The sequence below is a fragment of the Streptomyces sp. NPDC104096 genome, from assembly GCF_055584385.1.
In genome coordinates this window covers 1-57,671 of the sequence record NZ_JBVJMD010000040.1, presented here as the reverse complement: position 1 = coordinate 57,671, position 57,671 = coordinate 1, and the positions used below count along the sequence as shown (strand labels likewise).

Sequence of the window (57,671 nt, the reverse complement as noted above, 5' to 3'; positions counted from 1 at the left end):
ACCCCGTCGGGCCGATACGCGAACAACTGGGTGCCGAAGTCGACGTACGGCAGTTCGGGCAGTCCGACGACCGGGGCGATCCAGCGGTTCGCCGCGTCCATCCAGGTCGTGGCCCAGCACAGCTCGAACGGCAGGGCGAGCAGCGCCGCGCCGTGCTCCGGGTTCAGCCAGACCCGCAGCGGCCGGCCCGGTCGCACGGTGGCCCGGATCGTCGTGTAACCGGCGGGCCGTCGCTCCGCTTGCGCGGCGTACGGGTTGAGCGGGCCGTCGACGTCGAGGAAGAGCAGAGGGCGGCTCATCCGGTCACCGTACGGCAGCGGGAGTGCGGGGCGCGCGGACGTTCTCTCCGGGGCCGGCCCCGGACTCGTACCCCCGTGTCCGTGGTCCCCGTGTCCGTGGTCCCCGTGTCCGTGGTCAGTCGGCCACGAGGCGTCCGTGCTCCGCGAGCAGTCCGTCGATCTCCTCGCGGCTCGCGGGCCGCAGCGGGGCGCGTACCGGGCCGGCCGGCAGGCCGAGGGCGCCCAGGAGTCCCTTGGCGGTGACGGCGCCCGGCAGGCCCGAGGCCATCATCGACTCGACGAGGGGGACGGCCCGCCGCTGGAGCCGGGCCGCCCCGTCCGTGTCGCCCGCGTCGAACGCGTCCAGTACCGAACGCAGTTGGCGGGGGACGACGTTCGCGACCGTGCTGACGTATCCGGCGGCGCCCACCGCGTACAGGGCGAGGTTGTGCTCGTCGCAGCCCGCGTAGTACGCCAGGTCCGTGCGGGACAGCACCTTCTGGGTGCCGAGGAAGTTGTAGGAGCAGTCCTTGACCGCGACGATCCTCGGGTGCTCGGCGAGGCGGATCATCGTGTCGGGCTCGATACGGGTGCCGGTGCGGCCGGGGATGTCGTACAGCACGACCGGCAGGCCGCAGGCGTCCGCCACCTCCCTGAAGTGCTCCTCGACCGCGTCCTGCGGGGGCCTGCTGTAGTACGGGGTGACCACCAGAGCCGCGTCCGCGCCGGCCCGCTCCGCCGCCCGGGCCAGTTCCACGGTGTGCCGGGTGTCGGAGGTGCCCACACCGGCGAGCAGTGGCACCCGGTCGCCCACCGCCGCCCGGACGGCACTGATCAGCGCCGACTTCTCGGCGTCCGTCGTGGTCGGCGACTCGCCCGTGGTACCGGACAGGACGAGCCCGTCGCAGCCCTCCGCCACCAGCCGCGCGGCCAGTCGCTGCGCACCGTCGAGGTCGAGCGCGCCCGCCTCGGTGAACGGCGTGATCATGGCGCAGAGGGCGCGGCCGAAGGGCGGGGCGGAGGAACCGGTGTGCGTCATGGGACCAGTCTCGGCAGGACGATCGTGTAGATCCACTTAATTCTTCTGCGAGGTATTGGTAAGGATCGCTGAGATGTCGGAGGGCCGGGGCGGCGCCGACCTCCTCGGGCCCGCCACCGCGCCGTTCCGCCCGGTGCCCGGCGGCAGGCACGGCCGACTCGGTGGGGCGAGGCACTGTGTCCCCTTCGGGCCTTCATGGGTCACTATGGCCATGACGGTCACCGAACCCTGTCATGGGAGGCGTCATGAAACTCGGCAAGGCACTCGCCACCGGTGTCGCGCAGGAGCGGCCGCAGACCCGTCCGGACGAACTCGAACTCCCCCGTGAGGCGGTGGACGTGGAGACCACCGCCTCCGCCGCACCCGTGCTCGGTCCCGTCCCCGCGCCCGCGCCCGAAGAGGTGTCGGCCGCCCGATGAGGCTGCGGCTTCCGGCGGAACGTCCGACGGAGGCGCCGACCGGATTCAAGATCGCCCACCCGGTGCTGTCCCAGGACGGCACCCGGGCCGGGTTCACCGGTGTGTCGCTCGGCGGCGCGCTGCCGTACGCGGTCGTGGCCGACGCGTCCTGCGTCTACGGACTGCGGCACCGGGCGCCGCACCGCCGCTGCGACTGCGGCTTCCACTGCATGCACGACCGTACGACGGCGGAGGCGCTGCTGTGCACGGCCGAGCACCGGGCGGCCGTCCTGCTGGAGGTCTCCGTGCTGGGCGCCTACATCCGCTTCGAACGCGGCTTCCGCTACGCCCGCCAGCGGGTGCGCGCGGCGACGGTCGGGCCGTGCGGCTGCGGCACGGCCGCGGCCGCGCTCGCCGACGCCGGGTGGGGCAGACCCGGCTGGTCCGCCCTGGCGCCCGCCTGCGCGGCCTGTGCGCGCGGCCGTACGTCCCTCTCGCTCGCGGCGTTCGCCCGGCTGGCGGGGGACGGACTGCGGGTCGCGGCGGGCGGCGGCCCCTGGGTCGGCGCGGGCACCGGCGGCCCGGCCTCCGCGGCGGGCGACGGCGGCCCCGCCGGCACCGGTGTGCGCGACGGCGCCGGACCGGCCCTGCGCGCCGACCTCGGTGTGCCCGAACTCGTCGCCGAGGCGGCCCTGTTGCAGGCCCGGCTGGACTGGTTCCAGACCCAGTTGGCCCGGCTGGGCGAGCCGGGGTCCGGCGGGGCGGCGGGGGGATGAGGGGCGGTTCGGGGCGGCCGGTCGATGGGTGCGGACGCCGGGGCGGCTCGGTGGGCGGGTGGTCGGGACGCCCGGACGTTCGCCGGATCCTGTGCCGAGCCGTCCTGTCGGTCCTGGGTACCCGGGCCGGGGCGGTCCGGGCGGGAGCCGGGCAGGGCCGACGACCTTGGGCGAGGGCAGGGAGAAGAGGTGCCTCGATGACGAAGCGCAGGACGAGGCGCAGGACGACACGGAGCCCGGCCGGGGCCGGAGGCGCGGCCGAAGCCCGAGTCGGAGCCAGGGCCGACGGGGCCGCCGCGCCGCGCCGTCGGGCACGGCGGGCCGGGGGCCGGCTCGGGGGCTTCCTGCGGGAGGCGGTGGCGAAGGGGGACGTCAGGGGCCGGGCCGGGGTACGTGCCGCTGACCTCCGGGACCGGGCTGGTGCGCTGACCGTCCAGTTGCGCGGCGGTGCCGTCGAGGCCGGGCACGGGGTGCGCGGCGCGGTGGTGGGCGCCGGGCGCGGAGCGCGGGACGCGACCGCGCGCGCGGGGCACAGTTTCCAGGACACGGGGGTACGGGCGGGCCGCTCGGCGGAGCATGTGCTCCCGGGCCCGTGGGGCAACGCGGCGCGGGCCGGGCTGCGGCACCCCCTGCCGGTGCTGATCGCGGGCGCGGCGGGGGCCGCGACCGTCACGGCCGCGGTGTCGCGGCGACTGCGGGAACGACGTCCACGGCAGCGGGACCCATGGCGTCGATGCCCACGGCAGCGGCACTCGCCGGGCGGGTGACGGCGCGAGCGGGACCGCGGCAGCGGAGCCGGCGGCGGCGATGCCGACGGCGGTGACGGCGGCGCAGAGCACCGCACCGATGACTCCGGTGGGCCGGGCGGACGACCCCACCGAACAATCCACCCTCCTGGACAGAAAAACTGTTCGGTGAGAGGGTGGGGGCATGCTGGACGTCACCGTGATCGAGGACTCCGAGGCCGCAGCCGTCTCCCTGGATCCCATCCGGGCCAGGCTGCTCGCCGAACTGGCCGCGGGCCCCGCCTCGGCCACCATGCTGGCCGGTCAGGTCGGGCTGCCCAGGCAGAAGGTGAACTACCACCTCAAGGCCCTGGAGCGGCACGGCCTGGTGGAGCTGGCCGGCGAACGCCGCAAGGGCAACGTCACCGAGCGGCTGATGCGCGCGACGGCGGCGTCGTACGTGATCTCACCGCTCGCGCTCGCCGCCGTGCAGCCGGATCCGGACCGCTTCCGCGACGAGTTCTCCGCGCGCTGGCTGCTGGCCCTCGGCGCCCGGCTGGTCCGCGATGTCGGCTCGCTGATCACCGGTGCCGCGCGGGCGCGCAAACGGCTGGCGACCTACGCGCTGGACGGCGAGGTGCGCTTCGCCTCCGCCGCCGATCGGGCAGCGTTCGTCGAGGAGCTCACGGCGGGGATCAGCGCCCTGATCCGCAAGTACGACGCTCCGGAGGCCGAGGGCGGCCGTGATCACCGGATCGTCGTGGCTCTCCACCCCACGCCCAAGGACCGGCAGTCCGCCGCCGGGGCCGACGCCCGGCCGTCCGCCGCCCCACCGGAACTCGACCAGTAGGAGCCAGGAGCCAGTCATGTCCAAGGAATTCGAGATCGTCCGCGAGTTCGAGGTCGACGCCACGCCGGATGAGGTGTGGGAAGCCGTCACGCGCGACACCGGCGGCTGGCTGTGGCCGATGGAGTACGACGGCGAGAGCGGCACCGGTCCCTTCGGGTCCACGCTCACGAACTGGGATCCGCCGCACCGCCTCACCTCGCGCACCGAGGACGTCCGCTTCCCGACCCAGAGCCTGAACCAGCTCGACCACACCATCGAACCGCGCGACGGCGGACGCCGGGCCTGGGTGCGGTACGTGCACAGCGGGATCTTCACCGACGACTGGGACAACCAGTACGACGGCGCGAGCCGGCACACCGACTTCTATCTGCACACCCTGCGCGAGTACCTGACGCACTTCGCGGGCCGCCCGGTCGCCTTCGCGACGCTCCACGGGCCCGGCGCGTCCACGGCCGCCGACGCGTTCGTCGCCGTGGGCCGGGCCCTCGGCCTCGCCGACGACACGGCGCAGGGCGCGCGGGTGACGGTCCACGGACCGGCCGGGCGGGAGCTGGAGGCCGTGGTCGACTACCGCAACCCGTACTTCCTGGGACTGCGCACCGACGACGCCCTGCTCCGCTTCTTCGGGCGCAACCACTGGGGCGCGCCGGTCGGCATCTCCGTCCACGACTTCGCGCCGGACGCCGACGCCAAGGCGGACGGGAGCGCCTGGCAGGACTGGCTCGACGGCGTGTTCGGCCAGTCCTGAGCGACAGCCTCGCGGACCGCGGCCGGACCCGCCCGGGTTCCGGTCGCGCTCGCGGTCGTACGGGCCCCGGTCGCGGCCCCGCGTATGACGCGGTGAACAGATGTCCGCGTACTATCTACGCGCGTCAATACCCAGCCCGTCCAAGCCGGTTGCCGGGAATTCGGCCAAGTGTGGCCACCGGTGGGCAGATGAACCGGGCGGCATGGGTGGAAATCCGTCTAGGCTGAGTGGTCGAACCGTGACGCGTACGGCCTTCACCGTGCTGCGTACGGCCGCCAAGGCGTCCTAGGAGAACCAGCCGATGTCAGCAAGCCCCAGCTCCTCCCTGCCGCCGGTGCGGCTGCACCCCGAAGCGGAGCTGGCGCGGGACGCCCTGTCCACGCCGTTGCTCTCGCGGGCCGCGCGGCTCGCCCGCTGGGCCGGACCCGGGACCCGGGTCGAGGCCGGGGGCGTACTCGTCGAGGAGCAGTTGCCCGCCGCCGCCGAGGTCCTCGGCCTGACCGGTGACGACGCGGCCGCCCTGGCGAGCGAGGCCTGGCGGATCGCCGTGGACGCCGGACTCGTCGAGGTCGTGGACGAGGAGGCCGGCACCGTGGCCGCGGGCGAGGAGCTGGGCCTGCTGTTCGGCGGCTCGCCGCGCGACGTGCTCGACGTGTGGCTGGCCGCGCTGGAGGCGGTGCTGGCCGACGCGAGCGTCCCCGACCTCGACGAACTGATCGAGGCGATGGACGAGGGCGGCGAGGTCGACCTCTCCCGGCTGGACTGGGACGCCGAGGCGGAGGCCGAGTTCCTCGACGGCGTGCTCGGCAACCTCTACCTGCTCACGGTGAGCGAGGACGGGCCCGGCGACGGCCCCGTACCGCTTCCCGCGCTCGCCGCGTCGATGATCGTGCCCGACGGCTCGCGCGAGCCCACCAACGACATGCTGGAACAGGTGTCCGACGCCATGATGCGGCTGGACGAGCAGTTCCGGCTGCTGGAGCCGGTGGGGCTGGTGGAGTACCGGCCGGTCGACGAGGCGCTGATGACGGACGCCGACGACACCGCCGCACAGCCCTCGGCCTCGGTCGACGACACCGACGTCGCCCGCTACGGCATGGTCCGCCTCACCCCCCTCGGCTGCTACGGACTGCGCGCGCGGCTGCTGGACGCCGGCTTCGCGGCGCCGGCCGTGGGGGAGCTCTCCGACAAGGGCGCGGACGCGCTGCTCGACGGCACGGCCGCCTTCCCCCCGGCGGCCGCGCACGCCGAGACCCGCTCCTGGCTCGCGCACCGCGAACCGCTCGCCGCGGCCCATGAGTTGCTCGCGGCGGCGCGCGGCGCCGACGAGGGCGCGCCCCTGCGGCGGCTGCGCTGCCAGCAGGCGCTGTCGCTGGTCGGCCCGGAGGCCGAACCGGCGCTGCGCGACGTCCTGGACGACGCCGAACTCGGTGGCCTCGCCCGGGTGTGGCTGAGCGAGCACGGGGCCGCCGACGTGCCCGTGCCGTCCCAGGCCATGGTCTTCTGGCTCACCATCGACACGGTCGCCGCGCAGCTGGCGGCCGAGGGCAACTCCGAGGAGCTCCAGGCCCTCGTGGAAGGACTCGCCGAGCAGCACGGCGGGTTCTTCGCGGCCGCCTGGCGGGTGGACCACCCGGCCACGGCGGACGTGCTGGACGCGATGGGGCGCCTGCACCCGGACAAGAAGGTGGCCAAGGAAGCCCGGAAGGCGGCGTTCAAGGCGCGCTCGCAGCAGGGGTGAAGCCGCCCGGTGCCGACGCGGAACCGCCCTGGGCCGACGGAACCGCCCTGTGCCGACGGAACCGCCCTGTGCCGACGGAACCGCCCTGGGCCGACGGAACCGCCCTGTGCCGACGGAACCGCCCTGTGCCGACGCGGTAACGGTCGGTGCCGACGCGGAACGGCCGGTGCCGACGCGGAACGGCCGGTGCCGAGCGGCGCCTTTCCGCCTCGGTGGCGGCCGCGCGGCATTTCTTTGCCTCCTGCGGGGGAGGTCCGTACGGATTCATGGAACAGAGTCCGCATCGGACCACCGGTGTTCAACTCCCGTTCAGGCGGGGGCGGGACGGTTTCGCCGACACCGCCTCCGCCACCCTCCACGGCAATCCACCGTCACAGGAGACACCATGTCGCTCACCCGCAGGGACTTCGCCAGGAAATCCGCGATCACCGGTGCCGGGGTCGCACTGGCAGGCAGTGTCGGCGCGCTGGCCACCGCGCCGAACGCCCTCGCGTCCACGGACACCGAGAGCGTGGGGGAGGAGTCGGCGCACGGGCACCACGGCGTCGGCTACGGACCGCTGATCCCCGACCCGGACGGCCTCCTGGCCCTGCCCGCCGGATTCAAGTACCGCGTCATCACCTACAGCGGCCGCACCAAGCTGGAGTCCGGCGAGTTCACCCCCTCCAACCACGACGGCACCTCCACCTTCGAAGGCCCCCGCGGCACGACCCTCCTGGTCAACAACCACGAGCTGGCCGGTCCGCGCGCCAACTGGCCGCACCCGGTGCCGCTCACCGACGGCCTGGTCTACGACCCGGCGGCGGCCGGCGGCTGCACGGTCGTCGAGATCCGCCCCGGCGGACACGTCGCCGAATGGGTCGGCATCGCCGGCACCGCCACCAACTGCGCGGGTGGCAACACCCCTTGGGGCACCTGGCTGACCTGCGAGGAGACCGAGGACCGCACCGGGACCAACGGTTTCACCAAGGACCACGGCTACGTCTTCGAGGTCGACCCCGCCGACCGCCGCGCCAACCGCGCTCCCAAGCCCATCAAGGCGCTGGGCCGCTACGCCCACGAGGCCGTCGTCGTCGACCCCAAGCGCGGCCACCTCTACCTCACCGAGGACGCGTCCAACCCCAACGGCCTGCTGTACCGCTGGACCCCGCCCGAGGACCACTGCCACGGCCACGGCCGGCTGCGCGGCCTCGCCGACGACGCGGGCACCCTCCAGGCCTTCAAGTGCTTCGACTCCGGCGGCAGGTTCGTCGACGACCTCTCCCGCGCCACCAGGATCGGCACGGTGTACGGCGTCGACTGGGTCGACGTCCCCGACCGCGACGCGAAGACGGTCTCGGTGCGCAAGCAGTTCGCCGCCGGTGAGGTCACCCGCGCCCGCAAGCTCGAAGGCATGTGGTGGGGCGACGGCGGCGTGTACATCGTCTCGTCGTACGCCCGCACCGAGAGCCCCGCGCAGCACGACGGCGCGGTCTGGTTCTACGACCCCAAGCGCCGCACCCTCACCCTGAAGGTCCTGCTCGGCGTCAACCCCGACCCGTCCGTCGACGGCGCCTTCGACGGCCCCGACAACATCACCGTCTCCCCGTACGGCGGTCTCGTCATCGCCGAGGACGGCGAAGGCGTCCAGCACCTGTTCGGCGCGACCGACAGCGGCCGCACGTACCCCATCGCCCGTAACGAGCTGAACATCGGCACGGCGGAGAAGCCCGAATACAGCGAGTTCACCGGCGTCACCTTCTCGCCCGACGGGAAGACGCTCTTCGCCAACATCCAGACCCCCGGCATCATGCTGGCCGTCACCGGGCCCTGGAAGCGGCAGAAGCGCGGATAATAATTCGCTCGCTCGTCCCGCGGTACGCCTCCTAGAGTGATGCACGTCCAGGTGCGAAGGCAGGACCTACTTCCACTCATAATGGGGCGGCCGCGGGTTCGAGTCCCGCCATCGGCACAACAGGCCGGTGTAGCTCAGGGGTCAGAGCGCCTACGTCGGTTCCGCCGGCTCCGATCTCTGGACACCACAACTTCATGCACCTCCCGGTGCGCGGGCTGCGGCTACTTCTTCTGCAAAAAGATCCCTGCCGCCGCCGAATCTGATCTCGGGAGGCGCGGCTCAAGGTGGGTGCCCGGTGCGCAGACAGCGGATACTTCGGGGACTGGTGGGGTGGAAACCCCGTGCGGGTTCAAATCCCGTCATCGACTTCGGGTCGGTGTGGCGGAAACGGAAGACGCGCCAGTTGATAAGCGACCGCCGTCGAATTCGACCTCGGACACCCTCCTTTCGCCGTGCCTCCCTCCGGAACACGACTGGAAAGTCGGGGAAGAATTCGGGGGAATTCACCATGGCGCGATTCAACTCCCGTCCCGCGAAGGCGCAGCCCACCTCGCGGGTGACATCGACGGGCCGGGTGCTGCGCACCCACCAGGGCGGCCGCGGCCAGGAGCGCGACGCGCGCTCCGAGCTCTTTCTGCTCGCGCTGTCCAACTTCGTCTCCCAGCAGACCTTCTACGAGACCGGTGCCGACCGCGACGACCGGTTCGCCCGGCTGGTGCGCGAGCTCGCCGTCACCGATCCCGAGTGGGCGGCCGGCCTGCTCGGCTGGCTGCGCGGCGAGGGCAACATGCGTACCGCCTCGCTCGTGGGCGCGGCCGAGTACGTGAAGGCGCGGCTCGACGCCGGGGCGACCGAAGGCCCGTCGAACCGGCAGGTCGTGGCCTCGGTGCTGCGGCGCCCGGACGAGCCCGGCGAACTGCTCGCCTACTGGACCTCGCGGTACGGCCGCAACGTCCCGAAGCCCGTCAAGCGCGGCATCGCCGACGCCGTACGACGCCTCTACAGCGGCAAGTCGCTGCTGAAGTACGACACCGCGGCCAAGGGCTACCGCTTCGGCGACATCCTCAACCTGGTGCACGCGGCGCCGGACCCGGACAAGCCGTGGCAGGGCGAGCTGTTCCGGTACGCGCTGGACCGGCGCCACCACCCGGAGACGGCCGTCGTCCCCGAGTCGCTGCCGGTACTGGCCGCCCATCGCGACCTGATGGCGCTGCGGCCCGCCGAGCGGCGCGAGGTCGTGACCGGGGCGCAGGCGGCACAGCGCCTGGCGGACGCCGGGATGACCTGGGAGGCGCTGGCCGGCTGGCTCCAGGGGCCGATGGACAAGGCGGCGTGGGAGGCGGTCATCCCGTCGATGGGCGCCATGGCGCTCGTCCGCAACCTGCGCAACTTCGACGAGGCCGGAGTCGGCGACGAGGTGGCGGCCCGGGTCGCCGCGAGGATCAGCGACCCGGCGGAGGTAGCGCGCTCGCGGCAGTTCCCGTTCCGCTACCTCGCCGCCCACCGGCACGCGCCGTCGCTGCGCTGGTCGTACCCGCTGGAGCAGGCGCTCGGCCACTCGCTGGCCAACGTGCCCGCGCTGCCGGGCCGGACCCTGGTCCTCGTGGACCGTTCGGGCTCGATGTTCTACTCGCGGCTGTCGGAGCGTTCCGAGCTCAGCCGGGCCGACGCGGCGGCGGTCTTCGGCACGGCGCTCGCGCTGCGGGCGGCGGACGCGGACCTCGTCGAGTTCGGCACCACCAGCAAGCGGGTGAAGTTCCGCAAGGGCGAGTCGGTGCTGAAGGTGCTGGAGCGCTTCGGCGACCTCGGCGGCACCGACACCACCGAGGCGGTGCGCCGGCACTACCGTCGGCACGACCGGGTGCTGATCGTCACCGACGAGCAGTACGCGTACAGCCCGCACGGCGACCCGACCGAGCAGGTGCCGGCGCGCGTTCCGGTCTACACGTGGAACCTCGCCGGTCACCGCGCGGGTCACGGCCCCTCGGGGAAGGACAACCGGCACACCTTCGGCGGCCTCTCGGACGCGGCCTTCCGGATGGTTCCGCTCCTCGAGCAGGCGCGGGACGCGGACTGGCCGTGGGCGCAGGCCGGCTGAGGTCCGAGGCCCCGGGCGGCGGCCTCCGGGGCCGAGTCGCGGGCGCGGCCCGTACTTCGGTACGGGCCGCGCCCCCGCGTGTGCCGGGCCCGGCCGACCGCTTCCTACTTCTCGGCTCGGGCGCCGGTGATCACGAACGCCGACACCAGCAGCGCGGCCAGGGCGATCAGCGCGCCCGCGCCGAACGCGCGGGCCGCGCCCTCGGTGAGGACCGCGGCGGGCGAACCGGTCGCGTGCCGGGTCGCCGTGCCGTACACCGTGACCAGGACGGACAGCCCGAGGGTGCCGCCGAGCCACTGGAAGGTCTGGAGCAGCCCGGAGGCGGCGCCAGCGTCGTGCGGTGCGACGCCCGCGAGGATCGTCGCGGTGAGCGGCATGAAGCTCAGGCCGACACCCACGCCCATCAGCAGCAGCGGCCCCAGCAGTCCGGCCGCGTAGCCGTCACCGGGGTGGAGCCGCCACAGCCATCCGGCCGCCGCGACGAGCAGGGACATGCCGGTGAGCAGGACCGGCTTGGCGCCGAAGCGGGCCAGCAATCGGGGCACGAAGCGCACGGTGGTGAACATCGCCAGGGTCATCGGCAGAAAGGCGAACCCCGCGCGCAGCGGGCTGTAGTCGAGGACCTGCTGGCTGATCAGGGTGAGGAAGTAGAAGGCGCCGAACATGCCGGCGGGCAGCAGCAGGACGCCCGCGTAGCCGCCGGAGCGGTTCCTGCTCGCGAACAGCCGCAGTGGCAGGACCGGTTGCGGGGCGCGGGCCTCGATCAGGGTGAAGCCGGCCAGCAGGGCCGCCGCCGCGGCGAAGCCGAGCTGTGCCCGCAGGTCGCTCCAGCCGTCCGAGGAGACCCGGATGAACGCGTACACGAGGCAGGACATCCCGGCGGTGCCGGTCAGCGCGCCCGCCGCGTCGAACCGGCCCGCGTGCCGGGGGGTCTCGGTCACGAAGCGGGGGAGGGCGACGGCGACGCCGATGCCGATCGGCACGTTGATCAGCAGGGCCCAGCGCCAGGACGCCCAGGAGGTGAGCAGTCCGCCGAGGAGCAGTCCGACGGAGGCGCCGATGCCCGCCATGGAGGAGTAGACGCCCAGGGCGTGGTGCCGGCGCGGGCCCTCCGGGAAGTTGGTGGTGATCAGCGCGAGGGTGCTGGGCGCGACCAGTGCGGCACCGACACCCTGGAGCGTGCGCGCGGCGATCAGCCACAGGCTCTCGGTGGCGAGACCGCCGAGCAGCGAGGAGGCGGCGAAGACCAGGACGCCCGCGGTGAGGGTGCGGCGCCGTCCCGCGATGTCGCCGACCCGGCCGCCGAGGAGCAGCAGACCGCCGAAGGCGAGGGTGTAGGCGTTGAGGACCCAGGACAGGCCGGTGCGGGAGAAGCCGAGGTCTCGCTGGACGTCGGGGAGGGCGACGTTCACCACGGTGGAGTCGACGCCGACCATGAGATAGGCGGTGACGATGACGAGGAGGACGGTGCCCGCGCGGGCGGTCCCCCCGGGTAAGGCGGACGCCTCGGCGGCTTCCGGGCGGGCGGACGGTGCGGACGGGGTTGACATGGGGCACTCCCTGTCTGGTGTCCCCGGGTGATGTGATGGACCATGCGGGCAGCGAGGACTGCCCGCAGCGATAAGCGGGGACTGTCTCCGTTTAATGTTCGCCAAGATACGGAGAGAGTCCCCGGTTTGCAAGGAGTGACGGGATGACGCAGGTCAAGCCCATGCGCGCGGACGCTCGGCGCAACTACGAGCGGTTGCTGAAGGTGGCGGCCGAGGCCTTCGCCGAGCACGGGGAGGGCGCGTCGCTGGACGACATCGCCAAGCGGGCCGGAGTCGGCTCCGGCACGCTCTACCGCCACTTCCCGACGCGGCAGGCGCTGTTGGAGGCCGCGTACGTGGACCGCATCGAGGCGCTGGCCGTGCGGGCCGGCGAACTCGCCGATGAGCTGCCCCCGGGCGAGGCGCTGGTGGAGTGGCTGAACGAGCTGTGTGTCGGCACGATCCAGGTGCGCGGCATGAAGGCCCTGCTGGGCTCGGCCGTCACGGACGGCAGCGTGGCCGCGGTGACCGCGTGCGCCACCTCGATGAAGGGCGCGGCGACGCGGCTGGTCGAGGCGGCGCAGGAGGCGGGGGCGCTGCGGCGGGACGTCGAGCCGATCGACGTGCTGCGGCTGGCCCACGGAGTGGCGACCGCCTCGGAACTGGCCAACGGACAGCGGGAGTCCATCCGCCGGTACGTCGCCCTGCTGACGGAGGGCCTGCGGGCCTAGCCGGCGTCCGGGTGCCGGCGGTCCGGGCGCCGTGGGCGCGGGGGCGGTCCGGGTGTCGTGGAGCGCGGTGGGCGGTGGAGGGGCTCGTACGACCTGCCGAGCCCCTTGCCGCCGGGTGTGCCCCTGTGGGGCGGAAGGCCTACAGGGCCTCGGCCGCCGGCTTCACCATGTTCCGTACCGTGCGCGCCTTGACGAAGTCGCCCATGGCGGTCATCTCCCACTCGCCGGAGAACTGTCTGATCAGCTTCGCCATCAGCACGCCCGTCTGCGGCTGCGCGTTGGTGAGGTCGAAGCGCACGAGTTCCTCGCCGGTCGCGGCGTCCAGCAGTCGGCAGTAGGCCTTGGCCACCTCGGTGAACTTCTGGCCGGAGAACGAGTTGACCGTGAAGACCAGGCCGGTGACCTCCTGCGGCAGCCGGCCGAGGTCGACGACGATCACCTCGTCGTCACCGCCGCCCTCGCCGGTGAGGTTGTCGCCGGAGTGCTTGATGGCGCCGTTCACGATGGAGAGCTTGCCGAAGTAGCAGCTGTCGATGTGGTTGCGCTGCGGGCCGTAGGCGATGACCGAGGCGTCGAGGTCGATGCTCTTGCCGCGGTACGCGGGTTCCCAGCCGAGGCCCATCTTGACCTGGGAGAGCAGCGGGCTGCCGTTCTTGACCAGGGACACGGTCTGGTTCTTCTGGAGGCTGACCCGGCCCTTGTCGAGGTTGATCTTCCCGGTGCCGGGCTGGGCGGCGGGCGGCGCCGGGGGAGCGGGCGGGGCGGCCGGGGGCTGCATGGGCATGGGCGGGGCGACCGGCTGTGCGGACACGGGCGGGGCGACCGGCTGGGCGGGCGGGGCGGCCGCGGCGGGCTCCTCGACCGACACGCCGAAGTCGGTGGCGATGCCGGCCAGCCCGTTCGCGTACCCCTGGCCGACCGCGCGGGCCTTCCAGGCGCCGTTGCGCAGGTAGACCTCCACGACCACCAGGGCCGTCTCGGTGCCGAGCTGCGGGGGCGTGAACGTGGCCAGGACGCTGTTGTCGTCGGCGTTGCGGATCGTGGCCGTGGGCTCGATGCCCTGGAAGGTCTGGCCCGCGGCGTCCGGGCTGGCGGTGATGACGATCTTCTCGATGCCCGGGGGTACCGCGGAGGTGTCGACCGTGATCGCGTCGGGAGCCGCGCCGCCGCCGGAGCGGTAGCTCACGCCGGGTCCGCTCGGCTGGTTGTAGAAGATGAAGTCGTCGTCGGAGCGCACCTTGCCGTCGGCGGTGAGCAGCAGGCCCGATACGTCGAGCCGCACCGGAGCGGCCACGTCCACCGTCACGCGGGCGGCTGACAGAGGGATGTTCGAGCCAGGCGTCATAGCTGTCATGCCGGGTGAACGAGCGGACCCGCTTTACCGTTCCCTTACCTGAAGGCCAATCGGGCGGGGCGTTTCCGGGTCAGTACGGCCAGATCGGCGGATCGCTGACGAAGTGGCCGCCCAGGCAGGCCTGCGCGATGTTCGCCGGGTCCAGTTCGCCCTGCTCGGCGATCAGCTTCTCGGCGTACGGCTCGGAGTCGTCCTGCGGCTCGTAACCGAGCGCCCGCGCGCTCGACAGGTCCCACCACAGCCGCGTGTTGGCGGAGGAGCCGTAGACCACCGTGTGGCCGACGTGCTCGGCGGTCAGGGCCGCGTGGAAGAGGCGGGCGCCGTCGGCGGGGCTCATCCAGACCGACAGCATGCGCACGCTGGTGGGCTCCGGGAAGCAGGAGCCGATGCGGACCGAGACGGTCTCCAGGCCGTGCTTGTCCCAGTAGAGCTGCGCCAGGTCCTCGCCGAAGGACTTGGACAGGCCGTAGAAGGTGTCGGGGCGGCGCGGGGTGTCCACCGGTATCAGCGGGTCGTCCCCGCGGGGTGCGGGGGTGAAGCCGACGGCGTGGTTGGAGGACGCGAAGACGATGCGTCCCACGCCCTCCTCGCGGGCGGCCTCGTAGAGGTTGTAGGTCCCCTCGACGTTCGCCCTGAGGATCTTCTCGAAGGGGGCTTCCAGGGAGATGCCCGCGAGGTGGACGATGGCGTCGACGCCCCGGACGGCCTCCCGCAGGGCCTCCCGGTCGGCGAGGTCCGCCGTGATCGCGTCCGGCTCGCCCTCGACGGGGAGCAGGTCGAACAGTCGGAGCGTGTGTCCACGGGCCGGCAGCAGCCCGCGCATCAGGGTGCCGAGCCCGCCGGCGGCGCCGGTGAGCAGAACGGTGCGGGGAGCGGGCATCCTCGGGTCTCCTTGGGTCCGCCGCCTGGGACAGGTGGCCGCATGTGTGGACTGCATTCACACTCGTGGACACGCTAGGGATCGTCGACGCGTCCCGTCAAGTGTGGCGCGGACCTGCCGGATCCGCTTCCGTGTTGCGGAGATGCGTGCTTGACCGGCCCTGATGAGGCTCCTTAGGGTACGTGTGTTCAGAAATGTAGACATGGATCATAAACGTGAGCGCGGATCGGAAACGTGAGCGCCTGTCCCAGGGAGAGCCCGTGACACCAGCCCCCCTCGCCGCCCGGCTCGGCGTCCCCAGCGGGCCGCTGTTCTTCCCCGTCACCCCCTACGGCCCCGACGGCTCCGTCGACCTCGACGTCTTTCGCACCCATGTGCGCCGCGGAGTCGAGGCCGGTGCCGCCGCCGTCTTCGCCTGCTGCGGCACCGGGGAGTTCCACGCCCTGACGCCCGAGGAGTTCTCGGCCTGCGTGCGGGCGGCCGTGGAGGCGGCCGAGGGGCGCGTGCCGGTCGTCGCGGGCGCCGGGTACGGCACCGCCCTGGCCGTCCGGTACGCGCGGCTCGCGCAGGAGGCCGGCGCGGACGGGCTGCTGGCCATGCCGCCGTACCTGGTGGTCGCCGGACAGGAGGGCCTGCTGCGGCACTACCGCGAGCTGGCCGCCGCCACGGACCTGCCCGTGGTGGTCTACCAGCGCGACAACGCCGTGTTCACCCCGGAGACCGTGGTCGCGCTGGCCCGTACGGAAGGGATCATCGGGCTCAAGGACGGCCTCGGCGACCTGGACCTGATGCAGCGCGTCGTGAGCGCCGTACGGACCGAGGCGCCCGGCGACTTCCTCTACTTCAACGGACTGCCGACCGCCGAGCAGACCCAGCTCGCCTACCGCGCCCTCGGCATCACCCTCTACTCCTCCGCCGTCTTCTGCTTCGCCCCGGAGATCGCGCTCGCCTTCCACCAGGCGCTGAACTCGGGCGACGACGCCCTGGCGCACCGCCTCCTGGACGGCTTCTACCGCCCCTTCGTCGAACTGCGCGCCCAGGGCCGCGGCTACGCCGTCTCCCTGGTCAAGGCCGGGGTACGGCTGCGCGGGCTCGACGTGGGGGAGGTGCGGCCGCCGCTGCACGAGCCGACCGAGGACCACGTCAAGCAGCTCGCCCAGGTGATCGAACGCGGTTACGCGCTGCTGGAGGAGGACCGGTGACCGCGTCGGCGTTCCTCTACCCCTGGGACGTCAACGGCGATCCCGCGGCGCCCGCGCGCGTCGCCGGGCTCGGCGTCCGGCAGGTCACCCTCGCCTCCGCCTACCACTCCACCCGTGCCCTGACCCCGCGCCACCCCCGGCACCGCGTCGTCACCGCCGAGCACGCGGCCGTGCTCCACCCCCTCGGCGACCGCTGGGCGGGCCGCACCCTGCGCCCGTATCCGGCCGGGGACTGGGCCCCCGGCGACGCCTACGGCGAGGCCGCCGACGCGCTCGCGGACGCCGGCCTGGCGGTGCACACCTGGGTGGTCCTCGCCCACAACTCCCGCCTGGGCGCCGAACACCCGGACACCTCGGTCGTCAACGCCTACGGCGACCGCTACCCGTGGGCGCCGTGCATCGCGCAGCCCGCCACGCGCGCGTACCTCGTCGACCTGGCGGCCGAGGCCGCCGTGCGCCCCGGGGCGCACGGCACCGAGCTGGAGTCCCTGGGCTGGTACGGGCTGCCCCATCTGCACGCCCACGACAAGACCGGCGGGGTCGGCCTCGGGGAGGCCGGGCAGTACCTGATGGCCCTGTGCTTCTGCCCCGACTGCCGGGCCGGATACGAGCGGCGGGACCTGGACCCGGACGCGCTGGCGGCCGCCGTGCGCGACGCCCTGGAGCCGCTGTGGCGGGGCCGGGCCGAGGAGGAGGGCGGCTGGACGGGGGTCGTGAAACTGCTCGGCGAGACGTACGCGGAAGCCACGCGCGCGTGGCGCGACACCACCGCCCGCACGCTCCAGGAGGACGCGGTCGCCGCCGTCCGGGCGGCCGCGCCCGACGGCTTCCAGGTGCTGCTGCACGCGGACCCGGTGTCGTACCACTGCGGCGCGAACGCGGGCGTCGACCCCGCGCACATCCTCTCCGTCGCGGACGGCGTGGTCGTGCCCTGCACGGGCGGCCCCGGCCTGCTCGCGCCCTTCGCCGAGCAGGGGCGGCGGGCGGCGGTCGTCGCGGCCAACCTCACCGTGGTCTCCGGGATGGGCGGCAGCCCGGACACCCTGGCGGCCGACGCGGCACGGGCGCGGGAGCTGGGCGCCACCGAGCTGCGCCTCTATCACGCGGGTCTGGCGTCGGACGCGGACCTGTCGGCGGTGCGCCGGGCCCTCGCCGGAGGCTGAGCCGAGGGGAGGGTGCGGGAGGGGGACGGCCCGGCTTCCGGGAGACCGATGAGTTCCGGGGGCCGTGCCGGTCCACCCCTTCAGGCACATCACACTCCCAAGGAGCGATCCATGACCGACACCGGCACCGGCACCGGGGCGGACGTCACGACCTTCGACCTCGGACCGCAGACCCGGATCCTGGCGGCCCTGGCGGCGGGCGTGCGCGACGAGCAGCTCGGGGACCGCACGCCGTGCCCGGACTGCGCCGTACGCACCATGCTGGGGCACCTGTCCGGCCTGGCCCTCGCCTTCCGCGACGCCGCGCGCAAGGACTTCGGCCCCACCACCGACACCGCCCCGGACCCGGCCGCGGCCGACATCGGCCCCGACTGGCGCGAGCGGCTGCCCGAGGTGCTCGGCGAACTCGCCGAGGCCTGGCGCGACCCCGCCGCCTGGACCGGCATGACCCGCGCGGGCAGCGTGGACCTGCCCGGCGCGGTCGCGGCCGCCGTCGTCGCCGACGAACTGGTCGTGCACGGCTGGGACCTGGCGCGGGCGACCGGCCAGGAGTACGAGCCCGACCCGGCCGCGCTCCGGTCGTCGTACGACTTCCTCCTCGCCGCGGCCGACGACCTGCGGCGCGCCGGTGGTGCCTTCGGGCCGGTCGTCCGGGTCCCGGACGACGCCCCGCTGGTCGACCGGGTGGTGGGACTGAGCGGACGGGACCCGGGCTGGAAGCCGTGACCGGTCCCGAAAACCGGAATCCGTGACAGACCCCGAAAACCGACAGCCGTGACAGACCCCGAAAAGGGAGCGCAAAGGGGCCCGGAAACGTACTCTCCCGTCCATGCCCCTGAGCCTCACCGTCCTCGGCACCGCCTCCCCGCACCCGCAGCCCGGCCGCCCCTGCTCCGGCCATCTGCTGCGCGGCGGCGGCGCCGAGGTCTGGGTCGACGCCGGTCCGGGAACCTTCGCAGAGTTGCAGCGGCACACCGATCCGGCGCGTCTCACGGCGATCTGGATCTCCCATCTGCACGCGGACCACAGCGCGGATCTGCTGTCCGCCGTCTACGCGTTCGCCTTCGGCGGGCTCACCCCGCCCGCCCCGATCCCCGTGTACGCCCCGCAGGACTGCGCCCGGCGCCTCGCCGGCTTCTTCGGGCAGCCGGACACCCGTTTCCTGAACGGCATCCTCGACTTCAGGCCCCTGCACGACGGCCATGTCGCACAGCACTGGAACCTCCGCCTCACCACGCGCGCGGTGGTCCACGACGCCGAGGCGTACGGGTTGCGCGCCGAGTGCCAGGGCAGTGTCCTCGCGTACTCCGGGGACAGCGGCCCCTGTGAGGCGCTGACCGCACTCGCCCGCCGCGCGGACGTGTTCCTCTGCGAGGCCGACATCGACCGCCATCGCGAAGGCGAACGCCAGGTGCACCTCACGCCGGAGGACGCGGCCCGGTCCGCGAGGGGCGCGCGCGAACTCCTGATCACCCACGTGGGGCCCACCCTCACCCCGGAGGAGGCCGTGGCGCGCGCCGCCGCGGTCTTCGGCGGCCGGACCTCCGCCGCCCGCGAGGGCGAGACGAGAACCTTCTGAGACGCCCGCGGCGCCCGCGGGGTTCGCGGGGCCCGAGATGCCCGCGGCCTCCGAGGCGCCCGCCACCTCTCCTTACCCGACGGCTTCCCTGAACTTCGCTGCCGTACAAGCAACTTGTGTCCCGGCAACCTCAACTTCCTTTGCCGGAAGCATTGACGAAACACAGGGCCGCTCCTACCTTCAACGCGTCGTACTTCGTACGTCATATATGAGACGCGATACGTGAGATCCCATACGCGGGATCCGATACGTGAGACCCGAGAGGCGCGCATGACCTCTGTGCCCACGCCGATTCCCTCCCGTACGCAGTTCGTGCTGGAGGGCATCAAACACCGCATCCTCACCGGACAGCTGACGCCAGGTCAGGCCCTGGTCGAGACCGAACTCGCCGCGTTGTTCGGGGTGTCCAAGACCCCGGTGCGCGAGGCGCTCAAGACCCTGGCCGGCACCGGGCTCGTCGTGATGAACCAGTACAAGGGCGTCACGGTGCGCATGGTGGACGCGGACATGGCGCGCGAGGTCTACGACGTCCGGCTGCTCCTGGAGCCCGAGGCGCTGCGGCGCGCGGTGCGGCACGGCGCCTCCCTGGACGCCGCGCGCGACGCGCTGACCCGGGCCGACGGTGCCACGGACACCGCCGAACGCTCCCTCGCCAACCGGGAGTTCCACCGTGCCCTCTACCTGCCGTGCGGCAACCCGCTGCTCGGCCGGATGCTCGACGAGGTCCGCGACCAGGCCGCGCTGGTCTCCGCGGTCGCCTGGGCCGCCTCGCCCTCCTGGGAGCAGGAGGCCGGCGAGCACCGGGAGATCCTGCGGCTCGCGCTCGCGGGGGACGCGGAGGGTGCGGCGAGCGCCCTGCACGCCCACATCGCCTCCTTCGTGCGGCGCGCGTTCCCGCAGGCGACGGTGGAGGCGGGGGTCCGACCGGCGGCAGGAGCAGAGGCCGGGGCGGTACCGGCAGACGCAAGGGCGACGGTGGCGGTGGCGGCGACGGCAGAGGAAGGACAGGAATGAGCGACGTGGCGTTCGAGGGCCGGCGGGCGGCGCTGGCCGACGTGGTGGCGATCCCGGTGACCCCGTTCGCCGAGGACGGCTCCGTCGACCAGGCCGCCCACCGGGCCCTGCTGCGCCGTCTGGTCGACGGCGGGATCACCACCCTGACCCCCAACGGCAACACCGGCGAGTTCTACGCCCTCTCCCCCGAGGAGCGGCGTCTGGTCACGGAGTTGACGATCAGTGAGGCGGGGGAACGGGCGACGGTCCTGGTGGGGGTCGGGCACGACGTCCCCACCGCCGTCGCCTCCGCCCGGCACGCCCGTGAACTCGGCGCGCAGATGGTGATGGTCCACCAGCCCGTCCACCCCTACGTCGCCCAGCGCGGCTGGGTCGACTACCACCGTGCCGTCGCCGAGGCCGTGCCCGAGCTGGGCGTCGTCCCGTACATCCGCAACGCGCAGCTGACCGGTGCCCGGCTGGCCGAGCTCGCCGACGCCTGCCCGAACGTCATCGGCGTCAAGTACGCCGTCCCCGACGCCGCACGTTTCGCCGCCTTCGCCCGTGACGCCGGACTGGAACGGTTCGTCTGGGTCGCCGGTCTCGCCGAGCCCTACGCCCCCTCCTACTTCTCGGCCGGAGCCACCGGCTTCACCTCCGGGCTGGTGAACGTCGCCCCCTCGGTCTCGCTGAACATGATCGAGGCGCTTCGGTCCGGCGACTACCCGGCCGCCATGAAGGTCTGGGAGCAGATCCGCCGCTTCGAGGAGCTGCGCGCCGCCAACGGTTCCGCCGACAACGTCACCGTCGTCAAGGAGGCCCTCGCCTCGCTCGGCCTGTGCCGCCGCGAGGTCCGCCCGCCCAGCAGGGTCCTGCCGGAACCCGCGCGGGCCGAGGTCGCCGCGATCGCGGCCGGGTGGTCCCTGTGAGGCCCGGGGGCGAGCGTCCGGTGAAGCGCCCGGAGGAGCTCAGGAGCCACCAGTGGTACGGCACCGACGGGCTGCGCTCCTTCAGCCACCGCGCCCGCACCCGCCAGCTCGGCTACCTCCCCGAGGAGCACCTGGGCAAGCCGGTCGTCGCGATCCTCAACACCTGGTCCGACATCAACCCCTGCCATGTGCATCTGCGGGAGCGCGCCCAGGCGGTGAAGCGGGGGGTGTGGCAGGCGGGCGGCTTCCCGCTGGAGTTCCCGGTCTCCACGCTGAGCGAGACCTTCCAGAAGCCGACCCCGATGCTCTACCGCAACCTGCTCGCGATGGAGACCGAGGAACTGCTGCGGTCGTACCCGGTGGACGGCGCGGTGCTGATGGGCGGCTGCGACAAGACCACGCCCGCCCTGCTGATGGGCGCGGCCTCGGTCGACCTGCCCACCGTCTTCGTGCCCGCCGGACCCATGCTGCCGGGCCACTGGCGCAATGAGGTCCTCGGCTCCGGCACCGACATGTGGAAGTACTGGGACGACAAGCGGGCCGGTCTCATCGGCGACTGCGAGATGCTCGAACTGGAGAACGGGCTCGCGCGCTCGCCGGGACACTGCATGACGATGGGGACGGCCTCCACGCTGACCGCCGCGGCGGAGGCGCTCGGGGTGACGGTCCCGGGGGCGTCGAGCATTCCCGCCGTCGACTCGGGGCACGACCGGATGGCCGCCTCGTCCGGCATGCGGATCGTGGAACAGATCCACGCCGGCCGGACCCTCTCCGCCCTCCTCACCCGCGACGCCTTCGAGGACGCGGTCACCACCGTCCTGGGCCTCGGCGGCTCCACCAACGCCGTCATCCACCTGATCGCCATGGCGGGCCGGGCCGGTGTCACCCTCACCCTCGACGACTTCGACCGCATCGCCCGCACGGTCCCCGTCCTCGCCGACGTCCGCCCCGGCGGCCGCAGGTACCTCATGGAGGACTTCCACTTCGCCGGGGGCCTGCCGGGCTTCCTCTCCCGCATCCCGGACCTGCTGCACCTGGACCGGCCGACCGTCTCGTACGACACCCTGCGCGAGCAGCTCGCCGACGCCCGGGTGCACAACGACGACGTCATCCGGCCGCGGGACAACCCGGTCGCGAGCGAGGGCGGGGTCGCCGTGCTGCGCGGCAACCTCTGCCCGGACGGCGCGGTCATCAAGCACATCGCCGCCGAGCCGCACCTGCTCGAGCACACCGGGCCCGCGGTCGTCTTCGACGACTACCGGACCATGCAGCGCACCGTCAACGACCCGGAGCTCGGCATCACCGCGGACAGCGTCCTGGTGCTGCGCAACGCCGGCCCCAAGGGCGGCCCCGGCATGCCCGAGTACGGGATGCTGCCGATCCCCGACCACCTGCTGAAGCAGGGGGTGCGGGACATGGTGCGGATCTCCGACGCCCGGATGAGCGGGACGAGTTACGGCGCGTGCGTCCTGCACGTGGCGCCGGAGTCGTACGTCGGCGGCCCGCTCGCCCTGGTCCGCACCGGCGACACGATCACCCTGGACGTCGAGGCGCGTCTGCTCCAACTCCACGTGGATGAAGCTGAGTTGGAGCTGCGCCGGGCCGCCTGGACGCCGCCGCCCGTGCGCCACGAGCGCGGCTACGGCGCGCTCTACAACGAGCAGATCACCCAGGCCGACACCGGCTGCGACTTCGAGTTCCTGGCCCGGCCGGGCAAGGTGCCCGACCCGTACGCGGGCTGAGGGCCGCCCGCCCGGCCCTCCGCACGACCGTTTAGCAAGCGCTTCCTGTGACCCGCAGTGCTCCGCACCCGACCCACCGCAAGCGAACGGAGAACAGTCATGGCCCAAGCCGCAGTCGTGGCGGAACCGCCCGCGCCACCCCGGCGGCGCCGTGCCTCCGCCACGCCCCGCAGGCTCCCGTACCTGCTGATCGCCCCGGCGGCGCTGCTGATGCTGGGCTTCATCGCCTACCCGGTCGTCAGCGTCTTCTACTACAGCCTCCAGAACTACAACCCCACCAAGCCGTGGCGGAACGGCTACGCGGGCCTCGACAACTTCGTCCACGCCTTCACCGACGACCCGCAGTTCTGGGACACGCTGACCTTCAGCGCCAAGTGGGTCGTCGTCGAGGTCGGACTGCAACTGCTGTGCGGTCTCGCGCTGGCGCTGATCGTCAACCAGACCTTCGTCGGCCGCGGCCTGGGCCGCGCCCTGGTGTTCTCCCCGTGGGCCGTCTCCGGCGTGCTGACCTCGGCGATCTGGGTGCTGCTCTACAACTCCCAGACGGGCATCACCCGTTACCTCGCCGACCTGGGCATCGGGGAGTACGGCACCAGCTGGCTGTCGGACACCGCCACCGTCTTCCCGGCGGCCGTCGTCGCCGACCTGTGGCGCGGCGTCCCCTTCTTCGCGATCCTCATCCTCGCCGACCTCCAGTCCGTCTCGAAGGACCTGTACGAGGCCGCCGAGGTCGACGGGGCGAGCCGGCTCAAGCAGTTCTGGCACATCACGCTGCCGCACCTGAAGGACGCGATCGTGCTGTCCACGCTGCTGCGCGCGGTCTGGGAGTTCAACAACGTCGACCTGCTCTACACCCTCACCGGCGGCGGCCCGGCCGGCGAGACCACGACGCTCCCGCTCTACATCGCCAACACCAGCGTCGACGCCCACAACTTCGGCTACGCGTCCGCGCTGACCACGGTCGCGTTCGTGATCCTGCTCTTCTGCTCGGTCGTCTACCTGCGGCTGAGCAAGTTCGGAGGCGAGACCAAGTGATCACCGAGGAGGCCACCGCGGTCGCCCCCGCCCCCGAGCGGCCGGCACCCCAGGCATCGCGCCCCGCCAAGCGCCGCCGGGCCTGGGACGAGGCCCCGCGCTGGCAGATATACCTCCCGCTCGGCGTCTATCTGCTCTTCACCCTGATCCCGTTCTACTGGATCCTGCTCTTCGCGCTGCGCCCGGCCGGATCGACCTCGCTGGTGCCCTGGCCGATGACCTTCGACCACTTCGAGAAGGTCTGGACGGAGCGGGCCTTCGGCACCTACTTCCAGAACAGCGTGCTCATCGGCGTGGCGACCCTGGTCCTGACCACCGTCGTCGCGCTGGCCGGCGGCTACGCCCTCGCCCGGTTCGACTTCAGGATCAAGCGGGTCTTCATGCTGGCCCTGCTGTGCTCGCAGTTCGTCCCGGGCGCGCTGCTGCTGGTCCCGCTGTTCCAGGTGTTCGCCGAACTCCGGATGATCAACTCGCTGGGCAGTGTGATCCTCGCGGAGACGGTCTTCCAGCTGCCGCTGTCGATGATCCTGATCAGCGGCTTCATCCGCAACGTGCCCTACTCCCTGGAGGAGGCCGCCTGGGTCGACGGCTGCACCCGGCTCGCCTCCTTCCGGATCGTCGTACTGCCGCTGCTGCGGCCCGGGTTGATCGCCGTCGGCTCCTTCGCCTTCGTGCACGCCTGGAACCACTTCCTGTTCGCCCTGATGTTCCTGTCCGACCAGAGCAAGCAGACCATCCCGGTCGGCCTCAACACCCTGATGAGCGCGGACAGCGTCGACCTGGGCGCCCTGGCGGCCGGCGGCATCGTCGCGGCCGTGCCCGTGGTGATCGTGTTCGCCTTCATCCAGAAGTGGCTGATCACCGGTTTCAGCGCGGGGGCGGTGAAGGGATGAGCGACCGTCACGTCACCCCCGGTGCACCGGTCCCCGTCGTCCTCGCCGGAGCGCGCGGCCACGGCCGCTGGCACCTCGACAACATCCGCCGGCTCCAGGACCGGGGGGTCGTCCGGCTGGCCGGGATCTGCGAGCCGACCCCGCTGACCGAGGACGAGACACCCGACGGCCTGGGCAGGCCCGAGCAGTCCGGCGACCTCGGCGCGCTCCTCGACTCCACCGGCGCCCGGATCGCCGTGATCTGCACCCCCATCCCGACCCACACCGACCTCGCGCTGACGGCCGCCGAACGGGGTGTGCACCTGCTCCTGGAGAAGCCGCCCGCCCCGTCCCGCGCCGAGTTCCGCCGGATGGCCGACGGGGTCGCGAAGGCCGGGGTCGGCTGCCAGATCGGCTTCCAGTCGCTGGGCTCGCACGCCCTGCCCGCGATCCGCGAACTGCTCGCGCAGGGGGCCGTCGGAGCGGTCGCCGGGATCGGCGGCGCCGGTGCCTGGTCGCGTCCCGAGGCCTACTACCGGCGGGCGCCCTGGGCGGGCCGGCGACGGCTGCACGGCGCCGACGTGGTCGACGGCGTCCTCACCAATCCGCTGGCGCACGCCGTGGCCACCGCGCTGGCCCTGGCCGGCGCCGGCCGCGCCGAGGACGTCACCGGCGTCGAGACCGAGCTGCTGCGCGCCAACGACATCGAGTCCGACGACACCTCGTGCGTCCGCGTCACCACCGCGCAGGGCCGCCCGATCACCGTCGCCGCGACCCTGTGCGCCACCGAGCCCGACGAACCGTACGTCGTCGTGCACGGCAGCCGCGGCCGGATCACCTTCTGGTACAAGCAGGACCGGGTACTGCTCCAACGCGCGGGCCACGGCCCGCAGGAGTACGAGTACGGACGTACGGACCTGCTGGAGAACCTCGTCGGGCACCTCACCGAGGGGACCGCGCTGCTCGTGCCGCCCGCCGCGACCGGCGCGTTCATGGAGGTCGTCGAGGCGATCCGGCTGGCCCCCGATCCGGCCCCGCTGCCCGACACCGCCTGGCACCGGCTCCCCGGTGAGGGCCGCCGGGTGGTGCCCGGCATCGAGGGGCTGGTCGCGGCCGCCGCCGACACCCTCGCCCTCTACTCCGAACTGGACGCCCCCTGGGCCCGCCCGCACGCCCCCCACGCACCGCACACGGACGAGGTGAGCACCCGATGACGCACTCGATGACGGCGAAGACGGCGAACGACTCACCGGTCCTGCGGGTCGCCGGCCGCCCGGTCGGCCGCTACGTGACCCGGCCCGAGCTGCCCGCCCGGCTCTCCCCGCGCCCGTATCTGCACCCCGTCACCACCCTGGCCGGCACGGCGGTCACCGAGCTGGGCCCCGCCGACCACCTCCACCACCTCGGCGTCGGTGTCGCCGTTCCCGACGTCGAGGGGCACAACTTCTGGGGCGGGCGCACCTACGTCCGCGACCGGGGCCCGACCGAGCTCGACAACCACGGCGCCCAGCGGCACCTGGCCTTCCGACTGCACGACCCCGACGGGTTCGTGGAGGAGCTGCGCTGGGTGGCCGCCGGAGCCGAGCTGCTGCGCGAGCGCCGTACCGTCGCGGCGGCCGGACTCACCGGGTCCGCCTGGGCACTGGACTTCACCTTCTCCCTCACCAACGTCACCCCGGGGCCGCTCTCGATCGGCAGCCCCGCCACCAACGGCCGCCCCGGCGCTGCCTACGGCGGCTACTTCTGGCGCGCCCGCAGGGAGTCCCGGGCGCCGGACGTCTTCACCGCCGACACCGAGGGCGAGGACGGGGTCCACGGCACCCGCGCCGACTGGCTCGCGCTGGCCGGATCCACCTGGACGCTGGTCTTCGCCGGCGCCACCGACGCCACCCGCCGGGACCCCTGGTTCGTCCGGGCCGCCGAGTACCCGGGCGTCGGCTCGTCCCTGGCGGCCGCGGAGCGGCTGACGATCGAGCCCGGCGGGACCGTCGTACGCCGGATCGTCGCCGTGGTCGCCGACGGCCGCCTGGACCGCGGGACGGCCGGGGCGCTCGCCCGGAAGGCGGCCGACCGGTGACGCGGGAGAAGCGCGGCCGCGTCCGCACGGCCCGGACCCGTCCGCGGTAACCCCGCCCGGCCGTCCGTACACCGGTGGGGAGCCGCGACGGCGTATCCGTCGAGCAAGCGCTTGCCCCGCCCGGTCGACCCCCCACAACTTCATATCTCCGTTGGGATCCGGAAGAAGAGAGCCGACCACATGAAGAGCAGCATCCGCAGAAGCAGACGTGCCGGCCTGGCCGTCGCCCTGGGCTCCGTGCTCGCGCTGACCGCCACCGCCTGCGGCGACGACGGCAGCGGCGCGGCCGGGGACAAGGGCAACGAGGGTTCCGGCAAGGGCGAGATCACTTTCTGGGACAACAACGGCGGTGTCCGCACCGACATCTGGAAGGAGATCATCGCCGACTTCGAGAAGGCGAACCCGAACATCAAGGTGAAGTACGTCGGCGTCCCGGCCGACAGCGTCCAGTCCAAGTACGACACGGCCATCCAGGGCGGCGGCCTGCCCGACGTCGGCGGCGTGGGCACCGCGATGCTCGCCGAGGTCGCGGTGCAGGGCGCCCTGGAACCGCTGGACGACCGGATCGAGAAGAGCGAACTGCACAGCAAGCTCAACGAGGCGTTCCTCAAGGGCGTCCAGGCGGCCGGCGGCGACGGCAGGACCTACACCGTGCCGACCTCCGCCAACAACGGCGTCCTGTGGTACCGCACCGACCTCTTCCAGAAGGCCGGACTGGACGCGCCGACCACCTGGACGAAGTTCTACCAGGCAGCGGACAAGCTCACCGACAAGGGCAAGAACGCGTTCGGGTACACCATCCGGGGCGGCGCGGGCTCCATCGCCCCGGCGCTCGACGCCACCTACGGGCAGAGCGGCATCACCGAGTTCTGGAACGGTGACAAGACCACGGTCAACGACCCGAAGAACGTGGCCGCGCTGGAGAAGTACGTCGGTCTGTTCAAGAAGGACACCCCGTCCGCCGACGTCAACAACGACTTCACCAAGATGGTCGCCCAGTGGGACTCCGGCACCATCGGCATGCTCAGTCACAACCTGGGCTCCAACGGAGACCACCAGAAGGCGCTGGCCGGGAAGTTCAAGGGCATCCCGGCGCCGACGCAGGACGACGGCACCCGGGTGCAGGTGTCCAACCCGGTCGACGGGCTCGGGCTGTTCAGGTCGAGCAAGAACAAGACCGCCGCCTGGAAGTTCATCGAGTTCGCCGCGGGCCACCGGTCCAACAGCAAGTGGAACGAGTCGGCCGGGCAGGTGCCGGCGAACCTGGAGGCCGCCCAGGACGGTTGGGTGCAGTCGTCGGAGCCGACGAAGCTGGCGGCCGAGGCACTGGCCGGCAGCACCACGAAGATCGTGCAGCTGCCCTACTACCTGCCCGACTGGAACACCATCTCCAAGGCCGACAACGAGCCGAACTTCCAGAAGGTGCTGCTCGGCAAGATGACAGCCAAGCAGTTCCTGGACACGCTCGCCGAGCAGCTCGACGCCGCACAGGCCGACTGGAAGAAGAACCACGGATAGCGGGCCGCCCTCGCGGGGGACCGCGTCGCCGTCCCGGTCGCGCGGTTCCCCGTGCCCCCCGCGCCCACCCCCTGTGGAAAGCCTCCGCGCCCATCCCCTGTGAAAGGCACACCGTCGTGTCCCTCACCCGTAGACAGGTCACCGCGGCGGCCGTCGCCGCCGTCCCGCTCGCCCTCGCGGCGAACGGCCCCGCCCGCGCCGCGGGCCCCCGCCCCCGCACCCTCTACATCGCGGGCGACTCCACCGCCGCCCAGAAGTACGCCGATGCCGCGCCCGAGACCGGCTGGGGCATGGCGCTGCCCTTCTTCCTGAGCCGGGACCGGCCCGTCGCCAACCACGCGGTGAACGGGCGCAGTTCGAAGAGCTTCGTGGACGAGGGGCGGCTCGACACCGTCCTCGCCGCGATCCGGCCCGGCGACGTCCTGCTGATCCAGTTCGCGCACAACGACGAGAAGACGGCAGACCCCGCCCGCTACACCGAGCCGTGGACGACGTACCAGGACTATCTGCGGCTGTACGTCGACGGGGCTCGAGCCCGGGGTGCGCGGCCCGTGCTGGCCACTCCGGTGGAGCGGCGCAGGTTCGACGCGGACGGCGACGCCGTGCCGACCCACGGCGACTACCCGGCGGCGATGCGCGCGCTGGCCGACGAGGAGTGCGTGGCGCTGCTCGACATCGAGGCCCTGTCGCTGGCGCTGTGGCAGGAGCTCGGGGTGGAGGCGACGAAGACGTACTTCAACTGGACCGACACCGAGCAGGACAACACGCACTTCAACCCGCCGGGCGCGATCGCGGTGGCCCGGCTCGTCGCGCGTGAGCTGCTGCGGACGCGGGTGCTCGCGCCGCGTGACGTGGTCCGGCTGCACGACGACATCCCCACGTCCTGGATCACCTGGCCCGAGGCGACCGACGCCTCGGCCGTGTAACCGAGGAGACCCGCACAGTGCGTACACAGATATGTCATGGACGCGTCATAAGAACGGTGGCGCTCGCCGGCTGCACCGCCCTGGTGCTGTCCGTCACCGGGACCGCCGCCGCGAGGGAGAACCACGAGAACCACCGCGACGCCGCCCGCCAGGCGCTCCCCGCGAACGACGGCTGGGGCTCCTACGGCACCGGCACCACCGGCGGAGCCGCCGCCGACGCCGCCCACGTCTACACCGTCACCACCTGGGCCGGATTCAAGGCCGCCCTCGCCGACGGCGGCAGCGCCCCGAAGATCATCAAGGTGAAGGGGACCGTCGACGCCGTCGCCGAGGGCTGCGACTCCTTCGCCGCGCCCGGCTACGACTTCGACGCCTACCTCGCGAAGTACGCGCCCGAGACCTGGGGCCTGGACACCGACCTGAGCACCGAACCCGACGACAGCCCCGAGGGCCTGCGCCGGACCTCCGCCGCCGCGCAGGACACCGCGATCAAGGCGAGCATCCCGGCCAACACCACCATCATCGGCATCGGGAAGAACGCCGGCTTCAAGGGCGCCAGCCTCCAGATCAAGGGCGTCGACAACGTCATCGTGCGCAACCTCGCCTTCGAGAGCCCCATCGACTGCTTCCCGCAGTGGGACCCCACCGACGGCGCCACCGGCAACTGGAACTCCGAGTACGACACCGCCGTCGTCTACGGCTCCACCCATGTCTGGCTGGACCACAACACCTTCACCGACGGCAGTCACCCCGACAGCGCGGCCCCGGTCCACTTCGGGATGCTCTACCAGCAGCACGACGGCGAGCTGGACATCGTCCGCGGCGCCGACTACGTCACCGCCTCCTGGAACCGCTTCACCGAGCACGACAAGACCATCCTGATCGGCAACAGCGACAGCGAGTCCACCGCGGTCGGCGACCGCGGGCACCTGAAGGTCACCTTCCACCACAACCTGTTCTCGGGGCTGGTGGAGCGCGCGCCCCGGGTCCGCTTCGGCCAGGTCGACTCGTACAACAACCACTTCGTGGCCGAGACGGGCTACAACTACAGCTACGGCATCGGCAAGGAGTCGCAACTCGTCGCCGAGCACAACGCGTTCACCCTGCCGGACGGGATCAGCGCGGCGAAGATCCTGAAGAGATGGACCGTGTCGCCGCTGACCGCCGACGACAACTACGTCAACGGCACGCTCACCGACCTGATCGCCGTCCACAACGCGGAGATCCCGGCGGAGGCCCTGGAGTCCGGCGCCGGCTGGACGCCCACCCTGCGCACCGGGATCGACCCGGCGAAGGCCGTCCCCCGGATCGTCGACTGCGGCGCGGGCGCCGGCCGCCTGCGCTGACGTCCCCGCCCGAGGCGCGGGCCGGGGCGCCCCACCCCCGGCCCGCCCCGGCGCCCCCTTTCCGTACGCCCCTCCCTCCCGTCCACCCGACCCGCACGAGCCGCACCGCGAAGGAGCAGCCGTATGCCCTCGCACCTCCCCCGCCCTCTCTCCCGCCGGGGTCTCCTTCTGGCGGGCGCCGGCGCGGGCGCCGCCCTCGGTCTCGCCCCGGGCCCCGCCCGGGCCGCGGCCCGCCCGCGCCCCTTCGGCCGCTACGGTTCACCGGCCGCCCGCACCACCCCGACCACCCTGTACGTCGACCAGGGCGGCCGGGGCGACTTCACCTCCGTCCAGGCCGCCGTGACCGCCGCGGCCGGCAGCGGCTGGACCCTGGTCATCGCGCCCGGCACCTACCGGGAGACGGTCGCCGTCGACGCCACCCGCACCGAGGCGACCTGGATCGGCGCCTCGCGGGACCCCCGGGACGTCGTGATCGTGTACGACAACGCGGCCGGCACGCCCAAGCCCGACGGTTCGGGCACCTACGGCACCACCGGCTCCGCCACCACCACCGTGCAGGCCGACGGTTTCACCGCCCGCTGGATCACCTTCGCCAACGACTGGCTGCGCGCCGACCACCCCGGCGTCACCGGCACCCAGGCCGTCGCGATCAAGGTGCAGGGCGACCGCTCGGCCTTCCACCACTGCCGCTTCCTCGGCCACCAGGACACGCTGTACGCCGACTCCCGCGCCCTGACCGCCTTCGCCCGCCAGTACTACGCCCACTGCTACGTCGAGGGCGACGTCGACTTCGTCTTCGGCCGGGCGACCGCCGTCTACGAGGACTGTCACTTCCGCACCCTGGACCGCGCCGACCTGGCCGGCGCCCCCTACGGCTTCGTGTTCGCGCCGTCCACCGCCGTCGCCAACCCGCGCGGCTATCTGGTGAGCCGGAGCCGGGTCGGCAGCGCGGCCCCGGACGCCTTCTACAAGCTGGCCCGGCCCTGGGTGCCCGGCTCCGACCCCACCGCCCGCCCGATGCTCACCGTCCGCGACACCCACCTGGGCGCCGGGATCGACGCGGCCGCGCCCTACACGAACATGTCTGCCACGTACCCGTGGCAGGACCAGCGGTTCGCCGAGTACCGCGACACCGGCCCCGGCGCCGCGATCACGGTCCCGGAGAACCGTCCCCAACTCACCGACGAGGAAGCCCGGTCGGCGACCCGGGAGGTCCATCTCGGGGACTGGGCGCCCTGGAAGGAGTGCTGACGGACATGCGTCGACGCACCCTTCTCACCGGCCTGGCCGGCGCCTTCGTCCCGGTGGCCGCCGGCCCCGCCGCGGCCCACGACGGCCGGGTCCTGCACGTACGCCCCGGCGACTCGGTGCAGCGGGCCGTGGACCGGGTGGACGGGCCCGGCCGGACGATCGTCGTGCACCCGGGCACCTACCGCGAGGTCGTCACCGTCCCGGCCGGCGCGGCGGAGCTGACCCTGCGCGGCGCCACCGGCGACCCGCGCGACACCGTCATCGTCCTCGATCGCGCCAACGGCACCCAGAAACCCGATGGTTCGGGCACCTACGGCACGGCCGGCTCCGCCACCTTCACCTCCTCGGCCCCCGGCCTCACCGTCCGCGACCTGACCCTCGCCAACGACTGGCTGCGCGCCGACCACCCGGACATCACCGGCACCCAGGCGGTCGCGGCCTACGTCACCGGGGACCGCTCGTACTTCGAGAACGTCCGTCTGCTGGCCCACCAGGACACCCTGTTCGCGGACACGACCGCCCTCGACGCCTTCGACCGCCAGTACTTCCGCCGTTGCCACATCGAGGGCGACGTCGACTTCGTCTTCGGCCGGGCGACCGCCGTCTTCGACCGCTGCCGCTTCCACGCCCTGCAACGGGACGTGACCTTCACCCCGAAGGGCATGGTCTTCGCCCCCGCCACGGCCCGCGCCAACCCCTACGGCTTCCTCGCCGTCCGCTGCCGGGTCACTTCCGGGGCCGAGGACGCGGCCTACAAGCTCGCCCGGCCCTGGGTGCCGTCGTACGAGACGACCGCCTGGCCCTCGCTGGTGGTCCGGGACACCTGGCTGGGCCCCGGCATCGACGCGGTGGCCCCGTACACCAACATGCGCGACGCCTACCCGTGGCAGACCATGCGCTTCCACGAGTACGCCGACTCCGGCCCCGGCGCGGCGATCACGGTCCCGGAGAACCGGCCGCAGCTCACGGCGCAGGAGGCCGCCGCGCACACCCCGCGGACGTACCTGCGCGACTGGCGGCCCCACGGCCGTCCCTGACCTCCCTGACCGAACCCCGGCGTTCCCGGTGCGCACGAAGTTCCCGTCCCGCGCACCCTCCCCCCACCCGACACAGTCGCATGACGAAAGGACCCCCACGCCATGACTCGTCGTACCGCTCTCGCGCTCACCACCGCCCTGGCCTTAGGGTCGGGCCTCGCGGTCCTGCCCACCCAGGCCCAGGCCGCGACCGTGGTCGTCAGCAACGTGACCGACCTGACCAGCGCCATCAAGAACGCCACCGCCGGCACCGTCATCCAGGTCCGCGGCGGCACCTACTACCCGACGGCCACCCTCCAGTCGACGGTCAACGGCACCTCCTCCTCGCCGGTCACGCTGACCGCGTACGGCTCGGAGACCGTCAAGATCGACGGCTCCTCGCTCCCGGACGGCGACTGGATCTTCAAGCTGACCGCCGACTACTGGAACGTCTCCAACATCACCTTCCAGAACTCCCCGGACAGCGCGGTCGTCTGCCAGTCCTGCACCGGCACCAACTGGACCAACATCAAGACCATCGACGGCGGTGACTCCGGCTTCACCCTCACCGGCGACGGCACGGTCGACAACACCGTCAAGTACCTCGACAGCTACGGCAACTACGACGCCGCCAACCACGGCGAGAACGCCGACGGCGTGGCCGTCAAGTTCGGCTCCGGCACCGGCAACCTCGTCACCGGCGCCCGCCTCTACAACAACTCGGACGACGGGATCGACTTCTGGTCCTTCTCCTCGCCCGTCACCGTCGAGCACACCTGGTCCTTCGGCAACGGCGTCAACCGCTGGTCCGACTCGGCGTTCGCCGGCGACGGCAACGGCTACAAGCTGGGCGGCGACGGCGAGGTGGTCGCCCATGTGGTCAACAACTCGGCCGCCTGGGGCAACGCGGGCAACGGCTTCACCGAGAACTCCAACACCGGCGCCATCGTCATCAACCGCACCACCGCGTACGCCAACGGCAACCGGGGCTACTACTTCGCCACCAGCGCCGCCCGCCTCGGCAAGAACCTGGCCGTGAGCAACGGCAGCGGCTCGGTCTCCAAGGGCTCCTCGGTGGTCTCGGCCGGCAACAACTGGGACAGCGGCATCAGCACCCCCGCCTTCAAGTCGACGGACGCCACGACCACGTACAACTCCCGCCAGTCCGGAGGCAATTTGCCCGCGACGACGTTCCTGACCACGGGCAGCACCACCATCGGCGCGACCATGGACTGACGACAGGGGCCGACCATTCCGGGGCGCTTGACCCGTTTTTTGCCCGTGCGGGAGGTATCGATCGGGCAACGGGTCTCGCGCCCACCCGGATGACGCGCGTAGAACTCGTGTCATGCATAAGCCACTTCGTCTCGCGGCGCTCGCCGCGGCGTGTGCCGTCACCGGTGTCGCCCTGTACGGCGCCGGTGCCGCCACGGCCGGCCAGTCCACCGCCAACTCCACCCGTGAGCCGTACAACATCGGGCTCCTGGTGAAGGACATCGACACCTACTACGGCATCACGACCGACAGCGCCGGCGTGTACCAGGCGTCCCCGGACAGCCCCTACGCCAAGGACCTCGCCCGGATCGACGCCGCCGCGCGCAAGCAGATCGACCAGGCCGCCCACAAGGCGGCGCACCACAAGGGCAAGAAGCCCGCGGTCGTCTTCGACATCGACGACACGCTGCTGCTCAGCCTCGACTACGAGAAGCGCTACAACTACACGTACAACGGCACCACGTGGGCGGAGTACGTCGACAAGGCCGACCGCCCGGGCGTCTTCGGCAGCGCGGAGCTCGTGCGCTACGCCCACGCCAAGGGCGTCGAGGTCTTCTACAACTCGGGTCTGAGCGAGGCGCAGCGCACCGCGGCCGTCGCGAACCTGAAGAAGATCGGCGCCGATGTGAACCTCGACGCCGGCCACATGTTCCTCAAGGACAAGGCGAACCCGCCGGCCTACCTCGCCGCCTGCGCCACCCCGGGCACCTGGACCTGCACGACCGTGCAGTACAAGTCCGGTACCCGCAAGCACATCGAGAGCCTCGGGTACGACATCGTCGCCAACTTCGGCGACCAGTACTCCGACCTGGACGGCGGCTACGCCGACCGCACGTACAAGCTGCCGAACCCGACGTACTTCGTCAGCTAGCACCGCAGCGGGCGGCGTTCGCCGCGAGCAGCAGAAGGGGCCCCCTTCCCCGCCCGTGAGGGCGGGGAAGGGGGCCCCTTCCGGTCGGGCTCAGCCCAGGCGCTGGATCGTGGCCCAGGTCTCCGAGCGGAGGGTGGTGGCGGTGCCGAGGGTGGTGGCGGTGCCGGGGTAGAGCTGGAGGTCGCCGGCGGCGTTGGTGGCGTAGACGTCGGGGATGCCGTCGCCGGTGACGTCCGGGCTGCCGTAGACCAGCGGGTGGTCGGTGTAGAGCCAGGTGCCGGAGACGTAGGTGTCGTCGCCGTCCAGGCTCGCGGCGGACGAGCCCAGGCTGGCGAGGACCGTGCCCACCCCGCTGCTGTCGAGGATGCCCTTGCGCAGGATGATGTTGCCGGCCGCCGTGCGGTACGTCATGTCGGCCGCGCCGTCGCCGTTGTAGTCGGCGATGGCGAGGAAGTCCCGCTCCGTGGCGCCCCAGGCGGAGGACGTCATCTTGGTCGCCGCGCTGAACGTGGCGCCGCTGTAGCCGCTGAGGATCCACAGCTCGTTGCCGAGCGCCCCGCCGGCCACGAACAGCTCCGGCCGTCCGTCCCCGGTGATGTCGCCCGCCGACTTGATCTCCGAGTAGGTGGAGGGGGCGGGGGCGTTCGCCGGGAGGCGTACCTCGACACGCTTGGTGACGTCGATGGCGCCGTAGCCGTCGCCCGGGTAGATGAACAGGCGGCCGTCCGGTGTGCGGATCACCCAGTCGGTGACGCCGTCGCCGTTGAGGAAGTCCCCGTTGTGGGTGACCAGGGCGTAGTTGTTCTTGCCGTCCCAGATGTGCGGGGCGGTGTTGCCGTTGTTGATCAGGGTGCCCTTTTTGTGGGTGCCGTAGGCGTTGGACAGCCAGGTGCCGTTCTGCGAGATCGAGTTGATCCAGAGGTTTCCGGCGGCGGTGACATCGCCGAAGTCGGCGCTTCCGTCGCCGTTGAGGTCACCGGGACCGTCGGGGAGCGTGCGCGGCTTGACGTAGAAGAAGTACTTGCGCGGATTGGGGGATATGTTGCCCGCCGCGTCGACGGCCTTGACGTACAGGGTGTTCGGGCCGGCCGCCGGGGGCTGGATGCCGGTGATGGTGGCCGTCTTGACGGCCGTCGTGCAGGACTTGGTCAGACCGCCCGAGGTGCCCTGCGATCCGCCCGCGCAGGCGTAACCGGCGTAGCTGGTGGAGTTGATGGACCAGACGAACTTCACGATGTCGGTCTCGGAGGCCGAGCCGACCGCGAAGGTGAAGCCTCCGGAGTTGCCGAAGGGCTTGGCGGACCAGGCGTCGGGCACGCTGTCGCCGTCGTTGTCGCCGGGGAAGTCGGTGGAGACGACCTCCGCGGGGGAGTCGGGCAGGTTGGTGTCGTAGTTGAAGCGGCACACGCCGTCCCCGCCGGTGGGCGCCCAGCCGCTGCTGACCTTGGCGTCCCAGGCCCGTACCCGCCACGAGTAGTCGATCCCGGTGGTGGTCAGATACGACCTGATCGAGATCCCGCCGACCTCACCGTCGTCCACGCTCTTGGTGAAGGTCTTCTTGGTGGTGTCGGACTTGCCGGTCTGCCAGAGCTCGAACTCCAGCTTGGTCAGGTCGCTGTCCGGGTCGGTCGCCTTGCCGCTGATGGTGATCGTGTCCGCCTTGCCGACCTTGATGTACGGCGAGGTGGAGGTGTCGCAGGAGCCGGGGCTCATGGTGACGGACGTCGGCGTGTTCGGCTTCCGGTTGTACGTGACGGCCAGCGTCGGGGAGCCGTCGTTCTCGGCCTTGAACTTCTTCCAGGAGTAGGTGTCCGTCTCCAGGCTGCTGGCGGAGCTCGTCGGCGCGGAGGACGAGGTGGAGGCCACCAGGCCCAGGTTGAAGCTGGTCGCGCCGTCGTCCGCCGCGTCCTGGAGCAGCGAGGTGACGGTGAAGTTGACGTACGCGTCGGGGCAGGAGCTGTTGGACTTCCAGCCGTAGGCGAAGGACTTGGACGTGATCTTCCGCTTCCAGGACGGCTGCCGGTTCCAGGTGGTCTTGGAGGTGAAGTCGCCCGTGCCCCAGAGCTGCACCGTGCGCTTGCTGCACGACCAGGAGTGGGTCTCCAGGACCTTCAGGGTGGCGCTGGAGACGTCCGCGCCGGTGATGGCCTTCTTCAGCTTCATGCGGAAGAACGAGCGGGCCGTGCCCCAGGTCTCCCGCTCGAAGCCGACGCGGGCTTCCTTGGTGTCCTCGTTGTAGTTCGCGCCGTCGTAGAAGCTGGAGCTCGGGTACCGCTTGTAGACCGTGGTCCAGTTGGCGCGGATACCGCTGGTGGAGGGGTCGAGGAAGAGCGGGTAGGTCAGGCCCTCGGTGTCCGCGAGGTAGTTGCTCGGCGGAGTGATCGTCAGCACACCGTCGCCGAACTCGGCGGCGGCCGTGGTGGCGTGGGCGCCCTCGCCGGGGCCGTTCGCGGCGGGCAGGGCGAGGGTGCCGGAGGCGGACGTCCGTACGCCGTCGTAGGCGACGGGGTCGGCACCGCTCCTGGGACCGTCCGGGTTCTCGTTCGGGACCTCGTCGGCCGGCACGTCGTCCGGGTTCTCCCGCGCGGGCGCCTTCTCGACGACCTCGGGGTCCTCGTTGCCGCCGGTCGCGGCCTCGGCCTCGGCGCCGGTCGCCTCGGCCCCGGTGTCATGCGTCCCGGCGGAGTCCCACAGGAACGGTGTGGGGGAGACGGCTATCTCGTTGCCCGAACCGTCCTTGCCCGTCAGCACGTCGGTGCCGGGGTCAAGGACGAAGGAGAGGTCGGGGGAGGTGACGCGGTAGCGCGGCGGGTCGGCGGCGAGCCGCTCCGCGGCCTCGGGCGTGTGCACGACCAGGACGTGCGTGAAGCCGGTGTCCCGGGCGGACAGCATCAGGTCCACGCCGGGCCGGACGCCCTCGTACAGCGCGCGGTTGTCCTCGACCACCGGCTCGGGCAGTTCGCCCGGCCACTCGAACTCGATCTCGTGGCCCTCGGCGGTCATCGTCAGCAGCGGGGTCCACGAGGTCCCGGCCGCGCTGTCGACCTGTTCGGCGGAGCCGGCTCCGGTGCGGAACACCGCCGACCGGACGGCAGTGCCGGATCGTCGGGACGACGCCTTCCGGGCGCCACCGCCACCGCGTCCTCCGGCCGAGAAGGTCACCGGATAGGGGCTGTTGACGGTGTGCCAGCCCTTTTCGCCCTTGCGCAGACTGGTGTCGACCGGCGCCCATTCACCCTGTGCGTTCTTCGTGCGCAGGGGCGCGACGGAGACCGTGTAGGTAAAAGTTCCGTCAGGATTTGCGTATGTGGTCGAGAACTCGTCGGTCAACGCCGCGACTTCGACCTGCTTGCCGCTCCTGCGCGCGCGTGACTGCGCCTCGTCCTCGTCGACCGGCCGCGTGGCCCGCTTGGTCCTGGCATCGGAGACGGTGTCGCCGTCGTCCCGCAGCGCGAGCAGCGCGCCGCCGGCGGCCAGCACGGCCAGTGCCGCCGCCGCAGCCACGGCACGTCGAACGCGCCGTCTACCAGGGGGACTTGGTTTCACGGCGGTGTCGAGGTCGCTCAAGGGGCCCTTCTCCACAACAGGCTGGGCCGCGCTGCGGCGGGCGCCGCGGCGGCATGGTTCTTCCGGTGTGCCCTCAAAGCCTGGTGACAGGTCGTGGTGAGCGCTCGACGCGCCGGATCGGGCCGTTGGAGTATGAACAGCTCCTCCCGACCAGATCAACACCCATTGATCACAGGTGTGGTGGGCGCGGTCACGCAACGACTAGGCAAAAGCTGTTGGTCGCAATTTTTGCTCTTCTTTGTCTGTTTTTGGCCGGTGACATAACTAACACGGGCCCGATGAGTCTTGACGGCGATCTTCACGTTGTCTTTATTTTCGTGCTTGACCTGTAGATCAACTCCCACCAAGTGCCACCGCTTCGGACGGTTTTGATGGGCTGTCACGAAGGAAGAGCCAACTTGACCGTGCGTACGGTGCTGTCCTGGTGCGGCAGGGGTTCGCTGGCGAGATCGCCTCGTGAACGCCTGGTCCGCCGCAGAGCAAGGGTCGGCGTCGTCGCCGGGCTGGTTCTCGCCCTCAACGTCACACTGCTGCCCGACGCCGTCGCGTTCGGTCCCGACGTCCCCCGTACGGCGGTCGAGCTCGCGGACCTCCAGGAGACGGACGCCGTCCCGGTCGACGAGAAACTGACCGACGATCTCGAGGAGCTCTCCGGTTCCGCCGCGACCGATCCCCAGCAGGCGTACGCGCCCGCGGCGGTCGCCGAGGTACCCCAGGCCTCCGGCACCAAGGCCGTCGACAACCTGACCGCGGGCGGCACGACCGAGGTCGCGAAGTCGACCGACGGCACGATGTCCATCGGCGTCGGCGCCCCCGACGGTGCCACCCCCGCCGAGGCCGACGCGCTCGAAGGCCAGTGGAGCGTCGCCGCCGCACCCGAGGCCGACGCCGTCGCGAACGGTGCCCAGGGCTTCCTGCTCGCGGTCGACGCCCCCGCCACCGCCACCGGTGACGCGGTCGTCTCCATCGACGCCACCAAGCTCGCCGAGACCTACAGCGCCCAGTGGCTCGACCGGCTCTCCTTCACCCTGATGCCGGCCTGCTACGCCGACACCCCAGACCTGGAGGAGTGCTCCACCGGCATCCCGGTGACCACCGAGGTCGAGCGCACCGGCTCCACCGTCACCGTGCCGGTGGACGCCGGAGACTCCTCGGGCTCCGAGGCCGACACCGGCGAGGACAGCGCCTCCGACGAGGTCACGGGCGACACCGACACCACCATCGACGTACCCGAGACCCTGGTCAACGTCACCCTGGACACCGCCGACCTGCACTCGGTCGCCGCCGGGCAGTCCACCACGAACACCGCGGTGAGCACGGACGCCGGCCACGTCGACTCCGCGGTCTGGCACGAGAGCGCGGCCGACGCCGTCCAGCAGATCGCCTCCTCCTCCGGCGGCGGCCTCCTCGTGGGCAGCTCCTACGGTGCCGGCGCGGGCGGCGACTTCTCCGCCAGCCCGATCGTCTCGGCGGGTTCCTGGACCGCGGGCGGCTCCTCCGGCGCCTTCAGCTACTCCTACACGATGGCCGCCCCGCAGGTCCCCTCCGGCCCGACGCCCAACGTCACCCTCAGCTACAACTCGCAGACCTCGGACGGCCGTACGTCGTCCACCAACAACCAGGTCTCGTGGGTCGGCGAGGGCTGGGACTACAACCCCGGCGCCATCACCCGCACCTTCGTGGGCTGCGCCGCCGACACCGCCGACGCCAACAACGCCAAGCACTTCACCGGCGACCAGTGCTGGGGCTCGTCCAACGCGGTCCTCTCCCTGAACGGCACCACCACCGAGCTGGTGCGCGACGACACCACCAAGGAGTGGAAGGGCGCGCGCGGCGAGAACATGCGCGTCGAGCTGCTGACCGAGGCCGACTACAAGAAGGTCATCGCCGACGCGACGGGCGTGTCGGCATCGGACGTCACCTACAGCTCCAACAACGGTGACGACAACGGTGAGTTCTGGCGCGTCACCACCGACGACGGCACCCAGTACTTCTTCGGTCTGAACCGGCTCCCGGGCTGGTCCTCCGGCAAGGCCGAGACCAAGTCGGTGCTGAACGTGCCGGTCGCCGGCAACCACTCCGAGGACCCCTGCCACGCCACGAAGTTCGAGGACTCCTTCTGCGACCAGGGCTGGCGCTTCCAGCTCGACTACGTCGTGGACACCAACGGCAACGCGATGTCGCTGTGGTGGGAGAAGGAGAAGAACGCCTACGCGCGCAACATGAAGGAGGCCAAGGCGGTCGAGTACGACCGCGGCGGCTACCTCTCCCACATCGACTACGGCCAGCGCGCCACCACCCTCTTCTCCGCCGAGCCGCTCGGCCGGGTCAGGTTCAACGCCGCCGAGCGCTGCTTCGACGACCCCGCCCTGAACGTGGCGTGCTCGAACAGCAACTTCGACTCCAAGCAGTCCGACCGGACCCGGCCCTGGTTCGACACCCCCGCCGACCTGGCCTGCGCGACCGGCAAGAAGTGCTCCACGTACGCGCCGACGTTCTGGTCCCGCAAGCGCCTCGCCTCCGTCGACGCCTGCACCCAGCGCGAGCAGGGCGTGACGCTGACCGAGTACTCCTCGGACGCCGACGGCAACGAGACCGGCCAGCGCAACGCCTGCGGTCTGGAGGGTGACTCGGCGAGCACGACCTCGCTGTCGAAGGTCGACTCCTGGGGCCTGAAGCAGTCCTTCCCGTGGAACCTCACCGGGGAGTACACCGCGCTCTGGCTGGAGTCCATCACCCGCACCGGCTACGCCGTGGACGGCTCCACCAGCCGGCTGAACCCGGTCTCCTTCGGCCACAACGAGAACGCGCTGCCCAACCGGGTCAAGAAGAACTCCTCCGACACCGACCCGCTGTTCGCGCGGCTGCGCATCCAGGACGTCGTCTCCGAGTACGGCGGCCGCACGCACGTCGAATACAAGGCGCCCGAGGGCAAGTGCCTCACCGGCGCCACCCGGCCGGCGATCGACGAGAACCACTCCCTCTGCTACCCGGCGTACTGGCACGCCGACGGTGAGCTGGAGGACAAGCGGATCTCCTGGTTCCATAAGTACGTCATCGACAAGGTGACCGAGTTCCCGCGTCTCGCCGACGCGCAGAACATCGTGACGACGTACGACTACGCCACCGACAGCGACGCCGTCGACGGCGCGCTGTGGGCCAAGAGCCAGTCGGAGTTCTCGCGCCCCAAGAAGCGCACCTGGGACGACTTCCGCGGCTACCCGGTCGTCACCACGACCACCGGCGCCACGGACGCGAACGAAGGCAGCGTCGCCTCCAAGTCCGTCACCCGCTACTTCCGCGGCATGAACGACGACGTCGTCGCCGACGAGACCCCGGAGAAGTCCTCCGACGACGTCAAGCGCTCCGTCGTGACGACCGACATCACCGGCGCGACCCTGGCGACCGACCGCAAGGCGTACGCCGGCATGGTCGCCGAGTCGCTCACCTACCCCGACACGTCGGCCGACACCGCCACCGGCTGGATCGCCCGCACGATCAACATCCCCGACGCCCCGGTCCGGCTGGCCACCCGCAACCGCACCGACGGCCCGGACGTGGTCTCCGAGCGCGTCACGCTCGGCAGGACGACGACCATCTCCAAGGCCTCGGTCAAGGGACCGGACGGCTCGTACCTGCGCACGGTGACCTCCGAGACCGAGTACGACCCCACGTACGGCCTGCCGACGAAGGTCAAGGACTACGGCGACACGGCCGTCTCCGGCGACGAGTCGTGCACCGCCACCTCGTACGTGCACAACACGTCCGGCACGAATTACCTGATCGGCCTGGTCGCCCGGACCGTCACCACCAGCGGCACCAGCACCTGCTCCACCGACCTGTCCAGCGCCACCGGCTCCACGCTGGTCACCGGCTCGCGCATGTACTACGACGGCGCGACCTCCTCCACCGCCACGCCCACCAAGGGCCTGGTGACGAAGACGGAGGCGCCGACCGGCGCCGGCACCGGCTGGGAGACCAGCAACCCCGAGTCGCGCACCGAGTACGACCCCACCGGCCGCGTCACGAAGGTCACCGACCCCACGGGCGTGGTCAACAAGACGACGTACCTCCCCGACAGCGGCCAGGTCTACACGATCGAGACGATCACCGGCAGCAAGGTCGTCGACGGGACCGAGACCGGCTTCAAGGACACCACCGTCCTGGAGCCCGGCCGCGGGGTCACCATCAGGTCGACCGACGCCAACAACCGGGTCGAGTCCTACGAGTACGACCCGCTGGGCCGCGCCGTCGCCGCCTGGGACGCCACCCAGACCGCCACCGACGACCCGACCGTCAAGTACACGTACAACATCGACCCGAAGAAGCCGGTGTCGGTGGTGGCGGAGTCCCTCTCCGACAACCCCAGCACCGCGGCGGGCGACGGGACGTACGAGTCCTCCACCACGATCTACGACGGTCTCGGCCGCGAACGGCAGACCCAGACCCCGGCGGTCGACGGCGGCCGGCTGATCACCGACACGCTCCACAACAACGCCGGTCAGGTCCGCTACACCCGCAACGCGTACTACATGGAGGGCGACCCGGACACCGAACTGGTCGTCCCGGCCTCCGAGTCGCTGGTCCCCAACGCGACCTCGTACACGTACGACGGCCTGGGCCGCGTGCTCACGGTCACGCCGGTGCACAGCTCCTTCGCGCAGACGGGCGCGACGTACTACAAGAGCGACGGCTCGGTGGCGCACAAGAGCCAGGACCGCCGCACCCGTTACGAGTACGGCCTCGACTACACGGTGATCCGCCAGCCCCAGGGCACGCCCGCCTCCCGGGTGTGGACCGACGCGCTGGGCCGCACGACGCAGCAGGACACCTTCAGCGACGCCTCGCTGACCGAGGCCGGCGCGATCAGCACGACGTACGACTACGACCTGCGCGGTGACATGGTCACCAGCACCGACGACGTCGGCAACACGCGGACGTGGAAGTACGACGCGCTGGGCCGGGTCACCGACACGACCGACCCGGACGCCGGGGCTGCCCACACCGACTACGACGCCTACGGCCGTGTCGACAAGGCGACCGACGCCCGCGGTCAGACCGTCTCGTACACCTACGAGCGGCTGAACCGCGTCGAGCAGGTCAAGGTCACCCCGAAGGGCTCCACCACCTCCACCCTCGCGCAGACGTACGCCTACGACGGCGCGACCGGCGGCAAGGGCCAGCTCGCCTCGGCGACCCGCTACACCGACGGCAAGGCGTACACCACCACGATCGGCGGCTACACCTCCGACTACCAGCCCACGGACATGACCACGGCCCTGCCGCCGGGGTCCACCGCGGGCCTGACCGCCGACGGCTTCGCCACCCAGTACAAGTACACGTACAAGTACAACGCCGACGGCCAGCTGGAGACGTACACGGCGCCGGCGGCCGGCGGCCTCGACGCCGAGGACGTCGTCACCCGCTACAACAAGGCCGGCCTGCCGATCTCGGTCTCCGGCAAGAACTGGTACGCCACCGAGGCCTCCTACTCCCCCTACGGCCAGGTGCTCCGCTCCACCACCGGTGAGCAGGGCCACCGGCTGTGGCAGGAGAACACCTTCAACGAGTCCACCGGTGAGCTGCTGACCAGCAGGCTCGTGCGGGAGAGCGCCACCGACACCACCGTCGTCCCCGGCAGTGAGGTCAGCAAGCGCTCCTACGCCTACGACCCGTCGGGCAACGTCCTGTCCGTCGCGGACAAGACGGGCACCGCGACCGACCAGCAGTGCTTCAAGTACGACGTGCTCGGCCAGCTGAAGGAGGCGTGGACGACGCCGGGCGGCGGCGCCTGCACCGCCTCCGGCAAGACCACCGCCGAGCCGGTCTACACCGACGGCAAGGTCAACGTCTCGTCCAACGGCGACGGTTACTGGCAGTCGTACGACTACGACGCCCTCGGCAACCGCACCAGGAAGACGGCCTACAAGGCCGACCCGACCTTCGCCTCCGGGGTGCGCGACACCAAGGGCGACGTCGTCACCGACTACGCCTACGGCACCAGCGACACCGCGAAGAACGACCAGCCGCACACGCTGACCTCGTACACCACGAAGTCGACGACGGCGGCGGGCGCGGCGGTCACCACCCGCTCGACGCAGACCTACGACGCCGCGGGTTCGATGGAGACCCGCTCCACCGGCGGCGACACGGCCCAGACCATGACCTGGACCTGGGACGGCAAGGCCGAGTCCGTCACCGGCTTCGGCGCCGACGGCTCCGGGGCCTGGATCGGCGTCGGCGACCTCTGCATGGACCTCTCGGGCGGGACCGCCACGGCCGGCACCGCCATCCAGATCTACGTCTGCAACGGCAACAAGTCGCAGCAGTTCCGCTTCAAGGCCACCGACACCGACAGCAACGGCACGGTCGAGGACGCGACGATCGGCCAGCTCATCGTGGGCGGGCAGTGCTTCCAGCCGGGCAGCGCCACCGCGGGTTCGGCCGTCGTCATCCAGGCCTGTGACAAGGGCACGGCGGCGACGCAGCGCTGGCAGACCCTGAGCACCGGCCAGGTCAAGTACGTCACGAGCACCTCGACGAACCTGTGCCTGTCGGCCCCGGCGACGACGGTCGGCACCGACCTCACCCTGGCGACCTGCAACTCCACCGTCGCCGGACAGATATGGAAGCCCGCGTCCAAGACGACGTACGTCTACGACGCGATGGGCAACCGGCTGCTGGAGCGCACCAGCGCCGGCGCGATCCTGAACCTTCCCGACACCAAGGTCTCGCTGACCACGGCCGGCAAGGTCCGTTACGTCGAGCGCACGTACGCCGGCATCGGCGGCCCGTCGGTGACCCGGTTCCGCGAGGGCGCCAACAACACGGCCGGCGTCAGCGAGCACCTGTTCGCCCAGGCGACCGACCTCAACGGCACCCCGCTGGCGGAGGTCCGCCTGGACGGCGGGATGCAGGTCCGGGTGCAGAAGAGGGACCCGTGGGGCGAGGAGCGTGCGGTGAGCATGCCCATGCGCACGCACACCGGGTTCCACACGGGTGACGACGACGTGGAGACGGGCCTGACCCATATGGGCGCCCGCGAGTACGACCCGGGCACGGGCCGCTTCATCTCGGCGGACCCGGTCCTGGACGACAGCGACCCGCTCCAGGCCAACGGCTACTCGTACGCGAACAACAACCCGGTGACGCACTCGGACCCCTCGGGTCTGACGTCCTCCGCCTCCAGCTTCGACGCCTCGATCGCGGCGCTGGACGCGAAGATCGCCGAGTACCAGAAGACCCTGGGCCGCTCCATCGGCGACGTGATCCTCGCGACCGGCTGGGCCGTGTTCAAGGAGTTCATCGGCTGGAACGACGTCGTCGGCTGCTTCACCCAGGGCGACCTGTGGGCCTGCGGAAGCCTCCTGATGGACGCCATCCCGTGGACCTCGGTCTTCTCCAAGGGCAAGAAGATGTGGCGCGCCTTCAAGGGCACCATGAGCGCGGTCAAGGCGTTCAAGGCGGCCAAGCGCGTGGCCGAGATCGGCCTGAAGGCGGCGAAGGCGGCCAAGGCCGCGCTGATCAAGGCGAAGAAGGCGGCGGAAGCAGCCGCGGCAGAAGCCAAACGAAAAGCCCGAGCAGCAGCCAAACGCGCAGCCGAGGCAGCCAAGAAGAAGTCCCATACGGGCTCGAAGGGTGCCCGGGGCAACCCGGTTCAGACCAAGGCACGCACGCAGGCCCAGTCCAAGGGCTCGAAGGGCGGCGGCAAGGCGGAGGAGAAGTCCGGCGGTTCGAGGGACGGGTCCGGCAAGGAGGACTCGGGCGGCGGCGGCTCGGAGCCGGCCCCGTCCTGCACGACCAACAGTTTCACGCCCGAGACCCGGGTCCTGATGGCCGACGGTTCCACCAAGGCGATCAAGGACGTCAAGGCTGGCGACAAGGTCTTGGCGACCGACCCGGAGACCGGCGAGACGCGGGCACAGACGGTCACCGCCGAGATCCTCGGCAAGGGCGTCAAGCATCTGGTCAAGGTCACCGTCGACGTCGACGGCAAGAAGGGCTCGAAGACCGCCGAGGTCACTGCGACCGACAAGCACCCCTTCTGGGTCCCCGAGCTCGGCGACTGGATCGACGCGACCGACCTCAAGGCGGGCGAGTGGCTGCGCACCAGCGCCGGCACGCTGGTCCAGATCACGGCGGTCGAGCGTTGGACCGTGCAGGACGCCACGGTCCACAACCTCACCGTCAGCATGGTGCACACGTACTACGTGCTCGCGGGTAGTGCGCCCCTCCTCGTGCACAACTGTCTCGAGGACAACATCTCGGAAGCCATGGACGGTCTCGGCGACCACGTCACCAGCGCCGTGCCGACAGACGCCAACGGTTCCGTGATCGGTTCGGAGTTCAGAAGCGGCAACGACGCGGCTCAGCGTCGCGCCAACGGCATGCTTCAGCAGGCCAGCGGCCGCAACGTCCAGTGGGACGCCGCGGCACACGCGGAGCCGAAGGTTGCTCTCTGGATGAATGACGAGGGCATCGACTTTGCGAATATCGTCATCAACAACCACTACGTCTGCGGTGGCGCTGGAGGGCAGGGCTGCGTGAACATCCTTCCGCATGTCCTCGAAAGCGGACGGTCGGTAAATGTCTGGTACCGCGACCTGCAAGGAGTCCTGCGGAATACCGGACTGATACACGGCAGGGCTCCGAGGAGAAGCCCATAGGTGACCGCTCGGCCCGAACTCTTCGCCCGATAGGATGGATGTACACGCCGGAGAAAGGGAACGATTACCGTGGCGATGCGATGTGGAGCGCTCGGCGAGACCGAACGGGCCCAATGGTCCGCGAGTCCGCTTGAAACGGTGGGGCCTCTTCGCTTCGGGATGACCCGTGACGAAGTGGAAGAGGCGCTGCGCCCGATTGCGGTGAGGGCCTTCGAGACAGGCGGTGTTCCCGGATCGAGCGGTGGTGTCGTGTTTGACCTCCTCGAGGCGGCACCCCTGGCGCCGGCCTCGGTGTTGTCAACGTATTACGACACGTCCGATCTGCTGGCCTGTGTGGCGATCGATGCACGCAACGGTCCGCAGGTCGTTCTGGCTGGCATGCGATGGGTGGGACGGGTACCGTCCGAACTGGAAGACCAGTTCATCGATTATCTGGAGGCACGCGACCGGATGGTGACGTATAACCAGCACGGGGATTCCTCCTGCAATGTGCTGGGTGTCGTGGCGCGGGCCCAGCGCGTGGACGACGTGGTGCTGAGCCGTCCGGTTTTCGTCTCACGTGAATGGTCCGACCGCTGTGGCGACGTTTCGGAAGGCCCCGTCCCGCAAAGTGAGTGGCAAGTTCGCTGAAGAACTGGTCGGTCTCCCGGGCGAGCGGATTCAACACTCTCGTAAACGGGCGCTCGCACGATTGAGCCGTAAGGCGGGGGACCGGTGCAAGATGCCGCTCGGGGTGTCGCTCTCGCGGAGGTGGAACGTGGCGGGTGCGGGTTCGAGGTGGTTGTTGCCGCAGGACCCGCCGGAGGGATGACGTCTGCCAGTTGTCCAGGGTGGTCACGGCTCGCCTCGCAGTCCTTCGCCAGCCTGTTGAGCAAGTCGTGCGACCAGGTCGGGTCCAGTCATTCCGCCTCCGACCTGAGCTTCGGAGTCCTGGAATCCCTGGACGCCGCCCTGCGGACCACCGACCCGGGTACCGCCGCGGTCTTCGGGCAGTTTGCCGACTCGTGCCTGGCGGATCCCCAGGCCCGGCAGATGTGGAGGGGCCTGATGACGGCAACGCAGTACTTCTGGCGGAACTCGTTCGCCGAGGAAGGGCGTGAGGAGAGCCGCGAGGAGGGGCGTGTCCAGAAGGGGGTCGAGATGCCCCTGAACATCCTTGCGGGGTGCGGTGTTCCGGTTCCCGATTCCGTCCGCTCCCGGGTGGAGACGTGCGCCGACGGAGAACTTCTCGACCTCTGGGCGCGTCGTGCCCTGCAGGTGGACGACGCGGAAGACCTCTTCCGGGACTGCGGCGTCGCCGACGACCGTGCCCACGGGTGGTTTCCTCTCGGTGCGGCTTGCGGCTTGCGGCTTGCGGCTTGCGGCGTCCTGCGGAGACGTCGGGCGTGCCACCCGGATGACAGGGGCGCCTGACGCGGGGGACGGGAGCCGGGAGTGTGGCAGTGGTCGACTGCCGCTTGCGTGCGGGACTTCGAACTTCGTTGACCCAGGCGGCCGACCGCCGACCGGGACCACCGGGACCCCCTCAGCGGTACAAGCTGAATGCTCGATGGCAGTGCACGTAAGCATGCGCTGCCATCGGCCTTTTTGGGCAACGGGGTTCAAGGTGTCGAGACGGCCTTGTTCGGTCGGCGATGGTCTCGGGGTACAGAAGGGGGCCTTGAAGGCGTAGGTGTGTAGCTGCGCTCAACCGTCGTATATGTGTGGGGCTTCGGGCGCGTGTGGTCGCTCCAGTCTGATTCCGTAACACGAAGAAAACCTGAAAGTGCTTGGAGAGGGGAACAATCCAGCCAGCATCCGCACACCGAGCACGCAGGCAACGAGGAGAATCGCCATGTCCGAAGCGCAGAAGGTCGACAACCGGCCAAGTGCCGCACCACCGGCGGCAGGTGGGGTCGACGGGTTCTTCAAGATATCCGCCAGAGGCTCCAGCATCGGCCGGGAGATACGCGGCGGCTTCGCCACGTTCTTCACCATGGCCTACATCCTCGTCCTGAACCCCATCATCCTCGGCAGCGCCAAGGACAAGTTCGGGCACACGCTCGACACCGGCCAACTGGTCACCGCCACCGCGCTGGTGGCGTGCGTGATGACCGTCATCATGGGGATCGGCGGCAATCTTCCGCTCGCCATCGCCGCGGGCCTCGGCCTCAACGCCGTCGTCGCCTTCCAGATCGCCCCGCTGATGAGCTGGGACGACGCGATGGGCCTCGTCGTCCTCGAAGGCGTCCTGATCTGCGTCCTGGTGCTCACCGGCCTCCGGGAAGCGATCATGAACGCGATCCCGCAGCAGCTCAAGCAGGCGATCGGCGTCGGCATCGGCCTGTTCATCGCGTTCATCGGCTTCGTGGACGCCGGGTTCGTCAGCCGCATCCCGGACGCGGCGAACACCACCGTGCCCGTGCAGCTCGGCGCCGTCGGCCGGCTCACCGGCTGGCCCGTCCTGGTCTTCTGCCTCGGTGTGCTGCTCACCATCGCGCTGCTCGCGCGCAAGGTGAAGGGCGCCATCCTCATCAGCATCGTGACCATGACCGTCGTCGCGATCGTCATCGACGCCGTCGCCGACATCAAGAGCTGGGGACTCACCACCCCCAAGGTGCCGGACAAGATCGTCGACAGCCCGGACTTCGGCCTCGTCGGTCACTTCAGCCTGTTCGGCGGCTTCGCCGAGGCCGGTGCGCTCACCGCGGTCCTGCTGGTCTTCACCCTGGTCCTGTCGGACTTCTTCGACGCCATGGGCACCATCGTCGGGATCAGCGCCGAGGCGGGGCTGCTCGACGAGCAGGGGCAGGTGCCGGGCATCGGCCGGGTGCTGTTCATCGACGGCGCCGCCGCCGTCGCGGGCGGGCTGGGCTCCGCCTCCTCCAACACCGCCTACATCGAGTCCGCGGCGGGCGTCGGCGAGGGCGCTCGCACCGGCTTCGCCAACCTGGTCACCGGCGGCCTGTTCGGTCTCGCGCTCTTCCTCACCCCGCTGCTGACCATCGTCCCGCTCCAGGCCGCGGCGCCCGCGCTGATCGCGGTCGGGTTCCTGATGATGACCCACGTCAAGCACATCGACTGGGACAAGTTCGAGATCGCGATCCCGGCGTTCCTGACCATCGTCGCGATGCCGTTCACGTACTCCATCACCGACGGCATCGGCGCCGGTTTCCTCGCCTACGTCGTCATCAAGACGGTGCTGGGCAAGGCCAAGGAGGTCAACTGGCTGCTGTGGGCCGTCTCGGCGCTGTTCCTGGTGTACTTCGCGATCGATCCCGTGGAGCAGCTCCTCGGGGTCAAGTAGGACCGGCGGGGGCGGCCCGGCCGGACCGCCCCCTGCCCGGCCGCTACTTGAGCGCCGCCTTCATCGTCGCCCTGGCCACCGGCGCGGCCAGCCCGTTGCCGCTGACCTCCGAGCGGGCCGCGTCCGACTGCTCGACCACGACCGCCACGGCGACCTCCTCGCCGGTCGAGTCGGACGTGCCGTACGACGTGAACCAGGCGTACGGCGTCTTGCTGTTGTTCTCGCCGTGCTGGGCCGTGCCCGTCTTGCCGCCCACGGTCACCCCGTCGATGAGGGCGTTCGTGCCGGTGCCCTGCTCGACGACCGTCTGCATCGCCGACCGGAGCTGCTTGGCGGTGGCGGAGCCGACGACCTGGGTGCCGGTCGCCTCGTCGTCGTAGTTCTTCAGCACGTCGCCGCCGCCGTCGGTGATCTGCGCGACCATGTGCGGCGAGACCAGCTTCCCGTCGTTGGCGATGGCCGCGGACACCATGGCCATCTGGAGCGGGGTCGCGGTGACGTCGAACTGGCCGATGCCCGACAGGGCCGTCTGCGCCTCGTCCATGCCCGACGGGTACACGCTGGCGTAGGCCCGGACCGGGACGTCCTGGGTGTCGTCGTCGAAGCCGAACTTCTCCGCCATGGCCCGGACCTTGTCCTGCCCGAGCTGCACGGCCATGTGCCCGAAGACGTTGTTGCAGGAGTACTGCAACGCGACCCGGATCGTGGCGTCCGCGCACGGCGCCGAGGCGTTCTCGTTCCTCAGGGGCGTGCTGGTCCCGGGCAGGGTGTACGGGGCGGGGTTGTCGGTGTGCTGGTCCACCGACGTGTACAGCCCGTTCTCCAGCGCGGCGGCCGCCACCACCAGCTTGAAGGTCGAGCCCGGCGGCAGCGGCTGGCGCAGCGCCCGGTTGGTCAGCGGCTTCTCGGCGTCGGCGGTGAGCCGCTGCCACGCCGTCCCCGCGGTGTTGGCGTCCGTGAGCGACGAGGGGTCGTACGACGGAGTCGACACGACCGCCAGGATCCGGCCGGTCCTCGGGTCGATCGCGACGGCCGCGCCCTTGTTGTCGCCGAGCGCCCGGTACGCCGCCTTCTGCACGGCGGGGTCGATCGTCGTGATCACGTTCCCGGGATCCGCGCGCTTGTCGGTGACGGTGTCCATGACCGTCCGCAGGCGGTCGTCCGTGCCGTTGAGGAGGTCCTGGTAGACGCCCTCGAGCTGGGTCGGCGCGTAGCTCTGCGAGGCGTAGCCGGTCACCGCCGCGTACAGCTCGCCGTCCGTGTAGGTGCGTCGGTAGCGGAGATCTCCGTCCTTCGTCCGTGCCGAGCCGGTGATCGCCTCACCGGCCACGACGATGTTCCCGAGCGGATCCGCGTACGTCGTGATCGCGTTGCGCCGGTTGTCCTTGTCGTCCGCGAGTGCCTGGCCCTCGTAGAACTGCACCCATGTCGCCCTGACCAGCAGAGCGAACACGAGGAGCAGCGCGAAGACCGACGCCCGCCTGATCGTCTTGTTCATCCCGCTCGGACAGACGAACGGGCGGAGGGGAACAGTTCCCATCCGTCCGGTTTCTCATCGTATGTTCATACAGGGCGACGCCTGCCGTCTCAGTCGCGCAGCGTCAGCACGATCTCGGCGATCTCCTCGCCGCGCGCGTGGGCGAAACCGGTGGCCCGGGCGCTCTCGCGGAAGCCGCACTTGCGCAGCACCCGCAGCGACCCCTCGTTGTCCGCCGCCGCCCGCGCGTACAGCGGGCGCTCGCTCACCTCCGCGAGCAGGAGCCGCAGCGCGGCCGTGGCGATCCCGCGCCCCCAGTAGGCGCGGTCCACCCAGTACGTCACCTCGCGCTCGCCCGGTTCCCCGTACACCGAGGCGGTTCCGACGACGTCCCCGTCGACCAGCACCGTACGGACCAGCTCCCGGTCCCTTATCCGCCGCCACTTCGCCTCGAAGTCGTCGTGGTCGGCCGGGTCCTGAGGCGTGAACGCGGCCATCCGCAGGGACTCCGGGTCGTTCATCTGCCGGAAGAAGACCGCCAGATCACTGTCGTGCACCTTGCGCAGGGCGACTTCCATCGTGTCTAGAGCCTCCGGGTGGCGAGCGTCAGCCGGTCGCGGGCGTCGAACAGGGCGTCCTTCACGAGCTGCTCGTGGGCCGGGGTGAGCCGGGCCACCGGCACCGAGCAGCTGATCGCGTCCCGGGCCGGGGTGCGGTACGGGATGGCGACGCCGAAACAGCGCAGGCCCAGCGTGTTCTCCTCCCGGTCCACGGCGAAGCCCTGTTCCCGGACCTGGTGCAGTTCCTCGATCAGCTTCTCACGGTCCGTGATCGTGTGCTCGGTCAGCGCCGGGAGCGACTCGGGCAGCAACTTGCGGACCTGCTCGTCCGTGTACGTGCTCAGCAGCGCCTTGCCCAGGGAGGTGGAGTGGGCGGGCAGCCGGCGGCCGACCCGGGTGAAGGGGCGCAGGTAGTGCTGGGACTGACGGGTGGCGAGGTAGACGACGTTCGTGCCGTCGAGGCGGGCCAGGTGGATGGTCTCGGTGGTGTCGTCCGAGAGCCGGTCCAGGGTCGGACGGGCCGCCGCGACCACCTCGTCGCCGTCGATGTAGGAGGTGCCGACGAGCAGCGCGCGCACCCCGATGCCGTACCGCGTGCCCGTCGCGTCCGTCTCCACCCAGCCCAGTTCCACCAGCGTGCGCAGCAGCATGTACAGGCTGGACTTGGGGTAGCCGACGGCCTCCTGGACCGACGCGAGGGAGTGCATGCCGGGCCGTCCGGCGAAGTATTCCAGCAGCTCAACCGTCCGTACCGCGGACTTGACCTGCGCTCCGCCCCCCGTCTCGCCTGCCGACATCGCCCTTGACCCCTTCGTTCGACGGGAAATAGTCTCCGACAGCATATTCATCATCCGAGACGGTGTTCAGTATATCGAACGCCCTGGTGGATGACGTACATACTGCGGCATTGCATGCGGCATTCGATGTGGAGGGACCCGCGGTGGCAGCAGCACCAGTCTGGAGTGTCGACCCCCGAACCGGGAAGCAGCGTGAACAGGTTGCGGTGGCGGCCACGGCCCAGGAGGTGGACGCGGCCGTCCGCGCGGCACACGACGCGCGCGGCGCGCTCGCCGACCGCACCGTCCGCGCGGCCTTCCTGCGTGCCGCCGCCGCGCACCTGGAGGCGGCCCGGGACCAGCTCGTCGAGGCCGCCGACGCCGAGAGCGCGCTCGGTCCGGTCCGGCTGACCGGGGAGCTCGCCCGCACCTGCTTCCAGCTGCGGGCCTTCGCGGACATCGTCGACGAGGGCGCCTTCCTCGACGTGGTCATCAACCACCCCGACGACACCGCCACGCCGCCGATCCCGGACCTGCGCCGCTACAAGGTGCCGCTGGGCGTCGTCGCCGTCTACTCGGCGTCCAACTTCCCCTTCGCCTTCTCCGTCGCGGGCGGCGACACCGCGAGCGCGCTGGGCGCGGGCTGCCCGGTCGTGGTCAAGGCCCACCCCGACCATCCGGCGCTGTCCGAGCTGGTCGCCAGGGTGGTCCGCCGGGCCGCCGCGGAGCACGGCATCCCGGAGGGTGTGCTGGGCCTGGTGCACGGCTTCGAGGCCGGTGTCGAGCTCATCGAGCACCCGCTGGTGTCCGCCGCGGGCTTCACCGGTTCCGTCCGGGGCGGGCGCGCGCTGTTCGACGCGGCGGCCGCCCGGCCGGTGCCGATCCCCTTCCACGGCGAGCTCGGATCGCTGAACCCGGTCGTGGTGACCGAGGCCGCGGCCGTGGAGCGCGCCGAGGCCATCGGGGCCGGGCTCGCCGGGTCCATGACGCTCGGCGTCGGCCAGTTCTGCGTGAAGCCGGGGCTGGTGCTGGTGCCGGCCGGTGCCGCGGGCGACGGGCTGGTCAAGTCCCTCACGGACGCCGTCAGCGCCACCGAGGCCGGGGTCCTCCTCGACCACCGGATGCGCGACAACTTCGTCGCCGGGGTGGCCGAGCGGGCCGGGCTGGCGGACGTGGACTCCCCGGTGACCCCGGGCGCGGGCGGCGAGCACACGGTGAGCGCGGGCTTCCTGACCGTACCGGCGAGCAGGCTGACCGCCGAGAGCGAGTACGACCTGCTGCTGGAGGAGTGCTTCGGACCGGTCACCGTGGTGGCCCGCTACGAGGACGACGCCGAGGTGCGCGGAGTGCTGTCGCGGCTGCCGGGCAACCTGACCGCGACGGTCCAGCTGTCCGAGGGCGAGGCGGCGGGCGAGGGGCGCGGCGCGGAGATCCTCGCCGAATTGACCCCGCTCGCCGGCCGCGTGCTGGTCAACGGCTGGCCGACCGGGGTCGCGGTGGCACCGGCCCAGCACCACGGCGGCCCGTACCCGGCGACGACCTCGACGTCCACGTCGGTCGGCGGCACGGCCATCGAGCGCTGGCTGCGGCCCGTCGCCTACCAGAACGCGCCGGAGGCCCTGCTGCCGCCGGAGCTGAAGGACGACAACCCGCTGGGGCTGCCGCGCCGCTTCGACGGACGGCTGGAGCGGTAAGTCCCCTCTCGAGGTCCCGTACGGCCGCCGAGGGGGACCGTGCGCTCCCTCGGCGGCCGTACGGCCCCCGCCGCACGGCCGCCTGCCGACCCGGACACGACCCGGGACCCGGACCCCCCTCGGGTTCCTCCGGAGCACCTGAGAGAATCCGCCGATGGACGTCGAACTCCCCGAACTCCCTTTCTCCTTGCGCACCTACGGCCCCGACGGGCACTGGGCCTACGAGGACGGAATGCTCAGCGGATGGGCCGGACCCCGGCAGGACCGGTTCGTGTCGCCCACCGGCGAGGCGCTCGATCCCGCCACCGACGCACCCCGGCTGCTGGGGGCGCCGGAGGGCGACTTCCAGCTGATCGCCCGGGTCACGGTGGGTTTCGCCGCCGCCTTCGACGCCGGGGTGCTCTACGTCCACGTCGGCGAGCGGGCCTGGGCCAAGCTCTGCCTGGAGTACTCCCCGGACGTGCCCACCGTGTGCACGGTGGTCACCCTGGGGCACTCCGACGACGCCAACTCCTTCACGGTGGAAGGCAGTTCGGTCTGGCTGCGGGTGAGCAGGACCGGCCGAGCCTTCGCCTTCCACGCCTCGCGGGACGGCAAGCGCTGGACCTTCGTCCGGCTGTTCACCCTCGGCGGGGAGAAGGAGACGGGCGCCGCCCTGGTCGGCTTCATGTCGCAGTCGCCGATAGGGGAGGGCTGTGTCGTGACCTACGACCACATCGAGTTCCGGCCCGCCTGGCCGGACGACCTGCGGGACGGCAGCTGAGCCCGGAATCCCGGCAGTACGGGGGCCTGGGCAGCCCGGAATCCCGGTCGTGAAGGGGACCCGGGCAGCCCGGATCCCGGTCGTCCGGGGCGTGCGGGAATAGCGTGGGCTGTTTGAACGTTCACGCACCCGGCGGAGGGAGTCTCCGTACCCGTACGACCCGGAGAGAGCCGAAGACATGCGCGTCGAGATCTGGAGCGACATCGCCTGCCCATGGTGTTATGTCGGAAAAGCCCGTTTCGAGAAGGCGCTCGCGGCCTTCCCGCACCGTGACCAGGTCGAGGTCGTGCACCGCTCCTTCGAGCTGGACCCCGGGCGCGCCAAGGGCGACACCGTGGACGTGCTCACGATGCTCACCAAGAAGTACGGCATGAGCCAGGCCCAGGCCCAGGCCGGGGAGGACAACCTCGGCACCCAGGCCGCCGCCGAGGGGCTGGCGTACCGCACCCGGGACCGCGACCACGGCAGCACCTTCGACATGCACCGGCTGCTGCACTTCGCCAAGGAGCGGGGCCGCCAGGACGAGCTGCTCCAGATCCTGTACCGGGCCAACTTCGCCGAGGAGCGCTCCGTCTACACCGAGGGCGACGAGCGGCTGGTCGAGCTGGCCGTCGAGGCCGGACTGGACGGCGACGCGGCCCGTGAGGTGCTGGCGGACCCGGACCGCTACGCCGACGAGGTCCGCGCCGACGCGCGCGAGGCCGCCCAGCTCGGCGCGAACGGCGTGCCGTTCTTCGTCCTGGACCGCACCTACGGCGTCTCCGGCGCCCAGCCCGCGGAGGTCTTCACCCAGGCGCTGACCCAGGCGTGGGGCGAGCGTCCGGCGCTCAAGCCGGTCGGCGGCGCCGCCGGCACCGACGACGCGCAGTCCTGCGGTCCCGACGGGTGCGCGCTGCCGCAGTGACGAAAGCCCAGCTCGGGGCCCATCCATAAGCGTTCGTTGGCGGAACCCTCCAAGAACGCGCAATGGACGGTGACTTCACGGGACCGCAGAGTGGTCCCATGGAGAACTTCGAGAGCGTCGTCCGGGCCGAGTTCGAACCGAAGAACACCTTCCTCAACACCGCGAGCAGCGGGCTGCTCCCGGCCCGTACCGTGGCCGCCCTGGCCGAGGCGGCCCGCGTCCGGGCCGAGGGCAGACCGCTGACCTCGCTGCACACGGACGTGGAGGAGTCCCGGGCCGCGTTCGCCCGGCTGGCCGGTGTCCCGGTCACCCGGGTGGCCGCCGGCCCCTCGGTCGCCGCGCACACCGCGCTGGTCGCCGCCTCGCTGCCGGCCGGCGCCGAGGTGCTCACCGCCGAGGACGACTTCGCCTCCGTGGTGAACCCCTTCCACGTCCGCGGCGACCTCAAGGTGCGTGCCGTGCCGCTGGAGCGGCTCGCCGAGTCCGTCCGTCCCGGCACCGCGCTCGTCGCGGTCAGCGCCGCCCAGTCCGCCGACGGCCGGATCGCCGACCTGAGCGCGGTCGCCGAGGCGGCCCGGACGCACGGGGCGCGGACCTGCGTCGACTGGTCCCAGGCCGCCGGCTGGCTCCCGCTGGCCGCCGACGACTTCGACTACAGCGTCTCCATCTGCTTCAAGTGGCTGCTCGGCCCGCACGGGGCCGCCTTCCTCGTCGTGCCGGAGGACTTCGGCGGACTCACCCCGCTGCTGGCCGGCTGGGTCGCGGGGGAGCGGCCCTGGGACAGCTGCTACGGCCCCGTCGCCGAACTCGCCCACTCCGCCCGCCGGTTCGACGTCAGCCCCGCCCTGTTCAGCTACGCGGGACTGCGCCGGTCGCTCGCCCTGGTCGAGGAACTCGGCGTGGACGCCGTACACGCCCATGACCTCGCCCTCGCCGACCGCTTCCGCGCGGGTCTCGCGTCACTCGGCCGCGAACCGCTGCCCGCCCCCGGCTCGGCCATCGTGTCCGTGCCCGGACTGGGCCACATGCAGCCCGAGTTGAGCCGCGCGGGCATCGAGGTCTCCGACCGCGCGGGCAACCTGCGCGCATCCTTCCACCTGTACAACACCACCGCGGACGTGGACCGGCTGCTGGACGTCCTGTCCGGCTGAACCTCCGGCACCGGCCAGGGGGTCCGGGACGCCACGTCGGCGCCCCGGACC

At 71.4% G+C, this 57,671-nt stretch carries 44 protein-coding genes and 1 tRNA gene (1 of these 45 running past the window's edge); 36 read left to right on the top strand and 9 right to left on the bottom strand.

Annotated features, from left to right (window positions below):
• Positions 1–299 carry the 5' portion of an HAD domain-containing protein gene (locus tag ACZ60B_RS30750; RefSeq protein ID WP_469392674.1) on the bottom strand. It extends 205 nt beyond the left edge of the window, so 299 of the gene's 504 nt are visible here — the first part of the coding sequence; the start codon lies at positions 297–299; the stop codon falls past the left edge of the window.
• A 115-nt stretch (positions 300–414) separates the two neighbouring features.
• A complete protein-coding gene (dapA, locus tag ACZ60B_RS30745) occupies positions 415–1,317 on the bottom strand; it encodes a 4-hydroxy-tetrahydrodipicolinate synthase (protein ID WP_469392672.1) in 903 nt (300 codons plus the stop codon).
• A 245-nt stretch (positions 1,318–1,562) separates the two neighbouring features.
• Here dapA and ACZ60B_RS30740 point away from each other — a divergent pair, with 245 nt between their 5' ends.
• From ACZ60B_RS30740 to ACZ60B_RS30700, 9 genes are all read left to right on the top strand, one after another.
• On the top strand, positions 1,563–1,736 hold the full coding sequence (locus tag ACZ60B_RS30740) for a hypothetical protein (protein WP_469392670.1): 174 nt from the start codon (positions 1,563–1,565) through the stop codon (positions 1,734–1,736).
• Entirely contained in the window at positions 1,733–2,491 is a 759-nt protein-coding gene (locus tag ACZ60B_RS30735; protein WP_469392668.1) for a hypothetical protein, read from the top strand. The genes ACZ60B_RS30740 and ACZ60B_RS30735 overlap by 4 nt, the downstream gene beginning before the upstream one ends.
• A 197-nt stretch (positions 2,492–2,688) precedes the next feature.
• Entirely contained in the window at positions 2,689–3,258 is a 570-nt protein-coding gene (locus ACZ60B_RS30730) for a DUF3618 domain-containing protein (RefSeq protein WP_469392666.1), read from the top strand.
• Positions 3,259–3,421: 163 nt separating this feature from the next.
• Positions 3,422–4,066: an ArsR/SmtB family transcription factor gene (locus tag ACZ60B_RS30725; protein WP_469392664.1), complete on the top strand. Its 645-nt coding sequence runs from the start codon at positions 3,422–3,424 to the stop codon at positions 4,064–4,066.
• A 16-nt stretch (positions 4,067–4,082) separates the two neighbouring features.
• Positions 4,083–4,814 (top strand): SRPBCC family protein, encoded by a 732-nt coding sequence (locus ACZ60B_RS30720; protein ID WP_469392662.1) that lies wholly within the window; start codon positions 4,083–4,085, stop codon positions 4,812–4,814.
• 301 nt (positions 4,815–5,115) lie between these two features.
• Positions 5,116–6,555, top strand: a complete 1,440-nt coding sequence (locus ACZ60B_RS30715) for a hypothetical protein (RefSeq protein WP_469392661.1) — start codon at positions 5,116–5,118, stop codon at positions 6,553–6,555.
• Positions 6,556–6,940: 385 nt separating this feature from the next.
• Positions 6,941–8,389: an alkaline phosphatase PhoX gene (locus ACZ60B_RS30710; RefSeq protein WP_469392659.1), complete on the top strand. Its 1,449-nt coding sequence runs from the start codon at positions 6,941–6,943 to the stop codon at positions 8,387–8,389.
• Positions 8,390–8,433: 44 nt separating this feature from the next.
• Positions 8,434–8,503: transfer RNA gene (locus ACZ60B_RS30705), tRNA-Met, on the top strand.
• Between the two features lie 394 nt (positions 8,504–8,897).
• Positions 8,898–10,487: a TROVE domain-containing protein gene (locus ACZ60B_RS30700; RefSeq protein WP_469392657.1), complete on the top strand. Its 1,590-nt coding sequence runs from the start codon at positions 8,898–8,900 to the stop codon at positions 10,485–10,487.
• A gap of 104 nt (positions 10,488–10,591) precedes the next feature.
• Here ACZ60B_RS30700 and ACZ60B_RS30695 read toward each other — a convergent pair whose 3' ends face one another.
• Complete coding sequence (locus ACZ60B_RS30695; protein WP_469392655.1) at positions 10,592–12,037, bottom strand: MFS transporter; 1,446 nt, start codon at positions 12,035–12,037, stop codon at positions 10,592–10,594.
• Between the two features lie 143 nt (positions 12,038–12,180).
• On the opposite strand from ACZ60B_RS30695, the gene ACZ60B_RS30690 reads away from it, so the two are divergent.
• A complete protein-coding gene (locus ACZ60B_RS30690) occupies positions 12,181–12,747 on the top strand; it encodes a TetR/AcrR family transcriptional regulator (protein ID WP_469392653.1) in 567 nt (188 codons plus the stop codon).
• A gap of 139 nt (positions 12,748–12,886) precedes the next feature.
• On the opposite strand, the gene ACZ60B_RS30685 is transcribed toward ACZ60B_RS30690, so the two are convergent.
• Together ACZ60B_RS30685 and ACZ60B_RS30680 are read right to left on the bottom strand one after the other, a co-directional pair.
• A complete protein-coding gene (locus ACZ60B_RS30685; RefSeq protein WP_469392651.1) occupies positions 12,887–14,092 on the bottom strand; it encodes a TerD family protein in 1,206 nt (401 codons plus the stop codon).
• 79 nt (positions 14,093–14,171) lie between these two features.
• Positions 14,172–14,981 (bottom strand): NAD-dependent epimerase/dehydratase family protein, encoded by an 810-nt coding sequence (locus ACZ60B_RS30680; protein ID WP_469392649.1) that lies wholly within the window; start codon positions 14,979–14,981, stop codon positions 14,172–14,174.
• A gap of 260 nt (positions 14,982–15,241) precedes the next feature.
• Between ACZ60B_RS30680 and ACZ60B_RS30675 the strand changes: the two genes are divergently transcribed.
• The 18 genes from ACZ60B_RS30675 to ACZ60B_RS30590 all read left to right on the top strand — a co-directional run bounded on the left by ACZ60B_RS30675 (position 15,242) and on the right by ACZ60B_RS30590 (position 34,776).
• Positions 15,242–16,183, top strand: coding sequence for a 5-dehydro-4-deoxyglucarate dehydratase (locus tag ACZ60B_RS30675; RefSeq protein ID WP_469392646.1), 942 nt, complete (start codon positions 15,242–15,244; stop codon positions 16,181–16,183).
• On the top strand, positions 16,180–17,346 hold the full coding sequence (locus ACZ60B_RS30670; RefSeq protein WP_469392644.1) for a hypothetical protein: 1,167 nt from the start codon (positions 16,180–16,182) through the stop codon (positions 17,344–17,346). The genes ACZ60B_RS30675 and ACZ60B_RS30670 overlap by 4 nt, the downstream gene beginning before the upstream one ends.
• A 111-nt stretch (positions 17,347–17,457) precedes the next feature.
• Entirely contained in the window at positions 17,458–18,072 is a 615-nt protein-coding gene (locus ACZ60B_RS30665) for a TIGR03086 family metal-binding protein (RefSeq protein ID WP_469392642.1), read from the top strand.
• Positions 18,073–18,175: 103 nt separating this feature from the next.
• Entirely contained in the window at positions 18,176–18,925 is a 750-nt protein-coding gene (locus ACZ60B_RS30660) for an MBL fold metallo-hydrolase (protein WP_469392640.1), read from the top strand.
• Between the two features lie 270 nt (positions 18,926–19,195).
• Entirely contained in the window at positions 19,196–19,939 is a 744-nt protein-coding gene (locus tag ACZ60B_RS30655; RefSeq protein ID WP_469392638.1) for a GntR family transcriptional regulator, read from the top strand.
• Positions 19,936–20,847 carry a dihydrodipicolinate synthase family protein gene (locus ACZ60B_RS30650; protein ID WP_469392636.1) on the top strand — a complete coding sequence of 304 codons (912 nt, stop codon included), beginning with the start codon at positions 19,936–19,938 and terminating at the stop codon, positions 20,845–20,847. The genes ACZ60B_RS30655 and ACZ60B_RS30650 overlap by 4 nt, the downstream gene beginning before the upstream one ends.
• 20 nt (positions 20,848–20,867) lie before the next feature.
• Positions 20,868–22,589 (top strand): L-arabinonate dehydratase, encoded by a 1,722-nt coding sequence (araD, locus tag ACZ60B_RS30645; RefSeq protein ID WP_469392634.1) that lies wholly within the window; start codon positions 20,868–20,870, stop codon positions 22,587–22,589.
• Between the two features lie 99 nt (positions 22,590–22,688).
• Positions 22,689–23,624, top strand: coding sequence for a carbohydrate ABC transporter permease (locus ACZ60B_RS30640; protein ID WP_469392631.1), 936 nt, complete (start codon positions 22,689–22,691; stop codon positions 23,622–23,624).
• Positions 23,621–24,517, top strand: coding sequence for a carbohydrate ABC transporter permease (locus ACZ60B_RS30635; RefSeq protein ID WP_469392629.1), 897 nt, complete (start codon positions 23,621–23,623; stop codon positions 24,515–24,517). The genes ACZ60B_RS30640 and ACZ60B_RS30635 overlap by 4 nt, the downstream gene beginning before the upstream one ends.
• Positions 24,514–25,710 carry a Gfo/Idh/MocA family protein gene (locus tag ACZ60B_RS30630; protein WP_469392627.1) on the top strand — a complete coding sequence of 399 codons (1,197 nt, stop codon included), beginning with the start codon at positions 24,514–24,516 and terminating at the stop codon, positions 25,708–25,710. The genes ACZ60B_RS30635 and ACZ60B_RS30630 overlap by 4 nt, the downstream gene beginning before the upstream one ends.
• Entirely contained in the window at positions 25,707–26,573 is an 867-nt protein-coding gene (locus ACZ60B_RS30625) for a DUF6807 domain-containing protein (RefSeq protein ID WP_469392624.1), read from the top strand. The genes ACZ60B_RS30630 and ACZ60B_RS30625 overlap by 4 nt, the downstream gene beginning before the upstream one ends.
• Before the next feature lie 180 nt (positions 26,574–26,753).
• On the top strand, positions 26,754–28,091 hold the full coding sequence (locus tag ACZ60B_RS30620; RefSeq protein ID WP_469392622.1) for an ABC transporter substrate-binding protein: 1,338 nt from the start codon (positions 26,754–26,756) through the stop codon (positions 28,089–28,091).
• Positions 28,092–28,207: 116 nt separating this feature from the next.
• The gene (locus tag ACZ60B_RS30615) at positions 28,208–29,017 is read left to right on the top strand and encodes a rhamnogalacturonan acetylesterase (RefSeq protein ID WP_469392620.1); all 810 of its coding nucleotides are present in this window, start codon (positions 28,208–28,210) and stop codon (positions 29,015–29,017) included.
• 17 nt (positions 29,018–29,034) lie between these two features.
• Positions 29,035–30,363, top strand: coding sequence for a pectate lyase family protein (locus tag ACZ60B_RS30610; RefSeq protein WP_469392618.1), 1,329 nt, complete (start codon positions 29,035–29,037; stop codon positions 30,361–30,363).
• Positions 30,364–30,486: 123 nt separating this feature from the next.
• A complete protein-coding gene (locus tag ACZ60B_RS30605) occupies positions 30,487–31,614 on the top strand; it encodes a pectinesterase family protein (protein WP_469392615.1) in 1,128 nt (375 codons plus the stop codon).
• Between the two features lie 5 nt (positions 31,615–31,619).
• Positions 31,620–32,651 (top strand): pectinesterase family protein, encoded by a 1,032-nt coding sequence (locus tag ACZ60B_RS30600; RefSeq protein WP_469392613.1) that lies wholly within the window; start codon positions 31,620–31,622, stop codon positions 32,649–32,651.
• 102 nt (positions 32,652–32,753) lie between these two features.
• On the top strand, positions 32,754–33,866 hold the full coding sequence (locus ACZ60B_RS30595) for a right-handed parallel beta-helix repeat-containing protein (RefSeq protein WP_469392611.1): 1,113 nt from the start codon (positions 32,754–32,756) through the stop codon (positions 33,864–33,866).
• Positions 33,867–33,978: 112 nt separating this feature from the next.
• On the top strand, positions 33,979–34,776 hold the full coding sequence (locus ACZ60B_RS30590; protein WP_469392610.1) for an HAD family acid phosphatase: 798 nt from the start codon (positions 33,979–33,981) through the stop codon (positions 34,774–34,776).
• 90 nt (positions 34,777–34,866) lie between these two features.
• Here the strand turns inward: ACZ60B_RS30590 and ACZ60B_RS30585 are convergent, their stop codons facing one another.
• Positions 34,867–38,280: an FG-GAP-like repeat-containing protein gene (locus ACZ60B_RS30585; RefSeq protein ID WP_469392608.1), complete on the bottom strand. Its 3,414-nt coding sequence runs from the start codon at positions 38,278–38,280 to the stop codon at positions 34,867–34,869.
• Positions 38,281–38,747: 467 nt separating this feature from the next.
• Between ACZ60B_RS30585 and ACZ60B_RS30580 the strand changes: the two genes are divergently transcribed.
• The 4 genes from ACZ60B_RS30580 to ACZ60B_RS30565 all read left to right on the top strand — a co-directional run bounded on the left by ACZ60B_RS30580 (position 38,748) and on the right by ACZ60B_RS30565 (position 50,295).
• Positions 38,748–47,009, top strand: a complete 8,262-nt coding sequence (locus tag ACZ60B_RS30580; RefSeq protein WP_469392717.1) for a ricin-type beta-trefoil lectin domain protein — start codon at positions 38,748–38,750, stop codon at positions 47,007–47,009.
• 159 nt (positions 47,010–47,168) lie between these two features.
• On the top strand, positions 47,169–47,639 hold the full coding sequence (locus tag ACZ60B_RS30575) for a hypothetical protein (RefSeq protein ID WP_469392606.1): 471 nt from the start codon (positions 47,169–47,171) through the stop codon (positions 47,637–47,639).
• Positions 47,640–48,056: 417 nt separating this feature from the next.
• Positions 48,057–48,422 carry a hypothetical protein gene (locus tag ACZ60B_RS30570; RefSeq protein ID WP_469392604.1) on the top strand — a complete coding sequence of 122 codons (366 nt, stop codon included), beginning with the start codon at positions 48,057–48,059 and terminating at the stop codon, positions 48,420–48,422.
• A 421-nt stretch (positions 48,423–48,843) separates the two neighbouring features.
• Positions 48,844–50,295, top strand: coding sequence for an NCS2 family permease (locus ACZ60B_RS30565; protein WP_469392602.1), 1,452 nt, complete (start codon positions 48,844–48,846; stop codon positions 50,293–50,295).
• Positions 50,296–50,338: 43 nt separating this feature from the next.
• Here ACZ60B_RS30565 and ACZ60B_RS30560 read toward each other — a convergent pair whose 3' ends face one another.
• From ACZ60B_RS30560 to ACZ60B_RS30550, 3 genes are all read right to left on the bottom strand, one after another.
• On the bottom strand, positions 50,339–51,793 hold the full coding sequence (locus tag ACZ60B_RS30560) for a peptidoglycan D,D-transpeptidase FtsI family protein (protein WP_469392600.1): 1,455 nt from the start codon (positions 51,791–51,793) through the stop codon (positions 50,339–50,341).
• Between the two features lie 89 nt (positions 51,794–51,882).
• A complete protein-coding gene (locus ACZ60B_RS30555) occupies positions 51,883–52,350 on the bottom strand; it encodes a GNAT family N-acetyltransferase (protein WP_469392598.1) in 468 nt (155 codons plus the stop codon).
• 5 nt (positions 52,351–52,355) lie between these two features.
• Positions 52,356–53,129, bottom strand: coding sequence for an IclR family transcriptional regulator (locus tag ACZ60B_RS30550; protein WP_152892745.1), 774 nt, complete (start codon positions 53,127–53,129; stop codon positions 52,356–52,358).
• A gap of 143 nt (positions 53,130–53,272) precedes the next feature.
• Here ACZ60B_RS30550 and ACZ60B_RS30545 point away from each other — a divergent pair, with 143 nt between their 5' ends.
• From ACZ60B_RS30545 to ACZ60B_RS30530, 4 genes are all read left to right on the top strand, one after another.
• The gene (locus tag ACZ60B_RS30545) at positions 53,273–54,802 is read left to right on the top strand and encodes an aldehyde dehydrogenase (NADP(+)) (protein ID WP_469392595.1); all 1,530 of its coding nucleotides are present in this window, start codon (positions 53,273–53,275) and stop codon (positions 54,800–54,802) included.
• 154 nt (positions 54,803–54,956) lie between these two features.
• Positions 54,957–55,565, top strand: coding sequence for a DUF1349 domain-containing protein (locus ACZ60B_RS30540; RefSeq protein ID WP_392622020.1), 609 nt, complete (start codon positions 54,957–54,959; stop codon positions 55,563–55,565).
• Between the two features lie 178 nt (positions 55,566–55,743).
• Positions 55,744–56,469, top strand: a complete 726-nt coding sequence (locus tag ACZ60B_RS30535) for a DsbA family oxidoreductase (protein ID WP_469392591.1) — start codon at positions 55,744–55,746, stop codon at positions 56,467–56,469.
• Positions 56,470–56,567: 98 nt separating this feature from the next.
• Positions 56,568–57,620 carry an aminotransferase class V-fold PLP-dependent enzyme gene (locus tag ACZ60B_RS30530; protein ID WP_469392589.1) on the top strand — a complete coding sequence of 351 codons (1,053 nt, stop codon included), beginning with the start codon at positions 56,568–56,570 and terminating at the stop codon, positions 57,618–57,620.
• The last annotated feature ends 51 nt before the right edge of the window (positions 57,621–57,671 follow it).

Excerpts from the sequence above, each read along its gene's own strand:
- dapA (WP_469392672.1), bottom strand. The coding sequence starts at position 1,317 with ATGACGCACACCGGTTCCTCCGCCCCGCCCTTCGGCCGCGCCCTCTGC.
- ACZ60B_RS30740 (WP_469392670.1), top strand. The coding sequence starts at position 1,563 with ATGAAACTCGGCAAGGCACTCGCCACCGGTGTCGCGCAGGAGCGGCCG.
- ACZ60B_RS30735 (WP_469392668.1), top strand. The coding sequence starts at position 1,733 with ATGAGGCTGCGGCTTCCGGCGGAACGTCCGACGGAGGCGCCGACCGGA.
- ACZ60B_RS30730 (WP_469392666.1), top strand. The coding sequence starts at position 2,689 with ATGACGAAGCGCAGGACGAGGCGCAGGACGACACGGAGCCCGGCCGGG.
- ACZ60B_RS30725 (WP_469392664.1), top strand. The coding sequence starts at position 3,422 with ATGCTGGACGTCACCGTGATCGAGGACTCCGAGGCCGCAGCCGTCTCC.
- ACZ60B_RS30720 (WP_469392662.1), top strand. The coding sequence starts at position 4,083 with ATGTCCAAGGAATTCGAGATCGTCCGCGAGTTCGAGGTCGACGCCACG.
- ACZ60B_RS30715 (WP_469392661.1), top strand. The coding sequence starts at position 5,116 with ATGTCAGCAAGCCCCAGCTCCTCCCTGCCGCCGGTGCGGCTGCACCCC.
- ACZ60B_RS30710 (WP_469392659.1), top strand. The coding sequence starts at position 6,941 with ATGTCGCTCACCCGCAGGGACTTCGCCAGGAAATCCGCGATCACCGGT.
- ACZ60B_RS30700 (WP_469392657.1), top strand. The coding sequence starts at position 8,898 with ATGGCGCGATTCAACTCCCGTCCCGCGAAGGCGCAGCCCACCTCGCGG.
- ACZ60B_RS30695 (WP_469392655.1), bottom strand. The coding sequence starts at position 12,037 with ATGTCAACCCCGTCCGCACCGTCCGCCCGCCCGGAAGCCGCCGAGGCG.
- ACZ60B_RS30690 (WP_469392653.1), top strand. The coding sequence starts at position 12,181 with ATGACGCAGGTCAAGCCCATGCGCGCGGACGCTCGGCGCAACTACGAG.
- ACZ60B_RS30685 (WP_469392651.1), bottom strand. The coding sequence starts at position 14,092 with ATGACGCCTGGCTCGAACATCCCTCTGTCAGCCGCCCGCGTGACGGTG.
- ACZ60B_RS30680 (WP_469392649.1), bottom strand. The coding sequence starts at position 14,981 with ATGCCCGCTCCCCGCACCGTTCTGCTCACCGGCGCCGCCGGCGGGCTC.
- ACZ60B_RS30665 (WP_469392642.1), top strand. The coding sequence starts at position 17,458 with ATGACCGACACCGGCACCGGCACCGGGGCGGACGTCACGACCTTCGAC.
- ACZ60B_RS30660 (WP_469392640.1), top strand. The coding sequence starts at position 18,176 with ATGCCCCTGAGCCTCACCGTCCTCGGCACCGCCTCCCCGCACCCGCAG.
- ACZ60B_RS30655 (WP_469392638.1), top strand. The coding sequence starts at position 19,196 with ATGACCTCTGTGCCCACGCCGATTCCCTCCCGTACGCAGTTCGTGCTG.
- ACZ60B_RS30650 (WP_469392636.1), top strand. The coding sequence starts at position 19,936 with ATGAGCGACGTGGCGTTCGAGGGCCGGCGGGCGGCGCTGGCCGACGTG.
- ACZ60B_RS30640 (WP_469392631.1), top strand. The coding sequence starts at position 22,689 with ATGGCCCAAGCCGCAGTCGTGGCGGAACCGCCCGCGCCACCCCGGCGG.
- ACZ60B_RS30630 (WP_469392627.1), top strand. The coding sequence starts at position 24,514 with ATGAGCGACCGTCACGTCACCCCCGGTGCACCGGTCCCCGTCGTCCTC.
- ACZ60B_RS30625 (WP_469392624.1), top strand. The coding sequence starts at position 25,707 with ATGACGCACTCGATGACGGCGAAGACGGCGAACGACTCACCGGTCCTG.
- ACZ60B_RS30620 (WP_469392622.1), top strand. The coding sequence starts at position 26,754 with ATGAAGAGCAGCATCCGCAGAAGCAGACGTGCCGGCCTGGCCGTCGCC.
- ACZ60B_RS30605 (WP_469392615.1), top strand. The coding sequence starts at position 30,487 with ATGCCCTCGCACCTCCCCCGCCCTCTCTCCCGCCGGGGTCTCCTTCTG.
- ACZ60B_RS30600 (WP_469392613.1), top strand. The coding sequence starts at position 31,620 with ATGCGTCGACGCACCCTTCTCACCGGCCTGGCCGGCGCCTTCGTCCCG.
- ACZ60B_RS30595 (WP_469392611.1), top strand. The coding sequence starts at position 32,754 with ATGACTCGTCGTACCGCTCTCGCGCTCACCACCGCCCTGGCCTTAGGG.
- ACZ60B_RS30590 (WP_469392610.1), top strand. The coding sequence starts at position 33,979 with ATGCATAAGCCACTTCGTCTCGCGGCGCTCGCCGCGGCGTGTGCCGTC.
- ACZ60B_RS30575 (WP_469392606.1), top strand. The coding sequence starts at position 47,169 with ATGACCCGTGACGAAGTGGAAGAGGCGCTGCGCCCGATTGCGGTGAGG.
- ACZ60B_RS30570 (WP_469392604.1), top strand. The coding sequence starts at position 48,057 with ATGACGGCAACGCAGTACTTCTGGCGGAACTCGTTCGCCGAGGAAGGG.
- ACZ60B_RS30565 (WP_469392602.1), top strand. The coding sequence starts at position 48,844 with ATGTCCGAAGCGCAGAAGGTCGACAACCGGCCAAGTGCCGCACCACCG.
- ACZ60B_RS30560 (WP_469392600.1), bottom strand. The coding sequence starts at position 51,793 with ATGAACAAGACGATCAGGCGGGCGTCGGTCTTCGCGCTGCTCCTCGTG.
- ACZ60B_RS30555 (WP_469392598.1), bottom strand. The coding sequence starts at position 52,350 with ATGGAAGTCGCCCTGCGCAAGGTGCACGACAGTGATCTGGCGGTCTTC.
- ACZ60B_RS30550 (WP_152892745.1), bottom strand. The coding sequence starts at position 53,129 with ATGTCGGCAGGCGAGACGGGGGGCGGAGCGCAGGTCAAGTCCGCGGTA.
- ACZ60B_RS30540 (WP_392622020.1), top strand. The coding sequence starts at position 54,957 with ATGGACGTCGAACTCCCCGAACTCCCTTTCTCCTTGCGCACCTACGGC.
- ACZ60B_RS30535 (WP_469392591.1), top strand. The coding sequence starts at position 55,744 with ATGCGCGTCGAGATCTGGAGCGACATCGCCTGCCCATGGTGTTATGTC.
- ACZ60B_RS30530 (WP_469392589.1), top strand. The coding sequence starts at position 56,568 with ATGGAGAACTTCGAGAGCGTCGTCCGGGCCGAGTTCGAACCGAAGAAC.